General features: G+C 64.9%; 58 protein-coding genes and 3 pseudogenes (1 of these 61 running past the window's edge). 35 read left to right on the top strand and 26 right to left on the bottom strand.

The genetic code is table 11. The features are described from left to right. The 3 genes in view from LG661_RS09680 to LG661_RS09670 are tightly spaced (at most 10 nt apart) and all read right to left on the bottom strand, a layout consistent with a single transcriptional unit that may run on beyond the window. Positions 1-1,932: the 5' portion of a DUF4159 domain-containing protein gene (locus LG661_RS09680; protein ID WP_230531673.1), read on the bottom strand. 879 nt of this gene lie to the left of the window's left edge; the window shows 1,932 of its 2,811 coding nt (coding positions 1-1,932); its start codon is at positions 1,930-1,932; its stop codon lies beyond the left edge, outside the window. A 3-nt stretch (positions 1,933-1,935) separates the two neighbouring features. After that, positions 1,936-2,862 carry a DUF58 domain-containing protein gene (locus LG661_RS09675; RefSeq protein WP_230531672.1) on the bottom strand — a complete coding sequence of 309 codons (927 nt, stop codon included), beginning with the start codon at positions 2,860-2,862 and terminating at the stop codon, positions 1,936-1,938. Between the two features lie 10 nt (positions 2,863-2,872). After that, a complete protein-coding gene (locus tag LG661_RS09670; protein ID WP_230531671.1) occupies positions 2,873-3,889 on the bottom strand; it encodes an AAA family ATPase in 1,017 nt (338 codons plus the stop codon). Positions 3,890-4,092: 203 nt separating this feature from the next. On the opposite strand from LG661_RS09670, the gene LG661_RS09665 reads away from it, so the two are divergent. Genes LG661_RS09665 through LG661_RS09650 form a run of 4 tightly spaced genes read left to right on the top strand, consistent with a single transcriptional unit; the run spans position 4,093 to position 6,828 of the window. Then, on the top strand, positions 4,093-4,692 hold the full coding sequence (locus LG661_RS09665) for a DUF1285 domain-containing protein (protein ID WP_230531670.1): 600 nt from the start codon (positions 4,093-4,095) through the stop codon (positions 4,690-4,692). After that, entirely contained in the window at positions 4,692-5,330 is a 639-nt protein-coding gene (locus LG661_RS09660) for a CoA pyrophosphatase (RefSeq protein WP_230531669.1), read from the top strand. Before LG661_RS09665 ends, LG661_RS09660 begins: the two co-directional genes overlap by 1 nt. Then, the gene (locus LG661_RS09655) at positions 5,327-5,584 is read left to right on the top strand and encodes a DUF6111 family protein (RefSeq protein ID WP_230531668.1); all 258 of its coding nucleotides are present in this window, start codon (positions 5,327-5,329) and stop codon (positions 5,582-5,584) included. Before LG661_RS09660 ends, LG661_RS09655 begins: the two co-directional genes overlap by 4 nt. Next, positions 5,584-6,828, top strand: coding sequence for a CCA tRNA nucleotidyltransferase (locus tag LG661_RS09650; RefSeq protein WP_407666692.1), 1,245 nt, complete (start codon positions 5,584-5,586; stop codon positions 6,826-6,828). The genes LG661_RS09655 and LG661_RS09650 overlap by 1 nt, the downstream gene beginning before the upstream one ends. Here the strand turns inward: LG661_RS09650 and hemF are convergent. After that, entirely contained in the window at positions 6,815-7,711 is an 897-nt protein-coding gene (gene hemF / locus LG661_RS09645) for an oxygen-dependent coproporphyrinogen oxidase (protein WP_230531666.1), read from the bottom strand. The genes LG661_RS09650 and hemF overlap by 14 nt on opposite strands. A gap of 11 nt (positions 7,712-7,722) precedes the next feature. Beyond that, positions 7,723-8,199, bottom strand: a complete 477-nt coding sequence (locus tag LG661_RS09640) for a tRNA (cytidine(34)-2'-O)-methyltransferase (RefSeq protein ID WP_230531665.1) — start codon at positions 8,197-8,199, stop codon at positions 7,723-7,725. 100 nt (positions 8,200-8,299) lie between these two features. Between LG661_RS09640 and LG661_RS09635 the strand changes: the two are divergent. The 9 genes and pseudogenes from LG661_RS09635 to LG661_RS09595 all read left to right on the top strand — a co-directional run. Beyond that, positions 8,300-9,862: pseudogene (locus LG661_RS09635) on the top strand (ABC transporter ATP-binding protein); the annotation flags it as partial. A gap of 19 nt (positions 9,863-9,881) precedes the next feature. After that, a pseudogene (locus tag LG661_RS09630) lies at positions 9,882-10,268 on the top strand (ATP-binding cassette domain-containing protein); the annotation flags it as partial. Between the two features lie 207 nt (positions 10,269-10,475). Further along, positions 10,476-11,024 (top strand): ubiquinol-cytochrome c reductase iron-sulfur subunit, encoded by a 549-nt coding sequence (petA, locus tag LG661_RS09625; RefSeq protein ID WP_230531663.1) that lies wholly within the window; start codon positions 10,476-10,478, stop codon positions 11,022-11,024. Positions 11,025-11,049: 25 nt separating this feature from the next. After that, on the top strand, positions 11,050-12,330 hold the full coding sequence (locus tag LG661_RS09620) for a cytochrome b (protein WP_230531662.1): 1,281 nt from the start codon (positions 11,050-11,052) through the stop codon (positions 12,328-12,330). Between the two features lie 23 nt (positions 12,331-12,353). After that, positions 12,354-13,238 (top strand): cytochrome c1, encoded by an 885-nt coding sequence (locus LG661_RS09615; protein WP_230531661.1) that lies wholly within the window; start codon positions 12,354-12,356, stop codon positions 13,236-13,238. 71 nt (positions 13,239-13,309) lie between these two features. Further along, the gene (locus tag LG661_RS09610) at positions 13,310-13,960 is read left to right on the top strand and encodes a 2'-5' RNA ligase family protein (RefSeq protein ID WP_230531660.1); all 651 of its coding nucleotides are present in this window, start codon (positions 13,310-13,312) and stop codon (positions 13,958-13,960) included. A 49-nt stretch (positions 13,961-14,009) separates the two neighbouring features. Continuing rightward, positions 14,010-14,882 carry an S-methyl-5'-thioadenosine phosphorylase gene (locus LG661_RS09605; RefSeq protein ID WP_230531659.1) on the top strand — a complete coding sequence of 291 codons (873 nt, stop codon included), beginning with the start codon at positions 14,010-14,012 and terminating at the stop codon, positions 14,880-14,882. Between the two features lie 70 nt (positions 14,883-14,952). After that, positions 14,953-15,498: an adenine phosphoribosyltransferase gene (locus LG661_RS09600; RefSeq protein ID WP_230531658.1), complete on the top strand. Its 546-nt coding sequence runs from the start codon at positions 14,953-14,955 to the stop codon at positions 15,496-15,498. Between the two features lie 23 nt (positions 15,499-15,521). Next, a complete protein-coding gene (locus LG661_RS09595; protein WP_230531657.1) occupies positions 15,522-16,088 on the top strand; it encodes an HD domain-containing protein in 567 nt (188 codons plus the stop codon). A 22-nt stretch (positions 16,089-16,110) separates the two neighbouring features. Here the strand turns inward: LG661_RS09595 and LG661_RS09590 are convergent, their stop codons facing one another. The 3 genes from LG661_RS09590 to nfi all read right to left on the bottom strand — a co-directional run bounded on the left by LG661_RS09590 (position 16,111) and on the right by nfi (position 20,599). After that, positions 16,111-17,121 carry a MaoC family dehydratase gene (locus LG661_RS09590; protein ID WP_230531656.1) on the bottom strand — a complete coding sequence of 337 codons (1,011 nt, stop codon included), beginning with the start codon at positions 17,119-17,121 and terminating at the stop codon, positions 16,111-16,113. A 154-nt stretch (positions 17,122-17,275) separates the two neighbouring features. Beyond that, positions 17,276-19,744 (bottom strand): calcium-binding protein, encoded by a 2,469-nt coding sequence (locus LG661_RS09580; RefSeq protein ID WP_322098851.1) that lies wholly within the window; start codon positions 19,742-19,744, stop codon positions 17,276-17,278. Between the two features lie 186 nt (positions 19,745-19,930). Beyond that, on the bottom strand, positions 19,931-20,599 hold the full coding sequence (gene nfi, locus LG661_RS09575) for a deoxyribonuclease V (protein ID WP_230531655.1): 669 nt from the start codon (positions 20,597-20,599) through the stop codon (positions 19,931-19,933). Between the two features lie 299 nt (positions 20,600-20,898). Between nfi and LG661_RS09570 the strand changes: the two genes are divergently transcribed. Continuing rightward, positions 20,899-21,933 (top strand): hypothetical protein, encoded by a 1,035-nt coding sequence (locus LG661_RS09570; RefSeq protein WP_230531654.1) that lies wholly within the window; start codon positions 20,899-20,901, stop codon positions 21,931-21,933. A 214-nt stretch (positions 21,934-22,147) separates the two neighbouring features. Continuing rightward, entirely contained in the window at positions 22,148-22,570 is a 423-nt protein-coding gene (locus tag LG661_RS09565) for a group III truncated hemoglobin (RefSeq protein ID WP_230531653.1), read from the top strand. Between the two features lie 27 nt (positions 22,571-22,597). Here LG661_RS09565 and LG661_RS09560 read toward each other — a convergent pair whose 3' ends face one another. The 5 genes from LG661_RS09560 to LG661_RS09540 form a co-directional block, all read right to left on the bottom strand. After that, complete coding sequence (locus LG661_RS09560; RefSeq protein ID WP_230531652.1) at positions 22,598-22,747, bottom strand: hypothetical protein; 150 nt, start codon at positions 22,745-22,747, stop codon at positions 22,598-22,600. Positions 22,748-22,856: 109 nt separating this feature from the next. Next, positions 22,857-23,954, bottom strand: coding sequence for a redox-regulated ATPase YchF (gene ychF, locus LG661_RS09555; RefSeq protein ID WP_230531651.1), 1,098 nt, complete (start codon positions 23,952-23,954; stop codon positions 22,857-22,859). Positions 23,955-23,980: 26 nt separating this feature from the next. Beyond that, positions 23,981-24,613 carry an aminoacyl-tRNA hydrolase gene (pth, locus tag LG661_RS09550; protein WP_230531650.1) on the bottom strand — a complete coding sequence of 211 codons (633 nt, stop codon included), beginning with the start codon at positions 24,611-24,613 and terminating at the stop codon, positions 23,981-23,983. Positions 24,614-24,707: 94 nt separating this feature from the next. After that, positions 24,708-25,325, bottom strand: a complete 618-nt coding sequence (locus LG661_RS09545; RefSeq protein ID WP_230531649.1) for a 50S ribosomal protein L25/general stress protein Ctc — start codon at positions 25,323-25,325, stop codon at positions 24,708-24,710. 196 nt (positions 25,326-25,521) lie between these two features. After that, on the bottom strand, positions 25,522-26,058 hold the full coding sequence (locus LG661_RS09540; RefSeq protein ID WP_230531648.1) for a MarR family winged helix-turn-helix transcriptional regulator: 537 nt from the start codon (positions 26,056-26,058) through the stop codon (positions 25,522-25,524). A gap of 113 nt (positions 26,059-26,171) precedes the next feature. Between LG661_RS09540 and LG661_RS09535 the strand changes: the two genes are divergently transcribed. Both LG661_RS09535 and LG661_RS09530 read left to right on the top strand, forming a co-directional pair. Then, entirely contained in the window at positions 26,172-27,083 is a 912-nt protein-coding gene (locus LG661_RS09535; protein ID WP_230531647.1) for a DMT family transporter, read from the top strand. 70 nt (positions 27,084-27,153) lie between these two features. Next, a complete protein-coding gene (locus tag LG661_RS09530; protein WP_230531646.1) occupies positions 27,154-28,032 on the top strand; it encodes a hypothetical protein in 879 nt (292 codons plus the stop codon). Here LG661_RS09530 and LG661_RS09525 read toward each other — a convergent pair. The 3 genes from LG661_RS09525 to LG661_RS09515 all read right to left on the bottom strand — a co-directional run bounded on the left by LG661_RS09525 (position 27,971) and on the right by LG661_RS09515 (position 30,794). Further along, positions 27,971-28,903 carry a ribose-phosphate pyrophosphokinase gene (locus LG661_RS09525; protein ID WP_230531645.1) on the bottom strand — a complete coding sequence of 311 codons (933 nt, stop codon included), beginning with the start codon at positions 28,901-28,903 and terminating at the stop codon, positions 27,971-27,973. The genes LG661_RS09530 and LG661_RS09525 overlap by 62 nt on opposite strands. 154 nt (positions 28,904-29,057) lie before the next feature. After that, complete coding sequence (locus LG661_RS09520) at positions 29,058-29,570, bottom strand: hypothetical protein (protein ID WP_230531644.1); 513 nt, start codon at positions 29,568-29,570, stop codon at positions 29,058-29,060. Between the two features lie 63 nt (positions 29,571-29,633). Continuing rightward, on the bottom strand, positions 29,634-30,794 hold the full coding sequence (locus LG661_RS09515; RefSeq protein ID WP_230531643.1) for a benzoate/H(+) symporter BenE family transporter: 1,161 nt from the start codon (positions 30,792-30,794) through the stop codon (positions 29,634-29,636). A gap of 113 nt (positions 30,795-30,907) precedes the next feature. Between LG661_RS09515 and uvrC the strand changes: the two genes are divergently transcribed. The 4 genes from uvrC to LG661_RS09495 all read left to right on the top strand — a co-directional run bounded on the left by uvrC (position 30,908) and on the right by LG661_RS09495 (position 34,366). After that, positions 30,908-32,923, top strand: coding sequence for an excinuclease ABC subunit UvrC (gene uvrC / locus LG661_RS09510; protein ID WP_230531642.1), 2,016 nt, complete (start codon positions 30,908-30,910; stop codon positions 32,921-32,923). Positions 32,924-33,028: 105 nt separating this feature from the next. After that, complete coding sequence (gene pgsA, locus LG661_RS09505) at positions 33,029-33,607, top strand: CDP-diacylglycerol--glycerol-3-phosphate 3-phosphatidyltransferase (protein WP_230531641.1); 579 nt, start codon at positions 33,029-33,031, stop codon at positions 33,605-33,607. Positions 33,608-33,611: 4 nt separating this feature from the next. Next, positions 33,612-33,863: a molybdopterin converting factor subunit 1 gene (gene moaD, locus LG661_RS09500; protein WP_230531640.1), complete on the top strand. Its 252-nt coding sequence runs from the start codon at positions 33,612-33,614 to the stop codon at positions 33,861-33,863. 47 nt (positions 33,864-33,910) lie between these two features. Then, complete coding sequence (locus LG661_RS09495; protein WP_230531639.1) at positions 33,911-34,366, top strand: molybdenum cofactor biosynthesis protein MoaE; 456 nt, start codon at positions 33,911-33,913, stop codon at positions 34,364-34,366. 180 nt (positions 34,367-34,546) lie between these two features. On the opposite strand, the pseudogene LG661_RS25360 reads toward LG661_RS09495, so the two are convergent. Beyond that, positions 34,547-34,831 (bottom strand): annotated as a pseudogene (locus tag LG661_RS25360) (GNAT family N-acetyltransferase); the annotation flags it as partial. Between the two features lie 1,010 nt (positions 34,832-35,841). Between LG661_RS25360 and LG661_RS09485 the strand changes: the two are divergent. The 5 genes from LG661_RS09485 to LG661_RS09465 all read left to right on the top strand — a co-directional run bounded on the left by LG661_RS09485 (position 35,842) and on the right by LG661_RS09465 (position 39,559). After that, positions 35,842-36,828, top strand: coding sequence for an extensin-like domain-containing protein (locus LG661_RS09485; RefSeq protein ID WP_230531637.1), 987 nt, complete (start codon positions 35,842-35,844; stop codon positions 36,826-36,828). 82 nt (positions 36,829-36,910) lie between these two features. After that, complete coding sequence (locus LG661_RS09480; RefSeq protein ID WP_230531636.1) at positions 36,911-37,342, top strand: hypothetical protein; 432 nt, start codon at positions 36,911-36,913, stop codon at positions 37,340-37,342. Beyond that, complete coding sequence (locus tag LG661_RS09475) at positions 37,321-38,001, top strand: ribonuclease T2 family protein (protein ID WP_407666691.1); 681 nt, start codon at positions 37,321-37,323, stop codon at positions 37,999-38,001. The genes LG661_RS09480 and LG661_RS09475 overlap by 22 nt, the downstream gene beginning before the upstream one ends. 37 nt (positions 38,002-38,038) lie before the next feature. Beyond that, entirely contained in the window at positions 38,039-38,887 is an 849-nt protein-coding gene (locus LG661_RS09470) for a 23S rRNA (adenine(2030)-N(6))-methyltransferase RlmJ (RefSeq protein WP_230531634.1), read from the top strand. Between the two features lie 66 nt (positions 38,888-38,953). Beyond that, positions 38,954-39,559, top strand: coding sequence for a glutathione S-transferase family protein (locus tag LG661_RS09465; protein ID WP_230531633.1), 606 nt, complete (start codon positions 38,954-38,956; stop codon positions 39,557-39,559). A gap of 56 nt (positions 39,560-39,615) precedes the next feature. Here the strand turns inward: LG661_RS09465 and LG661_RS09460 are convergent, their stop codons facing one another. Then, positions 39,616-40,416 carry an outer membrane protein gene (locus LG661_RS09460; protein WP_230531632.1) on the bottom strand — a complete coding sequence of 267 codons (801 nt, stop codon included), beginning with the start codon at positions 40,414-40,416 and terminating at the stop codon, positions 39,616-39,618. A 295-nt stretch (positions 40,417-40,711) separates the two neighbouring features. Here LG661_RS09460 and LG661_RS09455 point away from each other — a divergent pair, with 295 nt between their 5' ends. After that, entirely contained in the window at positions 40,712-41,467 is a 756-nt protein-coding gene (locus LG661_RS09455) for an SDR family oxidoreductase (protein ID WP_230531631.1), read from the top strand. Here the strand turns inward: LG661_RS09455 and pgeF are convergent. From pgeF to lgt, 3 genes are read right to left on the bottom strand one after another with little or no spacing between them, the layout of a single operon-like run. Next, positions 41,457-42,239: a peptidoglycan editing factor PgeF gene (gene pgeF / locus LG661_RS09450; protein ID WP_230531630.1), complete on the bottom strand. Its 783-nt coding sequence runs from the start codon at positions 42,237-42,239 to the stop codon at positions 41,457-41,459. The genes LG661_RS09455 and pgeF overlap by 11 nt on opposite strands. 4 nt (positions 42,240-42,243) lie before the next feature. Continuing rightward, on the bottom strand, positions 42,244-43,329 hold the full coding sequence (locus LG661_RS09445) for a class I SAM-dependent methyltransferase (RefSeq protein WP_407666690.1): 1,086 nt from the start codon (positions 43,327-43,329) through the stop codon (positions 42,244-42,246). After that, positions 43,326-44,174 (bottom strand): prolipoprotein diacylglyceryl transferase, encoded by an 849-nt coding sequence (gene lgt / locus LG661_RS09440; protein ID WP_230531629.1) that lies wholly within the window; start codon positions 44,172-44,174, stop codon positions 43,326-43,328. The genes LG661_RS09445 and lgt overlap by 4 nt, the downstream gene beginning before the upstream one ends. Positions 44,175-44,308: 134 nt before the next feature. Between lgt and LG661_RS09435 the strand changes: the two genes are divergently transcribed. The 5 genes from LG661_RS09435 (at position 44,309) to LG661_RS09415 (ending at position 47,384) form a co-directional block, all read left to right on the top strand. After that, complete coding sequence (locus LG661_RS09435) at positions 44,309-44,590, top strand: accessory factor UbiK family protein (RefSeq protein WP_230531628.1); 282 nt, start codon at positions 44,309-44,311, stop codon at positions 44,588-44,590. Between the two features lie 247 nt (positions 44,591-44,837). Next, complete coding sequence (locus LG661_RS09430) at positions 44,838-45,338, top strand: type III secretion system chaperone family protein (RefSeq protein ID WP_230531627.1); 501 nt, start codon at positions 44,838-44,840, stop codon at positions 45,336-45,338. Positions 45,339-45,407: 69 nt separating this feature from the next. Beyond that, entirely contained in the window at positions 45,408-46,235 is an 828-nt protein-coding gene (gene proC / locus LG661_RS09425; protein ID WP_230531626.1) for a pyrroline-5-carboxylate reductase, read from the top strand. A gap of 67 nt (positions 46,236-46,302) precedes the next feature. Next, a complete protein-coding gene (locus LG661_RS09420) occupies positions 46,303-47,007 on the top strand; it encodes a TetR/AcrR family transcriptional regulator (protein WP_230531625.1) in 705 nt (234 codons plus the stop codon). 17 nt (positions 47,008-47,024) lie between these two features. Further along, positions 47,025-47,384: a tRNA-binding protein gene (locus LG661_RS09415; protein ID WP_230531624.1), complete on the top strand. Its 360-nt coding sequence runs from the start codon at positions 47,025-47,027 to the stop codon at positions 47,382-47,384. Positions 47,385-47,448: 64 nt separating this feature from the next. On the opposite strand, the gene LG661_RS09410 is transcribed toward LG661_RS09415, so the two are convergent. The 4 genes from LG661_RS09410 to LG661_RS09395 all read right to left on the bottom strand — a co-directional run bounded on the left by LG661_RS09410 (position 47,449) and on the right by LG661_RS09395 (position 50,815). Next, entirely contained in the window at positions 47,449-48,078 is a 630-nt protein-coding gene (locus LG661_RS09410; RefSeq protein ID WP_230531623.1) for a hypothetical protein, read from the bottom strand. A gap of 112 nt (positions 48,079-48,190) precedes the next feature. After that, on the bottom strand, positions 48,191-49,546 hold the full coding sequence (locus LG661_RS09405) for an ATP-binding protein (RefSeq protein WP_230531622.1): 1,356 nt from the start codon (positions 49,544-49,546) through the stop codon (positions 48,191-48,193). Beyond that, the gene (locus tag LG661_RS09400) at positions 49,543-50,262 is read right to left on the bottom strand and encodes a response regulator (RefSeq protein ID WP_230531621.1); all 720 of its coding nucleotides are present in this window, start codon (positions 50,260-50,262) and stop codon (positions 49,543-49,545) included. Before LG661_RS09400 ends, LG661_RS09405 begins: the two co-directional genes overlap by 4 nt. A gap of 34 nt (positions 50,263-50,296) precedes the next feature. Continuing rightward, the gene (locus LG661_RS09395; protein ID WP_407666689.1) at positions 50,297-50,815 is read right to left on the bottom strand and encodes a MarR family winged helix-turn-helix transcriptional regulator; all 519 of its coding nucleotides are present in this window, start codon (positions 50,813-50,815) and stop codon (positions 50,297-50,299) included. A 173-nt stretch (positions 50,816-50,988) separates the two neighbouring features. Here LG661_RS09395 and LG661_RS09390 point away from each other — a divergent pair, with 173 nt between their 5' ends. Then, positions 50,989-51,876 (top strand): branched-chain amino acid aminotransferase, encoded by an 888-nt coding sequence (locus LG661_RS09390; RefSeq protein WP_230531620.1) that lies wholly within the window; start codon positions 50,989-50,991, stop codon positions 51,874-51,876. A 50-nt stretch (positions 51,877-51,926) separates the two neighbouring features. Here LG661_RS09390 and LG661_RS09385 read toward each other — a convergent pair whose 3' ends face one another. Next, positions 51,927-53,171 carry a Y-family DNA polymerase gene (locus LG661_RS09385; protein WP_230531619.1) on the bottom strand — a complete coding sequence of 415 codons (1,245 nt, stop codon included), beginning with the start codon at positions 53,169-53,171 and terminating at the stop codon, positions 51,927-51,929. Positions 53,172-53,354: 183 nt separating this feature from the next. Between LG661_RS09385 and LG661_RS09380 the strand changes: the two genes are divergently transcribed. Both LG661_RS09380 and LG661_RS09375 read left to right on the top strand, forming a co-directional pair. After that, positions 53,355-53,630, top strand: coding sequence for a DUF3072 domain-containing protein (locus LG661_RS09380; protein WP_230531618.1), 276 nt, complete (start codon positions 53,355-53,357; stop codon positions 53,628-53,630). Positions 53,631-53,777: 147 nt separating this feature from the next. Further along, entirely contained in the window at positions 53,778-54,800 is a 1,023-nt protein-coding gene (locus tag LG661_RS09375; RefSeq protein WP_230531617.1) for a Tim44 domain-containing protein, read from the top strand. Positions 54,801-54,849 lie beyond the last annotated feature (49 nt).

The raw sequence follows: 54,849 nt of genomic DNA, 5'->3' as shown, positions 1-54,849 counted from the left end.
CCCGCCGAGCCAGAGGGAGGCGAAGGTATCGATCAGGAGCAGGATGAGAGCCAGCATGAAGAGAGGCGTGCGCAGATCGATGGTCTGCGCTCCGGCAAGCGGCGCGATGCGAGCCTGAAGCGGTGCGTAGTTCAGCGGCGCCAGCCTGTCGTCGGGAACCAGAGCGTTCACGGCAAGACTCGAATCGACAGGGCCGTAGAAGCCCGGAGGATGCTCCGGCGTCGCGCGCTCCGCATAATTGCGGACAACTGCGCGGGCATTCGCCGGGGGCGAGATGAAGATGCCGTAGCCGTCGAGATTGAGGCGCGGCGCGACCGTTTCGATCTCCGCATTGCGTGCTTCCGCCGTCACGTCGCCCGGTGCGCCTGCGAGCGGCGTGATCCTTCGCAGCATGTCGACGAAGAGGCCCGAAAGCGGCAGGTTCGACCAGGTGGTGTCGGCGGTGACGTGGAACAGCACGATCAGGCCATCGCCGCGCTTGTCGGCGGTGACGATGGGCGTGCCGTCAGCCAGCGACGCCCAGGTCTTCGAGGGCAGGTCGCCTTCAGGCTCTGCCAGAATCTGGCGGCGGATGCCGATCTCGTCCGGGACGGCGAGACCGAAGAAGGGGCTTTCACGCGTGAAGGGCGCAAAGGTCTTTGGCGTGTCCCAGGAAAGCGTGCCGCCGAGATTCCGACCGCCGCGGCGCAGGCGCACGGGCACGAGCTCGTCATTGCCGGCGGCGAGACGTGAGCCGGCGAAGCGCAGAAGCATGCCGCCTTCCTCGACGAAGGTGGCGACCTTGGCCTGGGTCTCACGGTCGAGCCCGCCCACATCGGCGAGGACGAGGATCGAGACCTGCTCGTCGAGGAGCTGGTTCACCGCATCGGCGATGCCGCCGCGTCCCGTTCGGATCTCCGCATAGGGCGAGAGCGCGCGCTCGATGTAGTAGAGTGGCGAGAGGAGCGGCTGCGCCTGATCCGAGGTGCCGCCGAAGACGAGGCCGACGCGCCGGCGCTTGCTGCGCTCATCCACGAGGCTCACGGCTCCCGCCGATCCTTCCCCAAGGACCTCGATGCGTGCGATCGCGTTCCGGATCTCCGTCGGGAGGTCGAAGGCGACCGTCGTCTCGGTGGCGTTCGGGTCGAAGGCGAAGCGCATATCCGCCAGCGGGAGGTTCTTCAGATCGAGGGCGCGGAGGATGCCTGCATCGCGTCCGTTCGGCTCGGCCCGGACGAGGGTCACGTTGAGCTGTCCGACCGCATTCTCCGTACCGGCGAGCGCGAGAGCGGAGGCCCGCTCGGTCTTGAGAACGGTGACCTGCCGACCTTCCGCCATTTGCGTCAGCCCTTCGATGAAGCCTTGACCGTCAACGCCCGCGACCCCATCGCTGATCCAGACGATTTCCGCGTCGGGCGTCGCTTCCATGAAGCGGCGGATGGAGTCGAGATGTGCCTCGCGGTTGGGAAGGTGCGGGAGCGGCTTGAGGGGCCGCAGGCGCTCCAGAGCCGCCGCAGGGCTGGTAGGCTGCAGCGCAACCGGTGTCTCCGCCACCGCCGCAAGCGCCACGACGCGCCCGTCGCGGCCGGCCGCCTCGATGCGCTCCTCGGCAAGGCTCATCCGCTCGCGCCAGTCGTGGGCTGCGGCGAATCCGTTGTCGAGGACGAGCAGGAGCGGCGCGCGGCTGCCGCCTTCACCCAGCGGGTTCCAGGTCGGCCCCGCGGCCGCGAGGATCAGGAACGCGGCGAGCAGGAGCCGCAGCAGCAGCAGCCACCAGGGCGTACGCGCGGGCGTCTCCTGCTCGGGGCGCAGATCGGCGAGGATTCTCAGCGGAGGAAAATCGACGCGCCGCGGCTGCGGCGGCGTAATGCGCAGCAACAGCCAGATCGCCGGCAGGGCCGCCAGAGCGGTGAGGACGAGAGGAACGGTGAAGGTGATGGGAAGGCCTAGCATGGTTTACCGCCCTCCCACATTGGAGCCGCGGGAGGTCGCCACAAGAGTCATGAGGCGAAGCGCCGCCTCGCTCGCGGGACGGTCCGTCCGGTGGATGGTCATGGTCCAGCCTCGGCGGCGGACGAGGTCCTCGATCTCCCCCCGGTGACGCGCGATGCGCTCACGATAGGCCCGGCCCCAGGCGGCGGCGTCGCCGATGCGGAGCGAGAGCCCGTCCTCCAGGTCGTGCAGCACGGCCTGCCCCTGGAAGGGAAAGGTCTCCTCGACCGGGTCGACGATCATCACGAGGTGGCCCCGCGCGCCGCGCGACGAGACGCCTTCCACCATGCCGGCGATGTCCCGCACGGGCGAGAGAAAGTCGCCGATCAGGATCGCCTCGTCGAGAGGTGCGATGGGGGCCTGGGGAGGCAGGTCGTCCTCGAGCGAGGTGCGATCCATCACCATGGTCTGCGCCATGGTCTCCGCGATGCGCCGACTCGCACGCGGCGACATCAGGCCCAGCATGCCCACGCGCTCCCCCGCCTCGACGAAGGAGCTGCCGAGGGCGAGGCCCAGCACGACGGCCCGCTCGATCTTGGGAGCCAGCGCCAGATCCGATACAAAGCCCATGGACGCGGAGCGGTCAATCCATATCCACACGTTCTGGGTCGTCTCCCACTCGCGCTCACGCACATAGAGCCGGTCGTCCCGGGCCGAGCGTCGCCAGTCGATCCGCTGCGCGGCCTCACCCGTCACAAAAGGCCGGAACTGCCAGAAGGTCTCACCGATACCCGCGCGCCGGCGGCCGTGAATGCCGTGCGAGAGGTTCGCGGCGACGCGGCGCGCCTCCAGCACAAGGCGGGGCATCCGCTGCGCCAGCGTAAGGGCGTTCTCCGTCTCATGCCGCCCCGGTGAGCGGGCGCTCTCGGGCAGGACCCGGACACGGGCCATGGCGAGGACCTTAACCCGCCAGCCGCGACGTGAGGCGTCCGATGACGCCTCCGATGGTCTCCCCGTCCGCGCGGGCGGAGAAGGTCAGCGCCATGCGGTGCTTCAGCACCGGCTCGGCGAGCGCCACAACGTCGGCGAGCGACGGGGCCACGCGGCCCTGAATGAGGGCGCGGGCGCGAACGGCGAGCATCAGCGATTGGCTGGCGCGCGGTCCGGGGCCCCAGAGAAGCTTGTCGGTCACCCCCTCCAGGTTCTCGCCCTCGGGACGGGCGGAGCGGACGAGATCGAGGATAGCCTCCACGACGCTCTCGCCCACGGGCAGACGGCGAACGAGGCGCTGTGCGTTCATCAGGGTCTCGGCATCCATCACTGCGACGGGCCTGCGCTCCTCGGCGCTGGTCGTCTCGATGAGGATGCGTCGCTCGGCGTCGCGATCCGGGTAGCCCACGTCGATCTGGAGAAGGAATCGGTCGAGCTGGGCCTCGGGCAGGGGATAGGTGCCTTCCTGCTCGATGGGGTTCTGGGTTGCGAGTACGTGGAAGGGACGGGGCAGGTCGTGCCGCTCGCCGCCGACCGAGACGTGGTATTCCTGCATGGATTGCAGCAGAGCGGACTGGGTGCGGGGGCTTGCGCGGTTGATCTCGTCCGCCATGAGGAGCTGTGTGAAGATCGGCCCCTTCACAAATCGGAACGAGCGCCGCCGGTCGGCGCCTTCCTCGAGGATCTCGGAGCCCAGAATATCGGAGGGCATCAGGTCGGGGGTGAACTGGACTCGGCGGGCATCGAGGCCCAGGACCGTGCCGAGCGTCTCCACGAGCTTCGTCTTTGCGAGGCCCGGAACGCCCACGAGCAGGCCGTGACCGCCGGCGAGAAGGGTGATGAGCGTCAGGTCGACGACCTGTTCCTGACCGAAGATGACCGTGTGGATCGCTTCACGGGCACGCCCGACAGTCTCAAGCGTCGCCTCCGCATTGCGGATGATTGCATCGTCCAGGGCGGTGGGCGCTTGAGAAATGCTGGCCGTCATGAGGTTCAATCTCCACTCATTAGCGTCGGCCCCCAGACGCTAGTCTGCCTTTGGTGCATGGATATAAGCAAGCGGGTCGTTGCGCCGCAGCAATGAAGGCGCTGCGCTGGACGACCCGTCGGATGCCTCTATGCTCTAGGAAGTAGCATCCGTTTCCGCTTCGTCGAACTCACAATGTCATTTTTCCCGTTCACGCTTATGTCATGACAGAAGCTGCTCCCTCACATCCCGGCAGCGCCCTCGCAAGGCTGAGCGAGGCCCTCGGCTCCGACGCCAAGCGGAAAGGGCCGCCTCCGGTCGAGCGCTGGAATCCCGCCTATTGCGGCGAGATCGACATGCGCATCGCCGCGGACGGAACGTGGTACTACATGGGCACGCCCATCAACCGCCCGGCCCTCGTGAAGCTCTTCTCGACGGTGCTGCGCAAGGATCCCGAGCGCTATGTGCTCGTCACCCCGGTCGAGCGGGTGGGGATCGTGGTCGAGGATGCGCCGTTCCTCGCCGTCGAGATGGCGGTGGAGGGGGATGGCGAGAACCGCCAGATCGCCTTCCGCACCAACGTGGACGATCTCGTGCAGATCGGGCCGGACCGTCCCCTGCGCTTCGAGCAGGACGAGCAAGGGGGTGTGAGGCCCTATGTGCGGGTGCGGGGCGATCTCTGGGCTCTGGTCACGCGGACTTTGGCCCTCGACCTGATCGCGCTCGGCAAGGAGCGGGAGACCGACAGCGGAGCCGTTTTCGGCCTCTGGGCCGGAGGAGCCTTCTTTCCGATTGCTCCGGTCGCCGATCTGGGTGCGTCCTGATGACGACAACCTCCTTGGATGCGAACGATTTCCTGGCCCTGGCGGCCGCCAGGCTGCGGCCGGAGCCGCCGGGCTTCGAGGATTCCCTGTCCAATCCGAGGGGCGACCATTCTCTCGACAATGTGCCCCTGGTCCATCCCCTGAACCCCAAGCCCGCCGCGGTGCTGGTCCCTATCGTCATGCGCGAGGAGCCCATGGTGCTCCTGACGGAGCGCTCGGCGCATCTGCGCCAGCATTCGGGCCAGATCGCCTTTCCGGGCGGGCGGGTCGACCCGACGGACGCCTCGATCCTGGAGGCCGCCTGCCGCGAAGCCGAGGAGGAGATCGGCCTCGACGGCGGCTTCATCAGTCCGCTCGGCTACCTCGACGCCTATCTCTCCACAACCAATTACCTGGTCGTTCCGGTGGTTGGGCGGGTCTCCCCCTCCTACACCCTCAACCTCAATCCGCATGAGGTCGCGGACGCCTTCGAGGTGCCGCTCGACTTCCTGATGGATGTCGCGAACCACCAGCTCCACCAGCGGGAATGGAAGGGCCGGATGCGGCGCTACTATGCCATTCCCTTCGAGGAACGCTATATCTGGGGTGTGACGGCGGGCATCATCCGCAATCTGTACGAAAGGCTCTACGGTTCATGACGCGTGCGGTTGTCCAGCAGTTGGTGCTTTTCTTCCTGCCTTTCGCCGCCTTCGCCATCTATCTTCTCATCCAGCGTCGCAACCCCATGGCCTGGTCCCAGTGGAGCGCCCAATCCGGCTGGCTCGTGATCGCCGGGCTTGCTATCGTCGTCGTCTCGCTGATCGTGGGCGGGATCACGGCCGAGCGTCAGACGGGCGGCTTCGTGCCGACCCATGTCGAAGACGGGCGTGTCGTTCCAGGACGTTTCAATTGATCGAATCTCTCGACCGCCAGGCGCTCGCCGGCCTTCCGGAGCGCCCGCAGCTGCGACGCCTGCTCGACGTCATGAACGGCGGGGGCGAGGAAACGCGCATCGTCGGCGGCGCCGTGCGCAACGCCCTGCTCGGACGGTCCGTAACCGAGGTGGATTGCGCCACGACCGCATTGCCGGATGAAATCGCCCGGCGGGCGGGAGAGGCAGGCCTCAAGGCCGTTCCGACCGGCATCGAGCATGGCACGATCACGGTCATTGTCGACGGCGAGCCCTTCGAGGTCACCACCTTGCGCGAGGACGTCGAGACGGACGGACGCCACGCCGTGGTCCATTTCGGTCGCGATTTCGAACTCGACGCGCGGCGGCGGGACTTCACGATCAACGCCCTCTCGCTTGGACGCGATGGGCGGCTTTACGATTACACGGACGGGGTTCCGGATCTGGCGGCCCGGCGGGTCCGGTTCATCGGCAATGCCCACAAGCGCATCCGTGAAGATTACCTGAGGATCCTCCGCTTCTTCCGCTTCCATGCGGAATATGCGCAGGGCAAGCCCGATCCGGAGGGGCTTGCCGCTGCGGGGCACGAGCGCCAGGGACTTGCAATCCTGTCGAAGGAGCGTGTCCGCCATGAGCTTCTGAAGCTCCTCGTGGCGCAGCGGGCCGGGGAAACCATCCGCATTCTTGCCGAACACGGCTTTCTCACATGGCTCCTGGGCGGGGTTGCCGAGTTCGGACGTTTCGAGCGGGCTGTCGCCGATATGAGGGACGGCGCGGCTCCGATCCGGCGACTGGCGGCGCTCGCCGTGCTGGTCGAGGAGGATGCGGAGCGCCTGAGGGAGCACCTGCGGCTTTCCAACGACGAGCACAAGAAGCTCGCCGCCTATGCGCGGCTGCTCGCGATCCTGAAGACCATGCCTCTGCCTCTGAACGCCCTGGCGGTCCGCCGCCTCGTGGCCGACCACGATGTCGAGACGCTCGGTGTGGCGCTGGCGGCGACCGCAGATGAACCCGCACCGGTTGTCCACCCTGAGGCTTCCGAGACTCTCGAGCGCTTCCGCAGTGGTGCTGAGCCGGTCCCGGTCTTCCCACTCAGGGGGGCAGACCTCATGGCAGGCGGCATTCCGAAGGGGCCGAGGATCGGGGAGCTCATGGCTCAGGCCCGTCAGGCCTGGCTCGCCGAGGGCTGCCGGACGGACGGGGCCTATGCCAGCGATCTTCTGAGAAGGGTCCTCACGGCCACCTGACGGTCGGCGGCATCGAGGAGAGAATCGAGGCGATGTTGCCGCCGGTCTTCAGACCGAAGATCGTGCCGCGATCGTAGAGCAGGTTGAACTCCACATAGCGTCCGCGCCGCACCTGCTGCTCGAAGCGGTCCTCCTCGGTCCAATGGAGCCCCGCATTGCGCCGCACGATGTCCGGGTAGATCTTCAGGAAAGCCTCGCCCACGTCGCGGGTGAAGGCGAAATCCTCGTCCGGGTTTCCGGTCCAGTGATAATCGTAGAAGATTCCGCCGATGCCGCGCGGCTCGTTGCGGTGCTTGAGGAAGAAGTACTCGTCGCACCACTTCCTGTACTTCTCGTAAGAGCCTTCCGGCGCATGCCGGCTGCAGGCCTCCTCCATCGCCTTGTGGAAGGCGATGGAATCGGGATCGTCCTGGGTCCGGCGCCTGTCGAGCACGGGCGTCAGGTCCGCCCCGCCGCCGAACCAGGGCTTGGTCGTCACGACGAAGCGGGTGTTCATGTGGACGGTCGGAACGTTCGGGTTCCAGGGATGCGCAATGAGCGAGATCCCTCCGGCCCAGAAGCGCGGATCCTGGTCGGAGCCGGGGATCTGGCCGCGGAATTCCGGCGCGAATTCACCATGGACCGTCGATACGTGGACGCCGACCTTCTCGAAAACGCGGCCCCGCATCATGGACATGATGCCCCCGCCGCCAGGATTGCCGTTGTGGTCCTTCCGCTCCCAGGGGGTCCGCTCGAAGCGCCCGGGCTCGGAGGCCTCCGGGGGGAGGGGGGCCTTTACCTCGTCCTCAAGCGCCTCAAAGGCGGCGCAGATCCGGTCGCGCAGAGAGGCGAACCAGATGGGAGATTCGGTTTGCAGGCGCTCGACGGCGGCTTTGTCGGTCATATCGGATCGCTTCAGGTTTGAAGGGAAATGGCGGGAAAGGAGCCGGTCTGCCGCAGGGTCTCGCCGAGGATCATGGCGGCGGTGACCGCCACGTTGAGGGAGCGCATGCCTGACTGCATGGGGATGATGACCCTGGCGTCTGCGGCCTCGTGAACCTCGTCCGGAACGCCTGCCGATTCCCGCCCCACGAGGATGATGTCGTCAGGCCGGTAGGCGAAATCCGCATAGGGCATAGCGCCCTTCGTGGTGGCGAGAACCAGCCGGGCCATGCTCTCCTGCCGCCAGGACTCGAAGGCGCGCCAGGAAATGTGACGTGTAATCGTTACGTTGTTGAGGTAGTCCATGCCGGACCGGCGGAGGTTCCGGTCCGAGACGTCGAAGGCCGCAGGCTCGATAATCTCGACCGGAACACCAAGGCAGGCGGCCAGGCGCAGCATCGTGCCGGTGTTCTGGGGGATGTCCGGTTGAAAGATGGCGAGACGGGGCATGGGATGCGTCATCGGGTGAAGAGGCGCGTCCGTCAAGTGAACGCTTCGCCTCCCATGATGTTAATGCAGGCATCGGGCTGAAGGGGATCCGGGGATCAGAATGTTTCGTTGGCTGGAAAAGCGGATCGACCCCTTTGCCCCTTTCGCCGAGGACAGGACGCCACCCGATACGGTGAGCGGCTTTGCCTGGTACTATCTTCGGCCGCTCCGGCACTGGTTCGTCGTCCTCTTCTTCGTTTCGCTCGCCGTCGGTCTGTTCGAGTCCTCCCTCTACATCCTGCTCGGCTGGCTGGTGGACATCCTCGCCACCTCGACGCCGGAGCGGATCTGGGAGGATTACGGAAATCAGCTGCTGCTGGTCGGCGGGCTTATCCTTTTCCTGCGCCCTGTCCTGCACTTCGTGCATGAGACCATCACGAACCAGATCCTGGTGCCCCAGAGCACCAATATGATCCGGTGGCGGACCCATCTTTATACGTTGGGCCATTCCTTGAGCTACTTCCAGGGCGACTTCGCCGGGCGGCTCGCCAACCGGATCACCCAGGCGGGAGGCTCCATCCGCGAAATTGCGGTCACGATCCTCGATACCCTGCTCTACGTGGCCATCTTCGCCTTCACGGCCCTGGGCGTGTTCTCCACGGTCAGCCCCTGGCTCGCCATGCCCATGGGACTGTGGATCGTCGGCTACATCGTGCTGCTGCGCTATTTCGTGCCGCGGGCGAAGGACCGGTCCCGGAAGGTGGCCGATACCCGCTCGGTCCTCGTGGGGCGGATCGTCGACAGCTACACCAACATCCTGACCGTCAAGCTCTTCGCGCGCAGCAACGAGGAGCGCTCTGCCGTGCGGGACGCCATCGCCGCGCACACGGAGGCCTTCCTCAACTCCTTCCGGCTGATCACCGGCGTGACGGGCCTGCTCGCCATCATGAACAGCGCTCTGCTGGTCTCGACCGGGGCTCTCTCGGTCATGCTCTGGACGCGGGGGCTCATGTCGAGCGGCGAGGCGGCGACGGGACTCTCCCTCATCATGCGCATTCTCGCCATGTCGGGCTGGGTCATGCAGACCGTGCGTGGGGTCTTCGAGAATGTGGGCGTGGTGCAGGAGAGCATGGAGACCATCGCCCGTCCGCATGGGGTCGTGGACGCCCCGGATGCGCCTCGCCTTCAGGTGACGCAAGGAGAGGTTCGGTTCGAGAACGTATCCTTCCACTACGGCCGGGAGGAGGGCGTCATCGAGGGGCTTGACCTCACCATCCGGCCGGGCGAGAAGGTCGGCCTCGTGGGTACGAGCGGGGCCGGCAAGACCACCATCACCTCCCTTCTCCTGCGCCTTCACGACCTGGAAGGCGGGCGCATCCTCATCGATGGGCAGGACATCGCGACGGTCAGCCAGGATTCTCTGCGGGCCTCCATCGCCATGGTGACGCAGGATACCTCCCTTCTGCATCGTTCGATCAGGGATAACATCGCCTACGGCCGGCCGGGCGCCCGGGACCGGGACCGGGAGGTCGAGCAGGCGGCGCGCCTGGCCCATGCCCACGACTTCATCATGCAGCTCGAAGACCACAAGGGCCGCCGCGGCTATGACGCGCATGTGGGCGAGCGGGGGGTGAAGCTCTCCGGCGGCCAGCGTCAGCGCATCGCCATTGCCCGCGTGATCCTCAAGGATGCCCCCNGACCACAAGGGCCGCCGCGGCTATGACGCGCATGTGGGCGAGCGGGGGGTGAAGCTCTCCGGCGGCCAGCGTCAGCGCATCGCCATTGCCCGCGTGATCCTCAAGGATGCCCCCATCCTGGTGCTGGACGAGGCGACCTCGGCGCTCGATTCCGAGGTCGAGGCGGCCATCCAGGAGTCGCTTTCCACCCTCATGGAGGGCAAGACCGTCATCGCCATTGCCCACCGGCTCTCCACCATTGCGGCGCTCGACCGGCTCATCGTCATCGAACAGGGGCGGATCGTAGAGGAGGGGAGCCACGCCGAACTCCTGGAGGCGGGCGGCCTCTATGCAAGGCTGTGGCGGCGCCAGTCCGGAGGCTTTCTCGGGGCTGATGAAACGGCCATGATCTAGGTCAAACAGGCTGGAACATCTCCAATCCACCTATGGACAGCCGGGCTTGGCCGTGCCAAAGAGCCACCGCGCGGCGACTCCCAGTCGCATTGCGCGCGCGTTGGCGCTCATGCTTGTTCCATCGGGAAAGCAGCGTGCCAAGTGCCTGGGTTGCCACGGCATTACAGACGCGCGGTTCTCGTTTTTGGATCAATGCTGGAGAGCCAAGTGGCCGAGACCACCACTCACGTCGCTGAGCCGACACGGCGCGATTTTCTCTTTATCGCCACGGGCGCTGCCGCGGCAGTCGGCGCAGCAACCCTGGTATGGCCCTTTGTTCAGTCCCTGGCGCCCGATGCGGCGACCGTGGCGGCTGGCGCGCCCGTCGAGGTGGATCTGACGCCGATCGCCGAAGGGCAGATCGTGAAGGTCTTCTGGCGCGGCAAGCTCATCTTCATCCGTCACCGCACGGCAGCCGAAATCGCGGCCGCCCAGGACGTGAACGTCGCGACCCTGCGCGATCCCGAGACCGATGCAGACCGCGTGAAGGCGGACCACGCTCAGTGGCTCGTCGTCTACGGCAACTGCACCCACTTGGGCTGCGTGCCGCTGGGCAATGCGGGCGAGTACAACGGCTGGTTCTGCCCGTGCCACGGCTCGGTCTTCGACACCTCCGGCCGCGTTCGTGCCGGCCCGGCCCCGATCAATCTGCCGATCCCGCCTTATACCTTCGCGTCCGACACGCAGATCATCATCGGCCAAGAAGCTACGGCGTAACCTAAGCGACGATCAGGCGATACCCATGAGTCAACATTCCACGACCTATGTTCCAAAGAGCGCCTTCGGCAAGTGGTTCGAGAGCCGCCTGCCGATCGCTGGCCTCGTCCACTCCTCGTTCATCGCCTTCCCGGTGCCGCGGAACCTGACCTATTTCTGGACCTTCGGCGCCATCCTGGTCTTCATGCTCGTCGCGCAGATCCTGACCGGCGTGTTCCTGGCCATGTACTACACGCCGAATGCGGCGCTGGCCTTCCAGTCGGTCGAGCACATCATGCGCGACGTGAATTACGGCTGGCTGATCCGCTATCTGCACGCCAACGGCGCATCGATGTTCTTCATCGCCGTCTATGTCCATATCTTCCGGAACTTCTACTACGGCTCCTACAAGGCGCCGCGTGAGGTTCTCTACATCCTGGGCGTGATCATCTTCCTGCTGATGATGGCCACCGCCTTCATGGGCTACGTGCTTCCCTGGGGCCAGATGAGCTTCTGGGGCGCCACGGTGATCACGAACCTCTTCTCGGCGGTCCCGGTCGTCGGTGAGACGATCGTGAGCTATCTCTGGGGCGGCTACTCGGTGGGTAACCCGACCCTCAACCGCTTCTTCTCTCTGCACTACCTCCTGCCCTTCATGATCGTCGGCGTCGTGATCCTGCACGTCTGGGCGCTGCACGTGCCGGGCCAGAACAACCCGACCGGCATTCCGATCAAGTCGGGCAAGGACGCGGTTCCGTTCACCCCCTATGCCACGATCAAGGACGTCTTTGCCGTCGTGGTGTTCATGATCTTCTTCGCCTACTGGGTGTTCTATATCCCGAACTACCTGGGACACGCGGATAATTACATCCCGGCCAACCCGGCCGTGACGCCCGCGCACATCGTTCCCGAGTGGTACTTCCTGCCGTTCTACGCGATCCTGCGCGCCATTCCCGACAAGCTCGGCGGCGTCATCGCCATGATCGCGGCGATCCTGATCTGGTGCCTGATGCCCTGGCTCGACACCTCCAAGGTTCGCTCCACGGCCTACCGTCCGCTCTACAAGCAGTTCTTCTGGTTGTTCGTGGTCGTCTGCCTGCTGCTCGGTTGGCTGGGCTCGCGCCCCGCCGAGGGCTGGTACGTGATCATGTCCCAGATCTGCACCGCCTACTACTTCGCTCACTTCCTGATCGTCCTGCCGGTGCTCGGCTTCGTCGAGCGTCCGCTGCCGCTGCCGAATTCGATCCTCGAATCCGTCATGGGCGTGCAGAAGGGTGGGGCTGGCCTGCCATCCGGCGCCAATGCCGAGCCGCAGACCAAAGGCTGATGCGAGCGTTGAGGAATAAGACAATGATGAAGCGTACTCTTCTCATCGCCGCCGCGATCCTCGGTCTCTCCGCTCCGGCTTTCGCCGCCGGCGAGACCCCGGTCCCGCCGCAGCTCAGCTGGAGCTTCCAGGGCCCGTTCGGCACCTTCGACCGGGCGCAGCTCCAGCGCGGCTTCAAGGTCTACCGGGAGGTCTGCGCCTCCTGCCACGGCCTCTCCTACATTGCCTTCCGCAACCTGGCGGAGCCCGGCGGCCCGGAATTCTCCGAGGCGCAGGTCCGTGCACTCGCGGCTGAGTACCAGATCCAGGACGGCCCGAACGAGGCCGGCGACATGTTCGAGCGTCCCGGCCGCCCTGCCGACCGCTTCCCGTCGCCGTTCCCGAACGAGAACGCGGCTGCGGCGGCCAACGGCGGCAAGGCTCCTCCGGATCTGTCCCTGATCGCCAAGGCCCGCACCTTCGAGCGCGGCTTCCCCTGGTGGATCACGGACGTCTTCCGTCAGTATTCCGAGAACGGCGCCGACTATCTCGTCGCGCTGCTCAACGGCTATGTCGAGCCGCCGGCCGGTACCGAAGTCCCCGCCGGCGGGCACTGGAACGCTTACTACCCGGGCCACATCATCGCGATGCCGAAGCCGGTTAGCGACGGCCAGGTCGAATATCCGAGGAATGAGGCCGGCCAGCCGCAGGCCCCGGAGACCGTCGAGCAGTACGCCCGCGACGTCACGGCCTTCCTCGTCTGGACGGCGGAGCCGCATCTCGAGGCCCGCAAGCGCCTCGGCTTCCAGGTCATGCTGTTCCTGATCGTGCTCGCCGGCCTGCTCTACTTCACGAAGAAGAAGATCTGGGCCCGTGTGGGCGGCGAGGTCGAAGGCCACGCCACCCCACCGATGACGCACAATCCATAAAAGACGCGAAAAGGCCCCGGTTCGGGGCCTTTTTCATTGAGTGCGGCCCTCCCGCGCCTATTTTCCGCGGGATGCTGCAGACCATCGCCGACGATCTCTGGAGGCAGCCCAGCCTCGCCTATCACGTTCAGCCGGTCCTGAGCCCCGAAACGCTGCGGGGCCTCACGGGCCTTCAGCGAAATCTGGCCGAGTTCTGGCCGACGCCCCTGAACCTCACCCCGCCCGAGGCGCTTCACGTCACCATCTATGCCCTCGTTCCGGTGAAGGGGGCCTTTGAGAAGGAGGCCTATTGGGCCCGCATAGCCGGCCCGATCCGGGATCTGCTGATGGGGCTCTGCTCCGGGTACGGGGCCATGAATCTGTGCTTCTCCCGGGTGAAGGTCACAAACTCAGCCACCGTCGCCCTGGCTGAGGATGAGAGCGGCCTGATCGAGGCTGCCAGGCGCCGGATCGCCGAAACCATTCCCCCGCCGCCCGGCAGTGAGCCGCTGCGCTACGATTTCATCCATACGACGCTCGCCCGCTATCGAACCGCCGTGCCAGTTCCTGAAGCCGCGATCCGGGCGGCCGAGAGCCTTCCCTTCGCAATCCCGGCCCGTGTTGAGACGATCAGGCTCGTCCGCGAGACGCTCTATCCCTGCATCGCCACGGACGAGATCGCGTCCTTCCCGCTCGCTCGAGTTTCTCCCGGCGGGACCGGCTTGGGAAAGGGCTTGCCATGAGGTATGTCCCCACCCATGGCCAAGGATGCTCTGGCAGGATGAGGAGCCGATGACGAAGGCTGTCTTAGGGATTATCGGCGGATCGGGCGTCTACGACCTGCCCGGGCTGGAGGATGTGCGGGAGCAGCCCATTGAATCCCCGTGGGGGCTGCCGTCGGATGTGCTGCGGATCGGGCGCATCGGGGAGACGAGCGTCGCCTTCCTGCCCCGCCATGGCCGGGGCCACCGCTACTCGCCCTCGGACATCAACTACCGCGCCAATATCGACGTGATGAAGCGGGCCGGGGTCACGGATCTCATTTCGGTCTCCGCCTGCGGCTCCTTCCGCGAGGAGTATTACCCCGGCTTCTTCGTGCTGGTGGACCAGTATGTGGACCGAACCCACAAGCGCGAGTCCTCGTTCTTCGGAAAGGGCTGCGTGGCGCATGTGCCCATGGCTCATCCGGTCGGCCCACTGCTGCAGCAGCGCATCGCCGATGCGGCGGTCGCGGAGGATATTCCCTTCACTCTCGGTGGCACGCTCGTGTGCATCGAGGGGCTGCAATTCTCGACCTATGCGGAATCGATCACCTATAAGAACCTCGGCTACGACGTCATCGGCATGACGGCGATGCCGGAGGCCAAGCTCGCCCGCGAGGCCGAGATCACCTATGCCACTATTGCCATGGTGACCGACTACGATTGCTGGCACCCGGAGCACGACGATGTGGACGTCGCCTCCGTCGTCGCCGTTGCCCAGCAGAACGCGACGAAGGCGGCCCGGCTGATCGCCCGCGTCGCCCGCGATCTTCCCGCCGAGCACGAGCCATGCCCCGTGCGTTCCGACCGGGCGCTCGAAGGCGCGATCATGACCGCGCCAACGGCCTGCGACCCCGACCTGCTGCGGAAGCTCGACGCCGTGGCGGGCCGGGTCCTAAAGTAAGCCGCAATGCTGCACATGGCGTTTGCCGCCGCCAGCCGATAAGATGAACCGCCAACACCTGAGAACCTGAATGGACCAGCGCCTCCTCACCGACCTGAAAGCGGCGATCCGCTCGATCCCGGATTACCCGAAGCCCGGCATCGTCTTCCGGGACATCACGACCCTGCTCGGCGACGCGCGGGCCTTCCGGCGCGCGGTGGACGAACTCGTCCACCCCTTCGCAGGCGGACGAGTCGACAAGGTGGCTGGAATCGAGGCGCGGGGTTTCATCCTGGGCGGGGCCATCGCGCACCAGCTCTCCTCGGGATTCGTGCCGATCCGCAAGAAGGGCAAGCTGCCCCATGAGACGGTGAAGATCGCCTATTCGCTCGAATACGGCGTGGACGAAATGGAGATCCACACCGATGCCATCGGCCAGGACGATCGCGTCCTCCTGGTGGATGACCTCATCGCTACCGGCGGCACGGCCGTCGCAGCGGCCCAGCTTCTGAGACAGATCGGCGCCAATATCGTGGCGGCCTGCTTCATCATCGACCTGCCGGATCTCGGAGGAGCGCAGAAGCTGCGCGACCTCGGCGTCGAGGTGCGCAGCCTCGTGAGCTTCGAAGGCCACTAGGCGCCCCCAGGAAGGCGGCCAGCATGCTGAGGGATGAGATCAGGGGCGCTCTCGAGTTCCTGCGCAATGCCGAGAGGCTGAAGGACGTACTGCGAAGCGGTCACACTTCCGGCGGACGGCCGGAGAGCACGGCCGAGCACACCTGGCGCCTCTGTCTCATGGTGATGGTCTTCGCAGATGCCTTGGGCGATATCGACCTCACCAAGCTGCTCAAGATCTGCATCGTCCACGATCTCGGCGAGGCCCTGAGCGGCGATGTTCCTGCCGTGGCCCAAGCAGAGGACGGCAACAAGGCTGCTCGCGAACGCGCCGATCTGGAGGAGCTGACGAAGCCGCTTCCGCCTGCCCAGCGCGCCGAAACCTTGTCCCTGTGGGAAGAATACGAGAGCGCTGCCACGCCGGAAGCGGTGTTGGCGAAGGGCTTCGACAAGCTGGAGACCATTCTCCAGCACACGCAAGGGCGAAACCCGCCTGACTTCGACTATGCCTTCAACCTGACCTATGGCCTGAGGCAGACCTCCGCTCACCCGCTTCTGGTGGAGATCCGAAGCCTTCTCGATGCAGAGACCCAAGCGAGGCAGGCGGGATAATCCGCCGGCCGCCGCGCTTCGATCACGGCCGCCGCTCCCAGAACACCGCGCCATCGAAGGCGAAGACGTCTTCGCCGTGCTGGTTCACGCCCGTGTTGTGGTGGAACACCAGACCCCAGCCGGGGCGGGAGGCGGAAACCCGCTTGCCCGTCACGGTCGAGCGGTAGGTGACCGTGTCGCCCGCATAGACGGGCTTGAGCCATTTCAGGTTGGTGAAGCCGGGAGAGGGGCCCAGCCGCGAGACCCGCTCGCCGCGGGCCAGCGCTCCGGCGCGGACACGCTCGCGATGGACGACCATCAGCTTCATCCAGATGCTGGCCGTGTGCCAGCCCGAGGCGCAGAGCCCGCCGAAGAGGCTGTTCCGGGCCGCTTCAGGATCCACATGGAACCGCTGCGGGTCGAAGCGCCTGGCGAAATCGACGATATCGTCCGCCCGGAAGGTGTAGGAGCCAAGCTCATCGGTTTCGCCGATGATAAGGTCTTCGAAGAAGGGGTTGCGCGAGAGGGGAGGCAACTCGCGCTCCGGCGTCGAATCCGGCAGGGAGGCTGCGGCTGCGGCCAGCGCACTTCGGCCTTCTCCCTTGAAAGGCTCGGCTCCCTTGCGGCCGAACATCACCCAGTTCTTTTGAGTCAGAACGGTCTCGTCGGACGAGTTCAGCATCTCGAACTGGAACTGGATGAGGCCGATGGACGGGCGGCTCTTGGAAGGACGGCTTTCCAGGACCGTCATGCGCGAGCGCAGGGTATCGCCGGGCCGCACTGGCTTGAGCCATTTCACCTCATCGATGCCCGGGGCCCCCATTCCCGAGGAGGCCAGGACCAGCCCATCGGCGAAGAGGCGCATGTTGATGCAGCAGCTGTGCCAGCCCGACGCAATGAGAGTGCCGATGAAGCTGTCCTTGGCGGCGATCTCGTCCACATGGAAGGGTTGCGGATCGTATTCCCGCGCATAGGCGAGGATATCGTCCTTCGAGACGGTGACCGGGCCGAGCATCCGGCTCGTGCCAGGGGTGAGATCTTCGAAATAATGCATGAGCAGTCCCTTGTCGGGGCTTGCCCTAGCACAAAGCGTCGTCTCGCGGGAGACCCGCTGCCGCAACCGTTCCCTGTCTCCAGGTCGAGGCTTGCCGAAAAAGAAGGGGACAAGCCACAGCCTGTCCCCTCCGATGGTCGGATCGCGACCTGTCCTAGAGCACGAACCGGCTCTTGCTGAGGTCGATGGATCCCTTCAGCTTGATCACCGCTTCGGCCGACTTTTCGTTGTCGGTGTTGAGGTAGACGTAAGTATACTTCTTCGTCTTCTCATAGCGCACCTGGCCGGCCTTGGTGAAAGCCTCCTTGTCGCCGATGAAGGAGAACTTCTGGTCGCCCCGGTTCTTCGTGTTGGCGTCAACGGCCTTCAGGTCGAGCTTGTCCTTTTGACGGCCGGAGAAATCGAGGACGTAGTCCGCCTTGGACTTGGATCGGCCCGTCTCCTTGTCGCCGAAGGCGAAGGTGTCCCGGCCCGTGCCGCCGGTCAGGCTGTCCTTGCCCTTGCCGCCAGAGAGCTTGTCGTTGCCGGACTCGCCGTTCAGACGGTCGTGGCTTGCACCGCCATCGAGGGTGTCGTTGCCGCCGGCGCCGGAGAAGATGTCCCGGCCAGCCCCGCCCAGGATCAGGTCGCCCAGGGCACCGCCGGTTGCGGTCTCATTCAGGACATCATCGACCGTGATGAACAGGGTTCTCGTGACTGATGCTCCGGCTCCGTCGGTGGCTTTCACCGTGATGCTGTGCCTCGTCGCCTGCTCGTGATCGAGACGGACGCCGTCGGCCACGCCCAAGGCGCCGGTGGCGGCATCAATGGCGAAGCGGCCGCCCGCAGTGTCGGTGAGCTCGAAGCGATGCGTGTCACTGGCGGTATTGATCACCTTGAACTGACCGAACGCAGTGCCGGTTCTGGTGTTCTCGGCCACCACGTCGAAATTTAATGCTATGGCTGTGGGGGCCGTGTTGATCAGGTTTCCCGCAGTGATCGAGCCGTCGGCGAACCGGAAGATCTCCATGTTGAGAACCGTGTCGGTTCCATCGCTATCGGTGCTGCGTTTGTCGGCAACGATGAAGGCTTCGCCTTCCTTCGAGATCATGTAGTCTTCCCGGTTGCCGGCGAACACCACGGTATCGTTGTCGGCCCCGCCATCGAGAATGTCGTTGTCCTCGCTGCCATTGAGTTCGTCACTGCCTTCACTGCCAGCGAGCACATCGGCCCCCTCAGCCCCCCAGAAGGTCTGCGCTCCCGTGGTGCCCTCGATGGTGTCGGCCTGGGCCGTGCCGTCGATGATCTCGACGCCTATGAAGGTATCACCCGCAGCCACTCCCCGGCTGGCGTCTGTTGCCGCGATCGTGCCGTCGCCCAGTCGCTGCATGTAGAGCTGGATGCTGGAGGCGCCATAATAGCTGACCTTGTCCGTGCCCTCGCCACCGTCGAAAACGTCGTTGCCCCCGCCGGAGCCCCACATAAAATCGTTGTCGCTGCCGCCTATAAGGGTATCGTCTCCCATGTCGCCGCTTAGCTCATCGTCCCCGGCTCCGCCAACGAGCGAGTCCGCCCCGGCATTGCCATAGAGATCATCATCGTCCGCATCGCCGTAGATGATGTCGCTGTCGTCGCCGCCACGCACGGTGTCATTGCTACCGCCGCCGTAAATTGTATCCACGCCAGGGGTGCCTGAAAGCGAGTCCGCGCCAGGGGTGCCGTAGATAGGTCCTGAGCCGGTCGGTGCCGCGATGGTTTGATCGGCGAATTTCAGGAACTCGATGTTGGTGATCAAAGAAGTCCCGTCCCGGTCTTCTGTCCGATCGCTCACACGCCAATGGCCGTCGCCTGCATCGGCGATGTCGTAGTCGGCGCGGTTGAAGCGAAACTGTGCCGTATCTATGCCCGAGCCGCCATCGAGAGTGTCGTCGCCGGGCTCTCCAAAAAGCCCACCGTCTCCGCTGGTTCCAGACAACGTATCGTTCTCATTCCCACCCAGCAGATGATTTTTCCAACGATTGCCGATGAGATGATCGCTATGAGCAGAACCGATCAGCCCTTCGACGCCATAGAACCGATCCCAATGCGCATCTCCGGTATTGGAGCCGGGGTAGCCGCTCAAGGATACAATGACGCCTGCGCTGGCAGTCTGATAAGAAGCGTAGTCAAAGCCATCGTCTCCCGACAAGATGTCGCCGCCGGCACCGCCAATCAGGATGTCATTACCGGACCTGCCATTGAGGTCATCAGTATCAGTATCGGTATCGACACCTATGATGGTGTCTCCTTGAGCTGACCCGATTTGGACACACGATTTTTCGCCGTTCATAATGTGCGCAAACGCGTCGAAGCCACCGCTCTGCAACTCTTCGATTGATCGGGTGACGTCGGGGTCGTTTTCTTCGTTCCAGTACCTTACGATGCGCGCCAACTCTGCACCGGTCTGCCGACTTGTGACCAAGACCTCGTTTATGACCGGACTGTCACCAAGCAATGCATTGCCGGTGTAAGCTATACTGCACTCGACGCCGTGGATCGTCTTGCTCACGATGAAAGAAGTGTCTGATGACGAGGCAATCGTGTATGGACCCGAGAAGAGTTCTTCCCAGGACAATGCATTTGAATAAAGAAAGGAGCGCGCCATCCTATGGCTCCTTTGAAAGGATGTCTATTGCCCCCATCTGTCGCCAACGGGCTTGCGCACGCCAACTCTCCGAACAGATAGGTTTGGTGACGTAGTAGCGTTTCGCGCAGGTTCGCAGCGCTCAACGGGGTGGAATGCGGGCGCGATGCATGCGGGAAACAGAGCGGTGCGCAATGGCGAGGACGCTTACGGCGAGAACTCCCCCGCTGCGTTATGCGCCATGCGGATCGGTTCCGGCAGGCGGTACTTCAGGCAGCAGCGCAGAACGAGTTCGGTTGCCGTCGGGATGTCTGCCAAGTGGCCGGGGGAGACGAACATCGGGTTCTTGGCGGTGCGGGTGCGTAAGGCCACGCCGATGGCTTCCTTCCGGTCGATCAGGGGAGAGGCGGAGCCTTTCTCCTCGGCAAGATCCTTGTAGCGCCCGCAGAGAAGCGTCTTGCCGCAGCCGATGGTCGGGCGCTGCAGCCACAGGCCCATATGGCTTGCGATGCCGGTGCGGCGGGGATGGGCGATGCCCATGCCGTCGAAGAGGAAGACGTCCGGCTCCGCTTTCAGCTTCTCGAATGCTTCTTCGAGGACGGGCCCCTCGCGAAAGCTCAGGAGGCCAGGCACATAAGGGAAGGGGGTCGGGCGCTGCGCTAGCACCGTCTCCACCGGAAGGAAGCCCGGATAGGTCATGACGACGATGGCTGCCTGCGACTGCTCGTTCTTCACGCTCACATCGACACCCGCCACAAGCTCGACCGCCTGTAGATCGATGGGGCGGTCCGAGACGACCTCGTTCCGCAGCTCCTGCTGGAGGGCGATAGCCTCGGAGGGAGAGAGGTCCCAAGCGTGTCGGCGATGAAGCTGCATGTCCGGTTTCGATGGTGGCCGGGGCACAACGCTCAAGGTTCGGAAACGATCCCTCGGGCTGAAAAGCGGGTTGCCGGGTATGGATGTCTCGTACGGCCAAGCCTATGGCAGGCTTACGGAAAAGCCCTTAAGGGCTTGATCTGAATTTCCTCCGTCCCCTCACGGGTCTATCTCTTCGGCATCCAATCAGGACTTTCAAGAACGAGGATGTCATGTCTTGCGTACATGCCGCGAACGGCCTTGGGCCGCGTGAGCCAGGAAATGAGACAAGAGAGAGAAATCCGCTTTCGTTGAGCCGTGTGGCTGCAGGCCTTGCAGCCCTGAGCGCCGGGGCCGTGTTTGCGCTGCCGGCCCAAGCCCATGTGAAATGGTTTGCACCCTATATCGTCGATGCGGCTCCCCAGCCGATTTCCACAACCCTGACGAATCCATGGTTCTGGACCGGGATCGGCCTGGTGTTGGCCTTCTTCTTGGCCACGCTTGCCGTGGAACGCATGACGCTGGGTCGTGCGGTCCAGACGGGCCTCGACAAAATCAGCGCGCCACTCTGGAGCCGGTCGGACGACTTCATGCGCGCCTCCATCGGCGCCTACTTCGTCGCCATCTTTGCGGTCGGCGGCATCTATCTCACCCCCGATCTCAAGACGGATTCCGAGCTGATCTCCTGGGCGCAGCTTCTGATCGCAGCCTGCGTGTTCTCGCGCCGGACGATGCCGATTGCAGCCGCCGGCATCATCACCCTGTGGGTGGTGGCGCTGCGCGAATACGACTTTTTCCACCTGCTCGACTATCTGGCTCTTGGCGTCGGCGTCTCCGCCTATCTGCTGATGGCCTCCTCGAATGACGAGAAGTGGCGCGCGCGCCGATTCCTGGCGCTCCGCTGGGGTATTGCGATCGCGCTCATGTGGTCGAGCCTTGAGAAGTTCGCCTATCCGGACTGGTTCTATCCGCTCGTGGAGGAGAAGCCCTTCCTGACCTTCGGCATGCCGCGCGACGTGTTCATTCCGATGGCGGGCGTCGCCGAGTTCACCCTGGGCTTCGGCCTGCTCTGGACACCGCTGGTGCGTCGCCTCTCGGCCGTGGCCCTGCTGGTGATCTTCTTCACTGCGGTCTACCCCTTCGGCCGCATCGACCTCGTGGGCCATGCGCTGATCATGGCGGCGCTCTTTCTCGTGGCCGCCGACCCCTGCCGCGAAGCCAAGGCGGCTGCCGCAAAGATGCCGAATTCTCTGCCGCTTCGGCAGCCTGGCCACGGTGCCGGCCGGACTTGCCGTCGCCCTCCTGGTGCTCGTGAGCGGCTACTGGGGACTTCATGGGGTATTCTACGGAGCTGAGAACGAGACCGGTCAGCAGATGGAGCTGAGCACTCACTCCCACAGCCGGGAATATCCCCATGGACCGCAGGCGAAGCCTCCGATTATCCGCGGCCACCACTAATGATCGGCAAGCCGGGCCGATGGCAGTTGGCCCGGCTTGACCTTTCGCAAGGATCGATTGAACGGGATGGGGGATAAGGCTCCCGTCCCGTTTTGCCGAAAGGAGGCCCGATTGGCCCAGTCAGCAGCAGGCCGCAGCATCCCGATCGTCAGCCCGGCCGAGGGCGTTTCGGAGGAGCTGATCCGGCAGCTTGTGGAGACCTTTTACGACCGGGTGATCCGTGACCCCGAACTTGGCCCCATCTTTCAGAAGCCCCTGGCCGGCCGCTGGAGCCAGCACCTCGCGCGGATGACGGATTTCTGGTCGGCAGTCGCTCTCAGAACCACCCGCTACCAGGGAAAGCCGCAGGCGGCCCATAGGGGTTTCGACCTCACGCCCGAGCTGTTCGCCCTCTGGATCGCATTGTTCGAGGAGACGGCGCGTGAAATCTGTGAGCCCGAAGTGGCGGACTTCTTCATCGACCGCGCTCAGCGCATTGCGGACAGCTTGCAGATCGGTCTCGGAATCGGGCCGAAGGCGCTCAGGCTTCCATAGAGAGCGAGCCCTCTCGGGTGAGAGCGCTCAGCGCTCCCACCATTCCAGCTTGTCGTTGGAATCCTTGGGCAGCAGGGCCGATATGGCAATCATGAGAAGCCCGCAGGCGACCAGCGCAGCGACGAAAAGCTCTGCGCCGCCGAGGCTCGACGAGATGATGGAATTTCCGAATGTCATGACGTTATCTTCAAGTGCAGCCTGCATGACTTTAAACCCCCATGCAGGCCCTTTTTGCCGGAACAGCCCTGAACGTCCTGAGAAGCGTCCGTTCAGGATTCCGTCAGGTTCAGGTGTTGAAGCGGAAGTGCATGACGTCGCCGTCCTGCACCGTGTACTCCTTGCCTTCCAGCCGCAGCTTGCCCGCATCGCGCGCGCCTGCTTCGCCTTTCAGCGAGACGTAATCCGCATAGGCGATGGTCTCGGCGCGGATGAAGCCCTTCTCGAAATCCGTGTGGATCACGCCGGCGGCGCCGGGAGCCTTCGTGCCCTTGGTGATCGTCCAGGCGCGCGCTTCCTTGGGGCCGACGGTGAAATAGGTGATAAGGCCCAACAACTCGTAGCCGGCGCGGATCACCCGGTTGAGGCCGGGCTCCGTAAGGCCGACGGCATCGAGATATTCCTTCTGCTCCTCGGGCGGCAGAACGGCGATTTCGCTCTCGATCTTGGCGGAGACCACGACGGCCTTGGCGCCCTCTTCCTTCGCGCGCTCGAATACCCGTGCCGAGAACTCGTTGCCCTGATCGGCGGAGGCCTCCTCCACGTTGCACACATAGAGAACGGGCTTGGAGGAGAGGAGGCCCAGCATCTGGAATACGCGCTCTTCCTCCGGCTTGCGCTCGACCATGCGGGCGGGCTTGCCCTCGCGCAGCAGGGGCAGGGTGCGGTTGACGAGGTCGAGGGTTTCCTTCGCCTCCTTGTCGTTGCCCTTGGCCTTCTTCTCGAGCGCGGTGACGCGCTTCTCGAGGCTGTCGAGGTCGGCGAGCATCAGCTCGGTTTCGATGGTCTCGATGTCGGCGATGGGATCGATCTTCCCCTCGACATGGGTGATGTCCGTATCCTCGAAACAGCGCACCACATGGGCGATGGCATCCACTTCGCGGATATTGGCGAGGAACTGGTTGCCGAGGCCTTCGCCACGGGATGCTCCTCGCACCAGGCCGGCGATGTCCACGAAGGTGAGGCGGGTCGGGATGATCTGGGCCGAGCCCGCGATGCCCGCCAGCTGGTCCAGGCGCTCATCCGGCACGGCCACGTCGCCCACATTGGGCTCGATGGTGCAGAACGGATAATTGGCAGCCTGCGCGGCCGCAGTCTGCGTCAGCGCATTGAAGAGGGTGGACTTGCCCACATTAGGCAGGCCGACGATGCCCATCTTGAAGCCCATGGCCTCACTCCTTGCATGGCCGGCATCTAGCCGGCGTTGTTTTTACCTTCGGCGGCCTTTTCTCCGGGCCGCTTCACATCCGTCCAGCCCCTCGCCTCCAGGGCGAGGTGGACCTTGTTCTGAAAGCTCCCGTCCTCGCCTTTGACGAGGAGGGGAGCGTTGTCGGCGATGATGCGGCACAGGTCCTCGACCCATGCCTCCTCGGATTTCGCAAAGTCGCCGAGCACATGGCTCTGCACCAGGGGCTTGTGGCCAGGGTGACCGATGCCCAGGCGCACACGCCGATAATCGTTGCCACAATGGGCCGAGATCGAGCGAAGCCCATTATGCCCTGCATTGCCGCCGCCAATCTTTACCCGGAGCTTGGCGGGCGGCAGGTCGAGCTCGTCGTAGAAGACCGTGATGCTCGAGAGCGGCAGCTTAAAGAAATTCTGCGCCTCGCCGACAGACTGGCCCGACAGGTTCATGAAAGTCTGCGGCTTGACCAGCAGCACCCTCTCCCCGCCGATCACCGCCTCCGCCGTCTCGGCCTGGAAGCGCTTGCGCCAGGGGCCCGCATTGTGCACGCGCGCAATCTCGTCCACGGCCATGAAACCGATATTGTGGCGGTTCCGGGCGTAGCGGGATCCGGGATTTCCGAGTCCGACGAAGAGTTGCATCGCTTTGCAGGGTCTCCATCAAGAGAAACGCCCCGGCCTTGCGGTCGGAGCGTCGGAGCCGGTCAGGAGGGCTTCACGCCCGTTGTCAGGCCAATCAGGCGGAAGCAGCCTCGCCTTCGGCCGGAGCCTCAGCCGCCTCTTCCTTCATGCCCGTCGGGGCAACGACGGTGACGAGGGTGAGGTTCTCGGCGGAGGTCGCTTTCGCGCCGTTCGGCAGCTTGATGTCGTTGAGGTGAACCGAGGAGCCGATGTCGAGACCCTCGACCGAAGCCTCCACGTAATCCGGGATCGCGTCGGGCGAAACCTGCAGTTCGATCGAGTGCTCGACGACCTGGAGGGTGCCGCCGCGCTTCACGCCCGGGCACTTCTCCTGGCCGACCACGTGCACCGGCACCACGACCTTGATCGCCTGGCCCTGCGAGAGGCGCAAGAAGTCGATGTGGAGCGGGAAGTCCTTCACCGGGTCGAGCTGGTAGTCGCGCGGAATGGCGCGGGTCTTCTTGCCGTCCACGTCGATCTCGAAGATCGTGGTCAGGAAGTGGCCGGCGAAGATCAGCTGCTTGGTCTGGTTGAAGTCCAGGGCGATCGCCTCGGCCGGCTGGCCGGCGCCGTAGATGACGGCAGGAACTTGGCCTTGGCGACGAACGGCCCGGGCGGCCCCCTTGCCGGCCCGGTCGCGCGCCACGGCCTTGATTTGCTTTGTTTCGCTCATGGTCGTGGTCCTTAAATTGGGTTGTAAAAACCGATGGCCGCCAAGGTCCAAAACCGTTGGGCGGCCATGAGGTCCGCGCCCGTGCCTCCAAGGGTGTCGAGCGGGCGCGAGGCGGCTTATAGAGAAGAAACGCCCGGAATGCAACAAGTTGGCCTCTTCTTTGGCCGTTGCCGCAATCCTCCGGGACCGAGGAGACTCAGTCGAAGGGGAGAGTGGTCGTAATCGTCAGGGTGAGCTTTCGCAACAGGTTGGCGAGTTGGACCTGTTCCTCTTTGGTCAATCCCTCAAGCATCGCGGCCTCGACGGCCATGTCCTCCCGAAAAGCGTTCCTTGCGAGCCGGACGCCATCCTCCGTGAGTTCCACCGGCAGGCTGCGCCCGTCGCCCTCTGCGGCGACGCGCCGGATCAGCCCGGCTTTCGTCAGCCGGTTCAACCTGTCCGTCAGGCCGCCCGACGAGATCATGAGCGAGCGAAACAGTTCTGTCGGGCGCAGGCGATAGGGCGGGCCGGAGCGGAGGAGCGAGAAAAGAACATCCGCCTCGCCGCTGTCCAGGCCGTGGGCCTTGAAGATCGCCTCGATGGGTGGACGGGCCGTCAGCGTGATCCACCGCGCGCGACCAAGGATCGCCATGCCGCGGGTGTCGACGTCCGGCAGCTCGGCTGTCCACTGCGCCTGGCGCTCGTCGATCCCGTCCTGCCGGGAGGTTCCGGCGGGATGCATTTGTCTTGACATCGAGATAATCACCCATTTATCTTTGTATCAAGATAAATTGGCTACCGAGCCGATGCAATGAGCCTCCGTGCTTTTTGGCAGGGCTGGCCGCTCGCCTGCCGAAGGAGCGAGGAATGAGTTCAACGGTCGCTGCGCGTCTCTCTCATGCTTCGGAATCCTCCATCGCCCTCCTGGGCCTGTGCGGCTTTCTCTTCGCCAGCCGGATCATGATGTCCAAAGCGGGACTGGATTCGGGCGTCCAGCCCTTTCAACTCGGCGTCTTCGGCAATCTGGGGGCTGGGCTGTTCATGCTGCCCTGGCTCGCCGCCTTCCGGCAAAGAATCCCGCTGGGGCCGGCGCATCTGGCGCTCTATGGCGTGCTGGGCATCGTCAGCTTCGCCGTTCCGACAGTGCTGTCCTACTTCGTCGTCGAGCGAGTCGGGCCTGCTTACACATCGATTGTCTATTGCCTGTCGCCGCTGCTCACCATGAGCTTCGCGGCGGGGTTCGGCCTCGAACGCATGTTCCTGCGCCGCTTCATCGGGATCGTGATCGGCTTCGTGGGCATGATCGCGCTCGTTCAGCAGCAGATACTGCAGCTCGATATCGGACAGCCGGTCTGGGTGGCAGTCGGCCTTGTGATCCCGGTCTGTGCGGCCGCAGGCAACATCATCAGATCGGCATGGTGGCCGAAGGGGACTTCCGCGCTTGCCTTCTCCTGTGGCGCGTCTCTCAGCTCGGGCCTGATGGTGGCGCTGATGGCGCCCGCTTTCGAGGCGCCGATGACATGGCGGTTCGACGACCCCGTCATCATCTCGTGGATCATCGGGATTGGGGCGATGTCCGCCCTGTCGCAGCTCATGAACTTCCGCCTGCAGCAGATTGCGGGTCCGGTCGTGTTCAGTCAGATCGGGTACTGGGGCACGGGATCCGGGGTTCTTCTGGCCGCAATTCTTTTCGAAGACGTGCTGACGATCCTGTCCTTCGCGGGGCTCGCCTGTATCATCATTGGGGGCATTCTGGCCAACCGCTGGAAGGATGGCTGATCACAACGCTTTGGCCGATACTCTGTATCGTGTAGGTTGGCCCGAACAATGGCCGCCACAGAGAGCCGAAATGGGACTGGATCAGGTCGCCTTGGGGCACATCACGAAGATTCTGGAGTCGGATCGGCCGGAGCGCCAGAAGCTCGAACAGACCTTGCGGGCCCTCGCCAAGTGGCGCTCCCAACTCATCGGCTCGACCCTGGTCGCCCGCGCAGGCACGGTCGTTCAGGGCGGCCCTTTCAAGGGCATGACCTATGTGGCCTCCACATCCGAGGGCGGAATCGTACCCAAGCTGTTGGGAGTCTACGAGACGGCCCTGCACGATGTTTTCCTGCGTGCTCCCGAGGAGGGCTACGATGCGATTCTCAATGTCGGCTCTGCGGAAGGTTTCTACGCTGTCGGCTGTGCTCGCCTCCTTCCGGAGGCGTCGATCCTGGCCTGGGATGTCGATCCGGTTGCCCGTCAGAAATGCCTGGACCTCGCGCGCCTGAACGGCGTCGAGACGCGGATCGCCCTCCGCGAGCGTTTCGAGACGCAGCATCTGAATGGGATCTGCGGCGAGCTTTCAGCCACGCTGGGGCGGCGCCCTAAGGGCCTGCTTGTCATGGATTGCGAAGGCGCGGAGTTCGATCTGCTCGATCCGAAGACGGCGGACTTTAGCTGGCTCGACCTTGTGGTCGAGGTTCATCCCGGGCGAGGTCGGGCAGTGAAGACGTTGGCGGAGCGCTTCGAAAGCACGCATTCGGTCGAGTTGCGACAGGCGAAAACCATCGTTCCGGACCTGCCGCCATGGCTCGAGAATCTCGGGCACCTGGACCAGCTTCTCGCCGTGTGGGAGTGGAGAGCCGTCCCCACTCCATGGCTGGTCATGCGGCCCCCGATAGGATTTAGTCGAACAGGCTCGACACGGAGCTTTCCGTCGCCGTGCGGCCGATCGCTTCGCCCATGAGTGCTGCGATGCTGATGACACGGATGTTGTGGGCCACCTTCACGGCTTCGGTCGGCATGATGGAGTCGGTGATCACGAGCTCCTTCAGCCGGGAGCCGGCGATGCGGGCCACCGCGCCGCCGGAGAGCACGCCGTGAGTGATGTAGGCGTAGACCTCCTTGGCCCCGTTGGCGAGGAGGGCGTCGGCCGCATTCACCAGGGTGCCGCCGGAATCCACGATGTCGTCGACGAGAATGCAGGAGCGGCCCGTCACGTCGCCGATGATGTTCATGACCTCCGACTCGCCCGGGCGCTCGCGGCGCTTGTCGACGATGGCCAGCTGGGCGTCGATGCGCTTGGCGAGCGCGCGGGCACGCACCACGCCGCCCACGTCCGGCGACACCACCATGCGGTTGCCGCCGTCGAGATGCTCCTTGATGTCGCGCGCCAGGATGGGCGCGGAGAAGAGATTGTCGGTCGGGATGTCGAAGAAACCCTGGATCTGGCCCGCATGGAGATCGAGCGTCAGCACGCGGTCGACGCCCGCATGGGTGATCAGGTTCGCCACAAGCTTGGCCGAGATCGGCGCGCGCGATGCGGACTTCCGGTCCTGCCGGGCATAGCCGAAATAGGGGATCACCGCCGTGATGCGGCGGGCCGAGGCCCTGCGCAGCGCATCGGTGATGATCAGGAGCTCCATGAGGTGGTCGTTCGTGGGGAACGAGGTCGACTGGATGATGAAGACGTCTTCGCCGCGCACGTTCTCCTGGATTTCGACGAACACCTCCATGTCCGCGAAGCGCTTGACCTGGGCTTTGGCCAGCGGAACGTTGAGGTAAGCGGAGATGGCCTCCGCCAGCGGACGATTGGAGTTTCCGGCGACGAGCTTCATGAAAGCAACTTTGGCTCTTCTGTGACCTGTGAAGCCTGCCGTGAGACATCGTTGCCCAGCGCGGCGAGGCGCAAGGGTCTTAGCAGCGATATCAGACCGTCACAATATGCGACCGCCTCCGGATGTGCGGCAATATCGACTTGTTGCCATCTAATCACTGCGTGACGACGGAATCTTCCTCTGTGGATGCCTCTGCCGTCTGGAAGGGGTCGGCGGTCTTGGACGCAGCCAGGAACGCGGCGATCTCGTCCATGCTGGCCCCCGCCAGCTTGGCCAGCGTATCCTTGTCGAGCGCCTCGATGGAGCCGGACGGGATGCGGACGGGGCTCGACCCGGCGAGGCGCTTGGCCCGGCGCTTCTGGGAATCGAACACGTCCCAGACATAGGCGACCTTCGTCTCCCCATCCTCCGTCTCCTCGGTGGAGAGATAGCCGCGAACCCGGTAGCGCGCCTCGGCGCTGGAGCCGACCAGCTCGACCTTGCGCTCGGTCGCCGCTGTCGCGAGTTCGTCGATCAGGGCCGTCTGGATGGGAGCAGGAGCGCCGTCAATGCTCTCGAGCGCGACCGGCACGCCCTCCGGCGAGTCGCTGAAGGCGCTCTGGCAGGCTCCGAGAGCCAGCATCATCGCCATGGCCGCAAGCCGCCCCGCACGCATCGTTCCGGCCATGAGGCCCCCCGGTTTCGTTGTTCGTTAGGGGAGCATTAAGCTTAACGGAGAGCTTCGTCCAGATCAGGCGCGGTTGCGGAGCCGCACGGCCAGGGCGTCGAGCCCAAGGGCGATGAGGCCTGCCGCCAAGCCCCAGAAGGCGGAGCCGATACCGAAGAGGGTAAGGCCGGAGGCGGTCACCGCCAGGGCGAGGACTGCCGGAAAGCGCTTGGCCTCCTCGGACAGGGCAGAGCCCAGCGCGCCTGCGAAGGCTCCGATCAGGGCGAGGCCCGCGACGGTCTTGATGAGTTCGGGCGGCAGGGCGGCGATCAGGCCGATGAGCGCCGCGCTGAAGGCGGCGAAGATCAGGTAGCTCGCAGAATAGAACGGTCCGACCATCCAGCGCTTTGCCGGGTCGGGATGGGTGTCCGGCCCGGTGCAGATGGCCGCCGAGATCGCTGCGAGGTTGCTCGTGTGGGCTCCGAACAGGGCGGTGACGACCGAGGACAGGCCCGTCACGGCGAGGATCGGGCGGGATGGGGGGGCGTAGCCGGAGGCGCGCAGCACTGCGAAGCCCGGCAGGTTCTGGGACGCCATGGTGACGAGAAAGAGCGGAAGCCCCAGGCCGATGAGAGCCGTCGGCTCGAAGCTCGGCATGATGAAGGTGAGCGTGGAAAGGCTCAGATCCGAGGAGAGGGGCTGTGCCTGGCCGCTGCCGAGGGCAAGCCCCAACCCCACGAAGAGCACTGCCAGCACAGCCAGGGCCGGGTTGAACAGGCGCACCAGCAGGAAGAGGACGACGAGCGGCAGCACCAGGGCGGGCGCGCCCTGGGCGCTCGCGAAGACCGCCGTGACGAACTGGATCAGGACGCCTGCCAGCATGGCGGCGGCGATGGAGGAGGGGATCCGCTCGATCAGGCGCCCGAAGGGCTTGATGAAGGCTGCCAGCATGATGAGCCCGCCTGCGAGCAGAAAGGAGCCGACGGCCGCATGAATGGAGATGCCGCTGGAGGCCGCCACCAGCGCCGCTCCGGGCGTCGACCAGGCGGTGATGATCGGCATGCGGTAGCGGATGCTCAAGAAACCGCTGGTCGCGGCCATGGACAGGCACAGGGCCGCGACCCATGACGAGGTCTGTGCCGCATCGGCGCCTACCGCCTGGGCTGCCGCGATGATGATGGCGATGGTGCTGCCGAAGCCTACCAGGGCCGCCACGACGGCTGACGTGATGATCGACAGGCGCATCGCCCCGCTCCGCTGAGATTCTCCCGTATTTTGTGGTTTAGCCAGGACTGACCCTCCGCGCCAGTTCGTCCAAGGGACTTTCCTGAGGAATCGCGAGCCCTTAAATCTCCTTCATGAGTCGCAACACCTATAACGACGTCCCGCCCGACATCCTGGACAATGAGGAGGATGAGGCCTCGGCTTCGCTCGAGAGCGGCTCCGATGTGGATTTCGATCTCGAGGCCAATCCCAATTCCGTCCAGCGCGGGACCGAGGTCATCCGGCGGTTCTGGACGACGCTGCCCAATGCGCCGGGCGTCTATCGCATGCTCGACGGCAAGGGCGACGTTCTCTACGTCGGCAAGGCGAAGAACCTGAAGAACCGGGTCGGCTCCTATGCGCGGGGGCAGGCCCATTCCAACCGCATCGCCCGGATGATCGCCGACACCGCCTCGATGGAGTTCGTCACCACGGCGACGGAAACCGAGGCGCTGCTGCTCGAAGCCAATCTCATCAAGCAGCTCAAGCCCCGCTACAACGTGCTGCTGCGGGACGACAAGTCGCTCCCCTATATCCTGCTCACCGCCGACCACGACGCGCCGCAGCTCGTGAAGCATCGCGGCGCGCGAAAGCGCAAGGGCGACTATTACGGCCCCTTCGCCAGCGTCTGGGCGGTGAACCGCACCATCAATGCGCTCCAGCGCGCGTTTCTCCTGCGCTCCTGTAACGACAGCTTCTTCGAGAACCGCACGCGGCCCTGCCTGCTCTACCAAATCAAGCGCTGCTCCGGCCCCTGCACTGATGAGATCGCGCCTGACCGCTATGCGGAGCTCGTCGCCGAGGCGCGCGCATTCCTGTCGGGAAAGTCCAACGCCGTGAAGCAGCGCATCACGGAGGAGATGCAGCAGGCGGCGGAAGAGCTCGAGTTCGAGCGCGCAGCGCGCTGCCGCGACCGGCTCGCCGCGCTCTCCGCGATCCAGGGCGTGCAGGGCGTCAACACGCAGTCGGTGGAAGAGGCCGATGTCTTCGCCCTCGACGAGCAGGCGGGCCAGTTCTGCGTGGAGGTCTTCTTCTTCCGCAACTGGCAGAACTGGGGCAACCGCGCCTACTTCCCGAAGGCCGACAAGTCCATGACGCCGGAGGAGGTGCTTGGCTCCTTCCTCGCGCAGTTCTACGACGACAAGCCCGCGCCGCGGCTCATCCTGCTCTCCCACGAGATTGAGGATGCGGAGCTGATGGCGGCGGCATTCTCGAGCCGCACCGAAGCGAAGGTGGAGATCCACGCGCCGCAGCGCGGCGAGCGGCGTCAGCTCATCGAATACGTGATGCGCAATGCCAAGGAGGCGCTCGGGCGGCGGCTGGCCGACACGGCCTCGCAGCAGAAGCTCCTCGTCTCGCTCGGCCAGGCTTTCGGCCTCTCCAAGCCCCCCCGGCGCGTGGAGGTCTACGACAACTCCCATATCATGGGCACCAATGCTGTCGGAGCCATGGTGGTGGCCGGCGCGAACGGCTTCATGAAGCAGCACTATCGCACCTTCAACATGAAGTCGGAGGAGCTGAAGCCCGGCGACGATTACGGCATGATGCGCGAGATACTGCAGCGGCGTTTCGCGCGGCTCGTGAAGGAAGAGCCGCGAGCCCCTGCGGATGCGCAGGACGGGTCGGCGGAGGCAGGCGATGACGGTTTTCCCGCCTGGCCCGATCTCATCCTGATCGATGGCGGAAAGGGGCAGCTCGAGGCCGCCCGCAAGGCTCTGGCGGAGGTCGGGGTCGGCGAGGAGGAGGTCGCCGTGATCGGTATCGCCAAGGGCAGAGACCGGGATGCCGGGCGCGAGACCTTCTTCAAGCCGGACCAGCCGCCCTTCAAGCTGCCGCCGCGGGATCCGGCGCTCTATTTCGTCCAGCGCCTGCGCGACGAGGCTCACCGCTTCGCCATCGGGGCGCACCGCGCCAAGCGCAAACGCGAAATGGTGAAGAACCCCCTCGACGAGATCCCCGGCATCGGGCCGACCCGCAAGCGGGCGCTCCTGCACCATTTCGGAACGGTCAAGGCCATTCAGCGTGCGGCCCTGGAGGACCTCATGAAGGCGCCGGGGGTGAACGCCGCCACGGCCCGGGCGATCTTCGATTATTTCCACGAGCGCGGGTGATCATGGACCCGCATTCGGCCTCTCCGTCCAGGGATAGTGATCCCCCGCCGGTTGACGGGGCAACCCCGGGCATGCTTCCTGCCCTTTATGAGCACCGCTCCCTCCATGCGCCGGTCGAAGGCCTTTAACCTCGCGAACCTGCTGACCTATGGCAGGCTTGCGGCCGTGCCGGCGGTCGTCGGCCTCCTGTTCTGGCCGGAGGATCTCTGGTCGCGCTGGTCGGCGCTGGGAATCTTCGCAGTGGCGGCGATCACGGATTATCTCGACGGCTACGTCGCCCGCGCCTTCTCCCAGCAATCGTCCCTGGGCCGCATGCTCGACCCGATCGCCGACAAGCTTCTGGTCGCGGCAAGCCTCATGATGCTGGTCTCGGACGGGACGATCCACGGGGTGTCGATTTGGGCCGCCATCGTCATCCTGTGCCGGGAGATCCTTGTTTCGGGCCTGCGCGAGTTCCTGGCCGAGCTGAAGGTCGGCGTGCCGGTGAGCCGGGTCGCCAAGTGGAAGACGACGTTCCAGCTCCTCTCCCTCGGCTTTCTCATCGCCGGTCCGGCCGGCGAGACAATGCTGCCGGGCACCGTCCTGATCGGGACGATCCTCCTTTGGGCCTCGGCCATCCTGACGATCTACACCGGCTGGGATTATCTCAAGACCGGCCTCGTCCACATGATGGACGAGGGCTGAAGCCATGAAGCTCGTCTATTTCGCCTGGGTCCGGGAAAGGGTCGGCAGGACCGACGAGGAGGTGGATCTGCCGGAGAATGTCGCGACGGTCGCGGATCTCGTGCGCTGGCTGAAGACCCGCGGCGAGGAATACGAGCATGCCTTCGAGGACGAGAACGTCGTCCGCGTCGCCATCGACCATGTCCACGTCAAGCCGGAAGCCTCCATAGCGGGCGCCAGGGAAATCGCCTTCTTTCCGCCCATGACCGGAGGGTAGGGCACTTTCTCTATTAGGGCATTTCTCTATCAAGGAGACCCGCCGCCGTGGCCGCCACCATCCGCATCCAATCGGGCCCCTTCGATGCCACCGCCGAGACGGCAGCGCTGACCGAGGGCAGGGCGGATATCGGGGCCGTGGTGGCCTTCACCGGCTTCTGCCGGGACGAGGGGGGAAGGCTCTCCGCTCTCGAACTCGAGCACTATCCCGGCATGGCCGAGGCCGAGATTGCCCGCATCGCCGCCGAAGCCGAGCTTCGCTGGCCCCTGCTGGGACTGACTGTCATTCACCGGTTCGGCCGGATCCCGCCGGGGGAGGAGATAGTGCTCGTGCTCGCCGCCAGCGCCCACCGCCGCGCCGCCTTCGAGGCCGCCGAGTTCCTGATGGATTACCTCAAGACCCGCGCCCCGTTCTGGAAGCGGGAGCATCTGACGGATGGCACGGTCGGAGACTGGGTCGAGGCGAAGGATCTGGACGACAGGGCGATGGAGCGGTGGCGCTGACCGGCAGGCGCTTTTGGACCGGATGCCCTGCTGAAGGGCTTGCGGCGAGGGCCAGAGATAGACGACGACCGGCCATTCGAGAGCGTCGACCCTGACCATGACCCGCTTGGCGACCTCCCCGCCAATGGCATCATAGAGAGACCGAAAGGGGTTCTGTTCGAAAGCGCCGATGGAGACAGGTCCTGGCGCCAGCTCGCTCAGCCATTCAGTCGCTGCCAGAAGGAGGTGTCGCCCAAACCCCTGGCCCTGTCGCTCGGGCGAAACGTAGAGCAGCGTAATCTGGCTTTCGGCTCCCACGTCGTTGCGGTCTCCCAAGCGAGCCGCGACGAAGCCGGTCACATCCCCGGATTGCTCTGCCACGAGCAGTAACTCCCTGTCCGGGTTGAAATCGGACGAAAGCCAGCCCTCTATTTCCCTGTGCCGATGTTCCGGGTCGATCCGCGGGCCGAGTTCGGATGCCGGCATGAAGCCGGAATAGGCCTGCTGCCATCCCAGCGCGAGGATCCGCGCGATGGGACCGATGTCGGCCATCCTCCAGGGACGGACAATGGGACCAGTTTCGAGGAATGGCATCGGAGGCTCGCAGATCGGACGGTTGCGCTTGACCTTATGCGACAGGAGGCGGAGCATCGCCAGCCGAACGACTTGCAGGAGGTGCGCCATGCGGAGCGCCGTTCTCCTCCTTGGCCTGCAAATAGCCGGACCCGCCCATCCGGAAGGCGGGATGCCGGTCCGGAGCGCTCAGGCGCCGGGCCACAATCCTCTCGATTGCTACTGCCGTGCCGAGGGCCGGAAATTTTCCGAGGGCGAAGGAACCTGCCTGACGACGGCCGCCGGGCCGAGGCTTGCCCAATGCAGGATGGAGATCAACGTGATGTCCTGGGGCATCACGGAGACACCCTGTCCCGAGGCATAAAAAATGCTGCCGGAACCGGCAGCACGATCTCTGGAGCTTGATCTCGGAGCCCTCGAGGGCGGAGGCTGATTGCCGGTCAGACGACTCCCACAACGACGGCGCAGATGAAGGAGAAGGACACGCAGGCTGCAGCAATGTTCAGCTTGGACGTCCAGTCCAGATTCGACATCACGTTCATGGCGACCTCCTCTCTGAATAGGTAGGTAGGCTAGCAAGCCGAATCGCTTCTGGGAAGCCCTCGGAGGGCGGCAAACGGTCCGGGCGCGAATTGAGAAAATGGTTAACAAAAGGTTAACTCGTTATTCTGAAGGAAGGAAAAGGGCACCTGCGCGCGGTAAAATTTTTCGAGTGTGTCATTTTCCCACCAAGCTTGGCGCAAACCACAAGAGGTAGAGGCCCGCCTCCCTCGCTCGAATCATCCTGGGTCATTGGACTCAGGGGCGGACACCACTTCTGGATGCGGCGTGGCGTTGACGGGATGTTTACGCCGGCCCGGTAGTTTCGGGGCATGCGTCGTGGGTTAGTAGCGTTCATTGCCCTATCGCTCGTTGGGCTTGGTTTGACCGGCTGCGGACTGTTCCAGTTCGAGCAGCGCGAGCCCTGGCGCGCCCAGGCCGAGGAGGCCTGCCTCTCGCAGCGCCTCGTTCAGCCCACGGCCTATATGGCGCTGTCCTCCAAGATCGACGGTCCGGGCGCCTGCGGGATGGAATATCCCTTCAAGGTCTCGGCTTTCAGCGGGGGGACGGTCGGCCTGAAGTCCAAGGTGACGCTCGCCTGCCCGATCATTCCCCGGATCGACCAATGGCTCCACGAGATCGTGCGCCCTGCCGCCCTGATGTATTTCGGAACGAATCTCATCGATCTGAAGGCGGGTTCCTATTCCTGCCGTCCCCGCAACAACCAGCGCGGCGCGAAGCTCTCCGAGCATTCCTTCGGCAATGCCCTCGACGTGATGGGCTTCGCCCTGGCGGATGGGCGGGAGGTGTCGATCGTCAAGGGTTGGAAGGGCAGCCCGGCGGAACAGGAGTTCCTGCGCGAGGTCTTCGTAGGGGCATGTCGCTATTTTGCGACCGTGCTCGGCCCCGGCGCCGACCCGTTCCATTACGATCACTTTCATATCGACCTTGCCCGCCACGACCCCCGCGGGCAGAGGCGGATCTGCAAGCCGATCATCAAGTTCGAACCGCGCATCGACCCCGAGAGGTCGCAGGAGATCATGCAGGGCTTGACCGCCTCCGCCGATCTGCCGGCCATCGATATGGAGCAGGACGGGGCAGGGGAGGGGATGCCCGCCCAGACCTATGCCCCGCCCCCGCCGCCGCTCGCTCCCGTTATCGCTGCCCCGGTGCAGTCTCCGATGTCACCCCGCTACGCTGCCGATCTTCCGGCGCCGGAGGCGGGCTATGGGAGAGTCCCTCCTCCGCGGCCGCCGGCTTATCCGCCGGTGCAGCCACCCCAGCCTCCGGCGGCCCGGACCTATGCGCCGATGCCTCTCCAGCCTTCACCTCGCGCGCCGGTGGTGCTGAACAGCCACGGCATCTACTAAAACCACATGGAAACCTTGACCTTGCCGCGGCCCGCCCACATGCTCACGGGGCAGAGGCAATGGACCTGTTGGAGCGAATAGAATGAAGTGGCTGGCGGCTTTGATCTCCTGCACCCTGTTGAGCGCGCCTGCGCTCGCCCGTGAGATAGAGCCGGCGGAGCGGCGCGAGGGCTATCTCTCGGCGACGATTCCCGTATGCGCCGACCCTTCGGTTCTTGCGGAAATCTCGTCGGACTTTGCGACCAGGGAGGACCGGTTCTGGCATTCCGGCCTGCGGATCGTCGCCTATGACAAGATCCGCCCGGTCGCCTGGCGCGCCTGGGGTCTCGACTATATCCCCCGCCAGTTCTGCACGGGCGAGGTTCTCGTCTCCGATGGCTTCCGGCGGCGCATCGATTACGTGATCAAGGAAGATCTCGGCTTCATCGGGATCGGCTGGGGCACCGATTTCTGCATCGTCGGGCTGGACCGTAACTATGGTCACGCACCCCGATGCAGGCAGGCCGGGCCTTGATCCTCGGCCGATGCCTGGCCCTCCTAGGGGCCGCCTTTTTCCTGACGATCCCCGGTGCGGCGCAACCGCCTCGTGAGGCGAGGGGCGCCCCCGCCGGGCAATTCGACTTCTATGTTCTGGCGCTCTCCTGGTCGCCCGGCTTCTGTGAGATCCGGGGCAGCCGGCACAGGCAATGCGATGCGGGAAGCGGCCTCGGCTTCGTCCTGCACGGCCTCTGGCCGCAGAACGAGCGGGGCTATCCCAGCTTCTGCGAGCCTTCCGGACGCTTCGCTCCCCGTGCAGCGGTGGAAGAGGCCAAAGACCTTTTTCCGGATGAGAATCTCGCCCGCTACCAATGGCGCAAGCACGGGACCTGCACGGGCGAGAGTCCCAGCGCCTATTTCCGGGCCGCCCGACGGGCTCGCGAGCGCGTGCGCATTCCTGAAAGTTTCCAGGGCTTGAGATCCGGGGCCAAGGTTCTGCCGGCCGAGATCGAGCAGACCTTCATCAACGCCAATCCCGGCCTGCGCCCGGACATGATCGCGGTCGCCTGCGGGCGGCGCATCTTCCAGGAGGTGCGCATCTGCTTCGATAAGGATCTGCGTGGCTTCCGCTCCTGCCCCGAGGTCGACCGCGACGGCTGCAGGGCCGGCGAAATCGCGATCCCGGCGATCCGGTAAAGCTTTTCAACGGGCCGGATTTGGTCGAAAAGACTCCATGAATTATCGCCATGCCTTCCATGCCGGCAATTTTGCCGATGTCATGAAACACGCCCTTCTGGTGCGGATCCTCGCCTATCTCCAGCGCAAGGAGACGCCGCTCCGTGTGATCGACACCCATGCAGGGATCGGTCTCTACGATCTTGCGGGCGACGAGGCCGGCCGCACGGGGGAATGGATCGACGGCATCGGGCGTCTCGACGAGGCCTTTTCTCCCGAGGCGGAGGACATTCTCGCGCCTTACCGGAAAGTGGTGGCGGATGTCCGCGCACGTCATGGCGAGACCGCCTATCCCGGCTCTCCCGCTATCGTGCGCGAGATGCTGCGGCGGCAGGACCGGGGCGTCTTCGTCGAGCTTCATCCCGCAGACAACAAGGTGCTGACCGAAACCTTCAACGAGGTTGCGAACCTGAAGGTGATGCATCTCGACGGCTGGACCGCCCTTCACGCTCTCGTCCCACCCAAGGAAAAGCGGGGGCTCGTCCTCATCGATCCTCCCTACGAGAAGCCGAACGAACTGGAGCGGCTCGGCACGGAGATCCTGGCGGTGCTCAGGAAGTGGCCGACCGGGGTCTATGCAGGCTGGTATCCCATTAAGGATCAGGGGCCGGTCGATGCGGTCGCCGAGCGGCTTCATCGGGAGAGCCCGCGTCCGGGTCTTCGTCTTGAACTCCTCGTCGACGATCCACGCGATCCGACGCGCCTGAACGGCAGCGGCCTTCTCGTCATCAATCCGCCCTGGTCCCTGCGGGAGGAGGCGGAAATCCTCCTGCCGGTTTTGGCGGAGCGGCTCTCGCGCGGGAGCTATGGCGGTTATCGCTGTGAAGCCTTCGGTCCCGCCGCATAATTGCGATTGCCCCTTGGCTTCCGTGCGTTCATGAATCCTGCCATCGTTCAAGGCAGGGTCCATCGCATGCTCACTCTCCGCTCCTCTCCCGCATCGCCCTTCGGCCGGAAGGTCAAGATTTCTGCATCCCTTCTCGGATTGACGGATCGCATCCAGGTGACCGATGCGGACACTCTCAACCCCGAGGATTCGCTTCGCCAGCAGAACCCGCTGGGCAAGATTCCGGCGCTCGTCCTTGAGAATGGCGAGACGCTGTACGATTCCCGGGTCATCGTGGAGTATCTCGACCATCTCGCAGGAGGCGGGCGGATTTTCCCGGCGGGCTGGGAGCGCTTTGCCGCCCTACGCCAGCAGGCGCTCGCAGACGGGATCATGGATGCAGCCCTGCTCCAGGTCTATGAGGGCCGCTTCCGCCCGACAGAGAAGCACGAGCCGAAATGGATCGATCATCAAGCCGACAAGGTGCGCCGCGGTCTCGACCATGCCGAGGCCTATCTCGCGACACCCGCCACTGAGCTGCATATCGGCCACATCGCGCAGGCCTGCGCGCTCGGATATCTCGACCTTCGCTTCGGAGGACGCTGGCGGGAGAACGCTCCGAAGCTCGTGGCGTGGCTTGCCGACTTCGAGGCTCGCGTTCCGGCCTTCGCCAAGACCCGCGTGAGTGCGTAGACAGCAAAAAAGGCCCGGGTTTCCCCGGGCCTCTTCCGTTGCAGATGCGACGGATCTTAGTAGGTGCCGAACTTGAAGTTCAGCTTGGCGCGCGCGACGAAGAAGTCGGCATCGTCGTCACGGTCGGCGCCGGCCACGTAGACCGCCTCACGACCGCCGGGAACAGCCACGCTGCCGACATAGGTGCCGTTGTTGTCGCCGTTCAGGTTCACCCACAGGCCTTCGATGCCGGCCGTCAGGTTGTTGGTGAAGGCGTACTCGAGACCAGCACCCAGCGCCCAGCCGGTGCGCACGTCGTTGTTCTCGTTGAACAGGCCGTCGAACTCATCGTCCGTGTCGCCGCCGCCATAGGCGAAGCCGCCGGTGGCGTAGATGAGAGCGCGGTCGAAAGCCACACCGACGCGGCCGCGGACCGTGCCGAACCAGTCGAGGCCGCCGGCCACGCCGGCCGCACGGAAGGACGCCGGGAAGTCGCCGACGACGACAGCGCCGTTGCGATCCGCGCCGAGATCGGCCCACTGGATGTCGGTCTCGAGACCAACCACAAAGGAGCCAATCTGGTAGTTGTAGCCGATCTGGCCGCCGCCGACGAAGCCGTCGCCGCTCTCGTCAGCGTAGTTGATGGTGCCGCCAGCAAAACCCGGGATCGTGCCAGCCGGCACTGCGACAGAGCGATTGTTGTTGTCCGCCCAGCCGTAGCCGGCGTTCACGCCCACGTAGAAGCCCGACCAGGTGAAGATCGGAGGAGCGGCAATGATCGGAGCAGCCGGAGGCGCCGCGCGAGCCGGAAGGTCCGCAGCCGAAGCAGCCCCGGCAAAGCCGAAGAGAGCGACGCTAGCGAGAAGAATCTTCTTCATGGTTTCTCTTTCCTATCGATGTCATGGCCCACTTGACCCAGGCGAGTCCCGGGCCGAGTCAAATGACCTGGGCTTTATAGAGCGATGACCTCATGAGGGCTGTGACATGTCGAACACAGCACCCCAAAGGTACTGTGGCGGCAATGTGGCGGCGAGTTGCGTGCTATTCCCCTTTGGCATCGCTGGGATAACAAACGCACAGCTTGGCTATTAGTTCGTGCCCGATGAGAAAAAATGTTCTTTTCTTGGCAGCGAGGCGGTCAATACGTTATGCAGTTTCAGGAAGAGGTCGCGAATGAGTAACGTTGCACTTGTTACCGGAGGCGCAAGGCGGATCGGCCGGAGCATCGTGGAGCGGCTTGCTCGGGAGGGGTATGCCGTCGCCATCCATTGCCACCGCTCGTCCGGGGATGCGGAGGAGATCGCGGCCCGGATTTCGGCGGCAGGCGGACAGGCGGCTGTCGTCCAGGCCGATCTGGCGGATGCCCGCGAGGTCGGCGGGATCGTCAGCGAGGCGGTCCGGACGCTCGGTCCCCTGACGCTTCTCGTCAACAATGCCTCCATCTTCGAGCCGGACGAGGTGACGGACCTCTCGCAGGAGCGGTGGGACCGGCATTTCGCCGTCAATCTCCGCGCGCCCGCTTTTCTGGCGCGGGACTTCGCGCATCAGCTCCCCGAGGGCCGGGAAGGGAGCATCGTCAATATCGTCGATCAGCGCGTGTGGAAGCCGACGCCGCAGTTCTTTTCCTACGCGCTGACGAAGGCGGCCCTGTTCTCGGCGACGCAGACCATGGCGCAGGCGCTGGCTCCGCGCATCCGGGTCAACGCGGTCGGACCGGGGCCTACGCTCGCGAATGAGCGTCAGGGCGACGAGGATTTCGCGAAGCAAAGCCGCGCCGTTCTCCTCGGCCATGGCGGCACGCCCGAGGAGATTTCCGAGGCGGTGATCTATCTGGCCAAAGCGCGCAGCGTGACGGGCCAGATGATCGCCGTCGACGGCGGCCAGCACCTGGCCTGGGAGACGCCGGACGTGGCCGGGATCAAGGAATGAACGTGCGGGCGGTCAGCGTGATCGCCGAGATCAGCCGGCCGTAATCCGGCTCGCCGCAGTGGGTCGTGCGACGATAGCTGTAGAACCGTTCCTCATCCGAATAGGTGCAGAGCCCGAGATTGGCGAACTCGCCGATGCCGGCGGCTTGCAGTCGCGAGCCGATGAAGCCGGGAAGGTCGAACATGGCATGGTCCGGCCGCTCGCCCGGTTCGAAGAAGCGCCTGTTGGCGGGATCCATATCCGTGAAGCGGGCGACGAAATCGGGGCCGACCTCGTAGGCCGCCTGGCTGATCGTGGGGCCTAGCACCGCGACGATCTTCTCCCGGCGGGCCCCGAGGCTTTCCATGGCCTCAATGGTGGCCTCGAGAATGCCCGTTGCCGCTCCGCGCCAGCCTGCATGGGCTGCGCCGATGACGCTCGCATGGGGATCCGCGAACAGAACCGGGCCGCAATCCGCCGTGGTGATGGCAAGCGCCACACCCTGCACATTGGTCGCCATGCCGTCGGCCTTGGGGCGCTCGCCGGCCCAGGGGCCTTCCACGATTACCGCATCGGCCGAGTGCGTCTGGTGGATGCTGACGAGGGCCTCGGGCGCGACGCCCATTTCCTCTGCCATGCGACGGCGGTTCTCGGCCACCTTCGCCGGGTCGTCCGACGATCCGAGCCCGCCGTTGAGCGAAGCATAGATGCCCTCCGACACGCCGCCTTGCCGCGTGAAGAAGGCGTGATGGATGTTCGGGTAGGAGGTGAGTTCGGGCGCTGCGATGAACATGGCTTCACGGTTGCGGCGGTGGCGGTGATCGGGTGGCAAGCCCGGGGACGGCTTCAATGCTCTCATGGGTAACCGCCAAAACCTTAAAGAGGTCACCCATGGCTTTCGGCCCGCGCTCCGTGAGGCGGGCGAGGGCCCTGTCGATATCCTCGGCCTGAGCCGGTGTCGCCCGCTTCTTCAGAGCCGCTGCCCGCGCCTCGATGCCGAGTGCCGCGAGAAAATCGCCCTGGCTGGAGACGCCATGGACGCGGACTCTTTCCTCGGCGGCGGCCTGAGCCAGGCGTTGGAAATCCACATGGGTGGTCAAGTCCGCCTCGCCCGGCTCGGAGAGCGGATCGACGAAGGCGTGCTTCTTCAGGGCCTGCAGCGTGTCTCCGAAAGCCGGGCCCCAATAACCGTAATCGATGATGAGCGCTGCGCCTCCATCCCGCGCAATGCGCCGGGACAGGCTCTTCATGATCGCAAGGGAGGCGGCCGGCCATTCGAGAATGTCGCCAAGCCGCAGCGGATTGCTAAAGGCCCGCTCCGGCTCAGGGCGCAGGCCAAAGATCAGGTTCTCGCCGTCCAGCCCCACCAGGCGCTCGCACCAGCCCCGTTCGGTTGCGACGAACTGGCGGACGGGCAGGGCGTCGAAGAACTCGTTCGCGACCAGGAGCATCGGACCCTGCGGCACCTCGCCGATATCGTCGTGCCAGGCGATCGGAGACCCGGAGGAGGCGAGAGCCGTTTGCTGCCGCTGCCTCAGGGCCGGGCTCGTTTCAACCAGATGCACGGTGGCGGCTTTGCCGAAATCGGGCAGGAGCCTCGCGGCCCTCAGGAGATCGGCCATCAGGGTGCCGCGCCCCGGCCCCAGCTCGACGAGCCGGACAGGGGAGGGGCGGCCCATCGCGTGCCAGAGCTCCAGCACCCACAGGCCGACCAGCTCTCCGAACATCTGGCTGATCTCGGGCGCCGTGGTGAAGTCGCCGGCCTCTCCCAGCGGATCGCGGCTGGCGTAGTAGTGGCGCAGGCAAAGATTCATGTAGCGCTCGACGGGGATCGGCCCCTCGAGGGCGATCATCTCGCGCAGGGTGTCGGCCAGCGCCTTCACGCGGCCTCGGCGGGGCGGGTGTAGCCGCGGGCAGCGATCACGATCATCCCGGCGCCGAGAATGGCCATGGGCAGGGACAGCAGCATCCCCATGGTGATGCCGCCGCTCAGCGCCTCGACGGACGAGCCGAAGAGAAAGCCGAGCTGCGCATCGGGCTCGCGGAAGAACTCGGCGACGATTCTGGCGAGCGCATAGCCCAGCACGAAGATGCCTCCGAGAAGGCCCGGCCTGCGGAAACCGAAGCGCCGCGCGGCAATGGCCATCACGATGAACAGAAGAAGCCCTTCACCGAAGGCCTCGTAGAGCTGGCTCGGGTGGCGGGGCACGGGGCCCGCATGGGGGAAGACGACCGCATAGGGGAAATCGGGGGCGGGACGGCCCCAGAGCTCGCCGTTGATGAAGTTCGCGATGCGTCCGAAGAACAGGCCGATGGGCGTGACGACGGCCGCCATGTCGAGCATCGCCAGGGGATGGAGCCCCCGTGAGCGGGAGAAGAGCACGATGGCGAGCACCGCCCCGATGAAGCCTCCATGGAAGGACATGCCGCCCCGCCACACGGCGAAGATCTCGAGCGGCTGCGCCAGATAGGCTCCGAGATTGTAGAACAGGACATAGCCCAGCCGTCCGCCCAGCACGACGCCGAGCGCCACCCAAACGATAAGATCGTCGATGTCGACCGGCTTCGGATGGCGCAGAGGCGTCCAGAGATCGGCCCGCGCCGCCAGGCGCTTGGCATAGAACCAGCCGCCCAGGAGCCCGGCCACATAGGCAAGGGCGTACCAGCGGATCGCGAGGGGGCCGATGGAAATGGCGACCGGATCGATGAGGGGGAACGAAAGAGGCATGGGAAGCCCTTGAACTAGCGCCCTGCCATTGGACTTCCAGGGCGCCGGTCGTCAACCCTGTTGCAGTTTGGCGCGATTGCGCCCATGTGTGACGCATCGGAGCGGGCGCTCCTCATGACAAGGCGGATATCACCATGACCCAGTCCTCCAACCGGATCTTCGACGAACTCGCTCGTCTGGCGACGGATGCCGCAGGCGCAGCCCAGGGCGTCCGGCGGGAGGTGGATACGATGGTCCGCACCCAGCTCGAGCGTCTCATCAAGGATATGGACATCGCCACCCGCGAGGAGGTCGAGGTCCTGCGCGAGATGGTGCTGGCCACCCGCGAGGAGAACGAGCGCTTGGAGGCTCGGGTGAGGGAACTCGAGGCGAAGCTTGGGACCCAGGCCGGCGGAGCGGCTCCAGCCTCGGCCTGACCAGAGCGGATGCCGGGGCTGCTCTGAGGGAAACCCTCCTGTTGTGGACAGGTCATACAGACGCATTGTGACCGGAGTCAAAATCTAGGACTGTCGATTCATGAACTGATTCGTGGCCGGTGCGGCAAGAGCACTGAATACGCAGGTATTCAGCTTGGCTCTTTCGGAGTAAAGCCTGAGTCAAAAGAAGTATTATTGCCTTTTTATGTTTACCATATTCAGGCAACGTCAATTTTCCCGGATCGACATGACCCAGCTCCACATCCCCATCGACCGAATCGAACATCCCCTCGACGTTGTCGAGCGGCTCGCGTCCTTGCGGGACTGGATTTTCGACCGCGCGGCGACTGATGAAATGTCTGTCTCGGTCTCGGGCCAGTGGACCGATTACCACATCGCCTTCACCTGGATCGAGGACGTGGAGGCGCTGCATGTCGCCTGCGCTTTCGACCTGAAGGTGCCCGACCGGCGGCGGCAGGAGGTTCTTCAGCTGACCTCCTATATCAACGAGCAGCTCTGGGTTGGGCATTTCGACCTCTGGAGCTCGGAGAACGTGGTGATGTTCCGCCATGCCCTGCTGCTGGCGGGCGGCGCGGATCCGACCCATGGGCAGTGCGAGACCATGCTGCGGGTCGCGGTGGAAGCCTGCGAGCGCTACTTCCAGGCCTTCCAGTTCGTGATCTGGGCCGGGAAAACCGCCCGTGAGTCCCTCGACAGCGTCCTGTTCGAAACCGAAGGTCACGCCTGATCCTGCCTCGACAGGGCGTGGCCGAGCATGGATAGTGGCGGCTCCTTTCCACCTTTTCGCCGAGCCGCCATGTCCCCGAACGCCCAGCACCTTCCGTCGTCCCTCGTTCTCGTCGGAGCCGGCAAGATGGGCGGCTCCATGCTGGAGGGCTGGCTCAAGGTCGGCATGACGCCTGAAGGGGTCACCGTCGTCGATCCCCGCCTGTCGGAGGAGATGACCCGCTTCTGCTCAGCTCAGGGCATCGCCCTCAATCCCGCGCACCCCGCCGCGCCCGATGTGCTCGTGCTTGCGGTCAAGCCGCAGATGCTCGACGAGGCGGCAGCCCCCCTGAACAATCTCATCGGGCCTCAAACCCTCGTCATCTCCATTCTCGCCGGCAAGACGATCGGCGATCTGAAAAGCCGGCTTCCCGCCGCTTCGGCCATCGTGCGCGCCATGCCGAACCTGCCCGCCAGCATCGGGCGCGGCGCGACGGGTGCTGCCGCGAGCGGGGAGGTCAGCGAGGCGCAGCGCCTCTCGGCGGATGCCCTGCTGCGGAGCAACGGCATCGTCGAGTGGCTTCCGTCCGAGGACCTGATCGACGCTGTCACGGCGGTCTCGGGCTCCGGACCGGCTTATGTCTTCCATCTGGTCGAATGCCTGGCGGAAGCCGGTGCGTCTGCAGGCCTGCCGCCCGACCTGGCGCAGCGGCTTGCGCGGGCGACGGTGACGGGCGCGGGCGAGCTTCTGTTCCAGAGCGACCTGCCGCCTTCCACACTCCGCCAGAACGTGACCTCACCGGGTGGCACCACGGCGGCGGCGCTGGAGGTCCTGATGCGCGATCCCGCTGGCCTGAAGGCTCTCATGAACGAGGCCGTGGCTGCTGCGAAACGCCGGTCGGAGGAACTCTCCGGCTGACGGGCATGTTCATGGCGCGGCGAGCGCCTAGATTATGCCTCTGGAAAACTGTTCAGGAGAGATTGTGATGGCGGAAGCTCCCACCGACAAGCGTAAGGCAATCGTCGATGCTCTCATGGATCTCGCGGCGAGGCGGCCCTGGGACGAGATCGAGATCGGCGATATCGCGCAGGCTGCCAATGTGTCCCTTGCCGAATTCCGCGATCTCTTCCCCTCGAAGGGCGCCGTGCTCGGCTCCCTCTCGCGCCAGATCGACAAGCAGGTGCTGGAAGGCACGACGGACGATCTCGCCGGCGAACCCGCACGCGAGCGCGTCTTCGACGTGCTGATGCGCCGCTTCGACGCCATGGAGCCCTACAAGGAGGCCCTGCGCCGCATCTCGCAGGATCTGCAGTACGATCCGCTTTCGATTGCAGCCCTGAACCAGGTGGCGCTCAACTCCATGCGCTTCATGCTGGCGGCGGCGGGCATCAACACGGAAGGGCCGCTCGGCGGCCTGAAGCTCCAGGGTGCCGTGCTCGTCTATTCCAACACCATGCGCACATGGCTCGAGGACGACGATCCGACGCTGGCCAAGACCATGGCGCGGCTCGACCGGGAATTGCGGCGCGGCGAGCGCATTCTGGAAGGGGCCGAGGATGTCCGCCGCCTAACGGCGCCCCTGCGGGCCCTCGGCCGCGCTCTCATGGGAAGCCGCCGCTCGTTCCGCCGCGACAGCCGTCGTCCGCGCGAAGGAAGCGGCGATGCGGAAAATCCCGCGGCGGCGATCTGAGAGCAGAAGGGAGCACCATGGATCAGGCCATTTCAGCAACGCCGAGGATTACTTTCGACGATTTTCTGAAGGTCGATATCCGCGTCGGCCGGATCGTTGCCGCCGAGCCGTTTCCGGAGGCGCGAAAGCCCGCCTTCAAGCTCACCATCGACTTCGGACCTGAGTTCGGCACGAAGCGCTCCTCGGCCCAGATCACGGTGAACCACCGGCCGGAGGATCTCGTCGGTTCGCAAGTCCTGGCGGTGGTCAACTTCCCGCCGCGCCAGATCGGCCCCTTCATGTCGGAGGTGCTGACCCTTGGCGTCCCTGACGCGAACGGCGACGTCATGCTCATCCGCCCGGACCGCGACGTTCCGATTGGGGGGCGGCTCTACTAAAGCATCGGACCCCGAAAATGGATTCGCACTTTCGGGATCCAATCCGGCTTTGTCCTTGGATGCTCTAGGCAGACAATACGCTGCCCTCGGAGGTTCGCATTCCAAGCAGATCCTGCGCGCGGGCGAAAGCATCGTCGAATCCCAGGGCCTCGACTGCGGCATGGGGCATGAGCTTTCGGCACGCCTCCTCCACAAGCCTGTGCTCGCGAGCGACCGCGTCCACGACAAGCCGCCAGCTGTCCCTGCGGGCGCGCCGCCGCCTGACGAGATTCTGCGCACATCGCTCAACAGGAGTTGCGAGATGCAGGACGTGGAGCCTGTGCCGCTTCGCCAGCTCTGCGGAATGGTCGTACTCGCTGCTGAGCCGAAGTCCTTCGATCAGCACGTTATGACCAGTCGAGGCGTAATCCGCGGCCCGCCTGACGATCTCCTCCAGGCCGCCATCCGTCGCCCTGATCGTATCGCAGCCGCCGCTGGTGACTTCGTAATGACCGATGACCACGAGGGGACATCCGCCGCCCGGATGGGCGAGGCGGTATCCCAGAGGGTGCAGGCGACCTGCACGGTGGATCGGCTCCAGCATGCCCGCATCAGCCCTGCCGTCTCTGCGCCAGCCGTATTGTGCGAGGATCCGGCGAACCAGTTCCGTCTTGCCCGATCCGCAGGTGCCTCTTGGATTGACGATCACTCCCATGCGCAAACCCTCCGATCATGCGTCACGGCTCGAATGAAGCGATCATCCTGTGCTGGCTCAACCTTTTTCGAAAGCGGCGCCTGCTGGATCGAAAAAGGCCGCTGCGGAAATATCAGGCAGGCAGGCGCACGGTTGCGCGCAGTCCGCCGAGCGGGCTGTCGCCGAGAACGATGTCGCCGCCATGGGAGCGGGCGATGTCGCGGGCGATTGCGAGGCCGAGGCCCGAGCCGCCCTCGTCCTGGTTTCGCGCCTCGTCCAAGCGCACGAAGGGCTTGAACACTTCTTCGCGCATGTCCGGCGGAATGCCCGGCCCGTCGTCATCCACATGGAGAACGAGCCAGCGCGTCTCGTGGTTGGCGGAGATTTCGATCCTGTCGCCGTGGCGGGCCGAATTGGCGACGAGGTTGAAGAGCAGGCGCCGGAAAGCATCGGGACGCACGATGATGATCGGATCGCCGACGATGTCGAGTTCCGTGACATGACCCTGCCGCTCAGCATCGACCTGCACTTCCTCCAGCAGTTGCCGCAGATCCGTCTGCACCGCCTGCTCGCCGGCATCGCCGCGCGCGAAAGCAAGGTAGCCTTCCAGCATACGGCTCATCTCGTCCACGTCGCGCTTCAGATCCTCGACTTCGGACGTCTGGTCCAGGAGCACGAGCGAGAGCTTGAAGCGGGTGAGGATGGTGCGCAGGTCGTGGCTGACGCCGTTGAGCATCGTCGTGCGCTGCTCGATGTTGCGCTCGATGCGCCGCTTCATCTCGAGGAAGGCGTGCCCGGCCTGGCGAACCTCGCGAGCCCCGCGCGGACGGAACTCGATCTCGCGCCCCTTGCCAAGCGCTTCTGCCGCCTCCGCGAGCCGCAGGATCGGCCGGATCTGGTTGCGCAGGAAGAGAATGGCGATGCCGAGCAGCACGAAGGACGAGCCGCCCATCCACACGAGGAAGATGTGGGAGTTCGACGCATAGGCCTGGCTGCGCCGCGCCAGCACGCGCATGATGTTGTTCTGGTCGAGCTTGATGCGGATTTCCACGTAGTTCGAGCGCCCGACCGTATCGAGCCAGTAGGGACGGTCGACCTGCCGGCGCAATTCGTCGGAGAGCGTCTCGTCGAGAATGGAGAAGAACGGCTTCGGGCCCGGCGGCGGCAGATCGGTGTCGTGGAGGATGTCCACGTCGAGCTGCAGCCGCTCCGAGGCGATCCGCGACAGGACCGTCAGATCGGGGTCCTGCGGATAGCTTTCGTAGATGTCGATGAGCGCCGCGATATCGGCCGTCACCGCAGAGGACAGGCGGCGCGTGACGAGCTGATAGTGACGCTCCATGAAGACGTAGGCGACGACCGATTGCAGCAGGATCACCGGTGCGATGATGATGATGAGCGCGCGGGCATAGAGACCCTTCGGCAGGAAGCGCCCGAGCCAGCGGATCGCCTGATCCAAGGGGGAACGCTTGATGGCGCCGATCTTCATCGGTCGATGACGAGGCGGTAGCCGATCCCGCGCACCGTCTGCAGGAAGATCGGGTTGGCCGGATCGGTCTCGATCTTGCGCCGCAGGCGGTTGATCTGAACGTCCACCGTGCGCTCGTTCGCGGCTGCCCCGTTCCCGGCCAGGGCCTCGCGCGGGACGTTGTCGCCCGCATGGGTGCCCAGGATCGTCAGAATCTCGCGCTCGCGTTCGGTGATGCGCACCATCTCGTCGCCGCGCCGCAATTCCCCCCGGTCGAAGCGGTAGGAGAAGGGGCCGAAATGGATGGTCTCCGGCGCATCGCCGTTGGGTGCTCCCGCCGGCGCGACCGTGCGCTTGAGGATATTGCCAAGGCGCAGGAGCAGTTCGCGCGGCTCGAAGGGCTTGGGGAGATAGTCGTCCGCCCCGATCTCCAGGCCCGTCACCCGGTCGGAGGTGTCGGCACGGGCCGTGAGCATCAGGATCGGCACATGCGAGCTCTGCCGGATGCTGCGGGCGTAATCAAAGCCGGATTCACCCGGCATCATCACGTCGAGGACGAGGGCGTCGAAGACGAAATTCTCGGCCTTCGACCGCGCCTCCGCCGCGCTGGCGGCGGCCGTGACCCGGTAGCCGTTCTCGGTCAGGAACCGGGCCAGCAGGTCGCGCAGGCGGCGGTCGTCATCTACCACAAGGACGTGCGGCGCATGGTCGGGAATGTCGATGCGGGGTGCTTCCATCGGGATCGCGTCGTTTCGGTCGAGACCTGCTTTATCAGGTTTTCTCGGGCCCGAATACGAGCCGCTCCACATGGTCGCGGTCATCCGGGTCGATCAGGCGCAGGAGATAGCGGCTGATCACCTCCTTGCCCTCCGGCTCCATGTCGGACAAAGCCCGCATGATGCGGCGGGTCTGCAGCTTGGCGAGCTTCAGCGCCAGTTCGCTGCCCTGAGGTGTGGCATAGAGCAGCCGCTGGCGGCGGTCGGCGGTTCCCGTCCGGCTCTCGATGAAGTCCTTCTCGATCAGCTCCTTCAGGACCCGGTTGAGACTCTGCTTCGTTATCCTCAGGATGTCGAGAAGCTCCGCAATGGTCAGGCCCGGCTGGCGGTTGACGAAGTGCAGGACCCGGTGATGCGCCCGGCCAAAACCGTACTCGCCCAGGATCCGGTCCGGATCGCTGACGAAGTCGCGGTATGCGAAGAAGAACAGCTCGATGAGGTCATAGGCGGGGAGCTCGGCCAGGATATCCTTGCCAAGTCTCTCGGGTCTCACAGCCGGGATCGCGTCGGGCACGTCCTATTCCATCCTTATCCATTTTATGTCAGCCTTGTTGACATATCTCAGGGCGATTGTTACTCGTCAAGGCGCTTTCGCGAAATGAATGAAATTGAAATGTCGTGAAAGCGAACCGGAAATTACGCGGCCCCGGTGCGCCACAAAGGCCGGCATTTCAAGGAGAAGAGACGATGTCCGCGACCCCTTTCGATCAACGTGACGGATGGATCTGGTACGACGGGCAGCTCGTACCCTGGAAGGAGGCCAACCTTCACGTCCTCTCGCACGGTCTGCATTACGGCTCGAGCGTGTTCGAAGGGGAGCGCGCCTATGGCGGCGAGATCTTCAAGTCCACCGAGCATTCCGAGCGCCTGAAGAAATCGGCCGAAATCCTCGATTTCGAGATCCCCTACAGCGTGGCCGAGATCGACGCGGCCAAGCGCCTCGTGCTCGAGAAGAACGGGCAGAAGGACGCCTATCTCCGCCCGGTCGCCTGGCGCGGCTCGGAAATGATGGGCGTGGCGGCGCAGGCCAACACGATCCATCTGGCCATCGCCACCTGGGAATGGCCGAGCTATTTCGACCCGGCCCAGAAGATGAAGGGCATCCGCATCGACATGGCCGATTATCGCCGTCCCGACCCGGCGACGGCTCCCTCGGCGGCGAAGGCGGCCGGCCTCTACATGATCTGCACGATCTCCAAGCACCGGGCCGAGCGGAAGGGCTACGCCGACGCGCTCATGCTCGACTGGCAGGGCCGGGTTGCGGAATGCACGGGCGCCAACGTGTTCTTCACCCGCGACGGCGTGATCCACACGCCCACCGCCGATTGCTTCCTGGACGGCATCACCCGCCGCACGGTGATCGAGCTGGCCAAGCGCCGCGGCTTCGAGGTGGCGGAGCGCCGGATCATGCCGGATGAGCTGCCGAGCTTCAACGAGTGCTTCATCACCGGCACGGCGGCGGAAGTGACGCCCGTCTCCGAGATCGGGCCGCATACCTATCAGCCGGGCAACATCACCAAGACGCTGATGGAAGACTACATGGCCGAGGTCCAGCCGAAGTCGCAGGCAGCCTGAAGGCTACCCTTCTCCCTCCCCGCCTGCGGGGAGGGAGCAAGTGCTGCGCGTCAAAAATCCTCCGCGTCGGGAATGCGGTTGAAAGCGATCTTCGCGCCCGCATAGCCACCGGGAATGTCGATCCACGGCCCCCAGTGCAGCAGCGTCTGCCGGTGACGGGCGTTCATCCGGTCGGCGATGGCGGACAGGTACTCCATCCGGCGCTTGAGCTGCGCCTCCGCCGTGTGCCCGAAAAGATCCTCCTCGATGTCCTGCAGCGGCACCAGATCGTGCAGCGCGATATGGACGCTGCGGTTGCGGCGCATGTCCTCTCGCTCCGCATGGCGGAAGAGACGGCTCAGCGACGCCAGCAGGGACGGGTCGTCCCAGGTGGGGGCGAAATGCTCCTCCCCGTACCATCCGGCGCTGTGCCTGTCGGTGAGCCAGAGCGCCAGCGCCCGGGCCGAAAAGCCGGCCCGGCGCATGCGGCTTGCGGCCTTGGCCAGGAGGACGCGGGCGGCGGCGTAGGCCCCTTCCAGGGAGCGCCAATCGGCAGGCAGGACGCGGCCATGGCCGAACATGCGCCGCCGGGTCTCGGGCCGCTCGACCGTGTAGCCGTGAAGCCCCATCCAGAGCCGCTCCCCTTCGACGCTGCCCCAGAGGCGGCGCAGTTCCTTGGGCTGCAGCCGCCAGAGAGCGGCCATGTCGCCGATGCCGGCCCCCGCCAGCCGCGCTGCGTTGCCCTTGGCGATGCCGGGAATGTCGGTGAGCGCAAGGGAGAGGAGGGGACCGGGCAGGGCATCCGGGTGGAGGGCGACGAGACGGTCCGGCTTTTCCATTTCGGCGGCGATCTTGGCCAGGAGGTCGTTGGGGCCCAGGCCCACGGAGCAGGTCAGGGTCGGCCCGATCCGGGTGGCGATCACGTCCTTCACCTTCCGTCCGAGCGCCAGCGCCTCCGCCTGTTCGGATGGGAGCAGGGCGCAGAGCATCTCGTCGATGGAGCAGACCGCCTTGACCAGCACCACCGACTCGATGGCCTCGATGATGGCGCGATGCAACTCCACGTAAGCCTCATGCCGGGCCGTCACCAGCACCAGCCCGGGGCATTGCCGTCTGGCGTCGCGCACGAAGGTCCCGCGCTTGAGGCCCAGCGCCTTGCCTTCCCGGCTCACGGCGATGAGGCCGGTATGCTCCGAATCGACGGGAATGACGCCTACGGGCCTACCCCGAAGAGCGGGCTGGAGATGCTGCTCGGCACTGGCGAAGAAGGAATCGAAATCCACGTAAAGCCGTTCGAGGCCCGCAGGCTTGCGCATCGCCGCTCATCCGCTCTCTGTTGTTGTGAACAAATCAAGAACGTGAGCTTGAGCGGGAGTCGAGCGCCCGGCCTGTGGATAACGGGGATTGGCGGGAGTCATCGACTCAATTTCCGTTGGGGAACCAACGGGCTGGAATCCCGTTCTTGTTTGAGAACAGAAAGGGAACAATAGGAGTCCGCCATGACAGCGCGCACGAAAACATCCTCTGACGCCCGGCACAACCGTAAGGACCAGAACGAGGTCCGGAATCCGAAGGCCGATCCGGATGCCGCCGGTAACCGGATCAAGGATCCGGAGGAGTGGGTGACCGGACACGAGCCCATGACCGGCGCCCAGGCGTCCTATCTCAAAACCCTGTCCGAGCAGGCGCACGATTCCGATGCCTACGACCCCGATCTGGACAAGGCTGAGGCGTCCAAACGGATCGATCACCTGAAGCAAGAGCGGGAACAGTAACCGCCTCCGCTCTCGCTGCTCCGGGACCGCCGAAATCGTCTGGGGAGCCGTCTCCGGAATCGGCGGCCCGGATCTTTTGCAGGGCCTTCACCATCCCTACATATGCTCTTAGAGCATTGTTTGCTCCAAGGGATGGAAATCAAAACGATGATGAATTTTGCCTCTCGCCGAAGCCGCGTGATGATCGCCATGGCGGCGGCTCTGATCTTTGCCGGCAGCGCGGCTGAGGCCCGCATGGGCCGGGGAGGGGGCTTCGGTTCGCGCGGCGCGCGCACCTGGAGCGCGCCTCCGAGCACGCGGACCGCGCCGGAGGCGGCTCCGATCCAGCGTTCGCAGGTGCCGAACCAGGGTCCGACGATGAACCGTCCGGGTACGCCTGCCCCGAACGTCGCGCAGCCGCGCCGCTTCGGCTTCGGCACGGGCCTCATGGCCGGCCTCCTCGGCGCGGGCCTTTTGGGCCTTCTGATGGGCAACGGCTTCTTCGGCGGCCTCGCGGGCTTCGCCTCGGTGCTGGGCCTCCTGCTCCAGATCGGCCTGATCGTGCTGCTCGTCTCCTTCGCGATGAAGTGGTTCCGCAGGCGTCAGCAGCCGGCCTATGGCATGGGCCAAGGCCATGCTCGCTCCATGGGCGGCAGCGTGCCGCCGGCCGGCGGACGACCTTCGACGACGGCTCCCATGATGGGCGGTCTCGGCGGAGGCGGCGCTCTTGGCGGGCTCGGCGGCCTGTCGCAGCGTCGGCAGCAGCCCCGCCCCGGCGTGCGGGACGAAATCGGCATCGGCGAGAAGGACTATGCCGACTTCGAGCGGACGCTGGTCGAGATGCAGGACGCCTATTCCCGCGAGGACGTCAGCAAGATCTGGGACATGGCTACCCCTGAAATGGCGGGCTACATCCAGGAGGAGTTGAACGAGAATGCCGGGAACGGCGTCGTCAACAAGCTCTCCAATGTGCGTCTGCTCCAGGGGGACCTGGCGGAAGCCTGGCGCGAGAACCACACGGATTACGCCACCGTCGCGATGCGCTATTCGCTGACCGACGCGATGGTCGAGAAGGCGACGGGACGCGTCGTCGAGGGCGATCTGTCCCGTCCGGTGGAGGCGACCGAGATCTGGACCTTCCGTCGCGAGCACGGCGGCCCCTGGAAGCTCTCGGCGATCCAGCAGGCCTAAATCTGCCCAGCGCACAGTCGAAAGCGAAAGCGGCCGGTGAAAACCGGCC

Origin of the sequence: Microvirga roseola, from assembly GCF_020866965.1 — a bacterium.
In the GTDB taxonomy this organism is placed as follows: Bacteria; Pseudomonadota; Alphaproteobacteria; order Rhizobiales; family Beijerinckiaceae; genus Microvirga; species Microvirga roseola.
Note: the sequence above shows the minus strand (reverse complement) of the source record. Positions and strands in the feature narration are given on the sequence as shown.

Bases quoted from the DNA above. Each gene is read 5' to 3' on its own strand.
- LG661_RS09390 (WP_230531620.1), top strand. From the start codon at position 50,989: ATGTCCGCGACCCCTTTCGATCAACGTGACGGATGGATCTGGTACGAC.
- pth (WP_230531650.1), bottom strand. From the start codon at position 24,613: ATGCAACTCTTCGTCGGACTCGGAAATCCCGGATCCCGCTACGCCCGG.
- LG661_RS09480 (WP_230531636.1), top strand. From the start codon at position 36,911: ATGAAGTGGCTGGCGGCTTTGATCTCCTGCACCCTGTTGAGCGCGCCT.
- LG661_RS09560 (WP_230531652.1), bottom strand. From the start codon at position 22,747: ATGACATTCGGAAATTCCATCATCTCGTCGAGCCTCGGCGGCGCAGAG.
- LG661_RS09455 (WP_230531631.1), top strand. From the start codon at position 40,712: ATGAGTAACGTTGCACTTGTTACCGGAGGCGCAAGGCGGATCGGCCGG.
- LG661_RS09580 (WP_322098851.1), bottom strand. From the start codon at position 19,744: ATGGCGCGCTCCTTTCTTTATTCAAATGCATTGTCCTGGGAAGAACTC.
- LG661_RS09410 (WP_230531623.1), bottom strand. From the start codon at position 48,078: ATGGGAGTGATCGTCAATCCAAGAGGCACCTGCGGATCGGGCAAGACG.
- LG661_RS09665 (WP_230531670.1), top strand. From the start codon at position 4,093: ATGACAGAAGCTGCTCCCTCACATCCCGGCAGCGCCCTCGCAAGGCTG.
- hemF (WP_230531666.1), bottom strand. From the start codon at position 7,711: ATGACCGACAAAGCCGCCGTCGAGCGCCTGCAAACCGAATCTCCCATC.
- LG661_RS09600 (WP_230531658.1), top strand. From the start codon at position 14,953: ATGGACCAGCGCCTCCTCACCGACCTGAAAGCGGCGATCCGCTCGATC.
- ychF (WP_230531651.1), bottom strand. From the start codon at position 23,954: ATGGGCTTCAAGATGGGCATCGTCGGCCTGCCTAATGTGGGCAAGTCC.
- lgt (WP_230531629.1), bottom strand. From the start codon at position 44,174: ATGCCTCTTTCGTTCCCCCTCATCGATCCGGTCGCCATTTCCATCGGC.
- LG661_RS09655 (WP_230531668.1), top strand. From the start codon at position 5,327: ATGACGCGTGCGGTTGTCCAGCAGTTGGTGCTTTTCTTCCTGCCTTTC.
- LG661_RS09525 (WP_230531645.1), bottom strand. From the start codon at position 28,903: ATGAAGCTCGTCGCCGGAAACTCCAATCGTCCGCTGGCGGAGGCCATC.
- LG661_RS09400 (WP_230531621.1), bottom strand. From the start codon at position 50,262: ATGGAAGCACCCCGCATCGACATTCCCGACCATGCGCCGCACGTCCTT.
- LG661_RS09675 (WP_230531672.1), bottom strand. From the start codon at position 2,862: ATGGCCCGTGTCCGGGTCCTGCCCGAGAGCGCCCGCTCACCGGGGCGG.
- LG661_RS09590 (WP_230531656.1), bottom strand. From the start codon at position 17,121: ATGCATTATTTCGAAGATCTCACCCCTGGCACGAGCCGGATGCTCGGC.
- proC (WP_230531626.1), top strand. From the start codon at position 45,408: ATGTCCCCGAACGCCCAGCACCTTCCGTCGTCCCTCGTTCTCGTCGGA.
- LG661_RS09435 (WP_230531628.1), top strand. From the start codon at position 44,309: ATGACCCAGTCCTCCAACCGGATCTTCGACGAACTCGCTCGTCTGGCG.
- LG661_RS09620 (WP_230531662.1), top strand. From the start codon at position 11,050: ATGAGTCAACATTCCACGACCTATGTTCCAAAGAGCGCCTTCGGCAAG.
- uvrC (WP_230531642.1), top strand. From the start codon at position 30,908: ATGAGTCGCAACACCTATAACGACGTCCCGCCCGACATCCTGGACAAT.
- pgeF (WP_230531630.1), bottom strand. From the start codon at position 42,239: ATGTTCATCGCAGCGCCCGAACTCACCTCCTACCCGAACATCCATCAC.
- LG661_RS09475 (WP_407666691.1), top strand. From the start codon at position 37,321: ATGCAGGCAGGCCGGGCCTTGATCCTCGGCCGATGCCTGGCCCTCCTA.
- LG661_RS09515 (WP_230531643.1), bottom strand. From the start codon at position 30,794: ATGCGCCTGTCGATCATCACGTCAGCCGTCGTGGCGGCCCTGGTAGGC.
- LG661_RS09670 (WP_230531671.1), bottom strand. From the start codon at position 3,889: ATGACGGCCAGCATTTCTCAAGCGCCCACCGCCCTGGACGATGCAATC.
- LG661_RS09545 (WP_230531649.1), bottom strand. From the start codon at position 25,325: ATGAGCGAAACAAAGCAAATCAAGGCCGTGGCGCGCGACCGGGCCGGC.
- LG661_RS09535 (WP_230531647.1), top strand. From the start codon at position 26,172: ATGAGTTCAACGGTCGCTGCGCGTCTCTCTCATGCTTCGGAATCCTCC.
- LG661_RS09460 (WP_230531632.1), bottom strand. From the start codon at position 40,416: ATGAAGAAGATTCTTCTCGCTAGCGTCGCTCTCTTCGGCTTTGCCGGG.
- LG661_RS09430 (WP_230531627.1), top strand. From the start codon at position 44,838: ATGACCCAGCTCCACATCCCCATCGACCGAATCGAACATCCCCTCGAC.
- LG661_RS09415 (WP_230531624.1), top strand. From the start codon at position 47,025: ATGGATCAGGCCATTTCAGCAACGCCGAGGATTACTTTCGACGATTTT.
- pgsA (WP_230531641.1), top strand. From the start codon at position 33,029: ATGCGCCGGTCGAAGGCCTTTAACCTCGCGAACCTGCTGACCTATGGC.
- LG661_RS09420 (WP_230531625.1), top strand. From the start codon at position 46,303: ATGGCGGAAGCTCCCACCGACAAGCGTAAGGCAATCGTCGATGCTCTC.
- LG661_RS09380 (WP_230531618.1), top strand. From the start codon at position 53,355: ATGACAGCGCGCACGAAAACATCCTCTGACGCCCGGCACAACCGTAAG.
- LG661_RS09610 (WP_230531660.1), top strand. From the start codon at position 13,310: ATGCTGCAGACCATCGCCGACGATCTCTGGAGGCAGCCCAGCCTCGCC.
- LG661_RS09660 (WP_230531669.1), top strand. From the start codon at position 4,692: ATGACGACAACCTCCTTGGATGCGAACGATTTCCTGGCCCTGGCGGCC.
- LG661_RS09605 (WP_230531659.1), top strand. From the start codon at position 14,010: ATGACGAAGGCTGTCTTAGGGATTATCGGCGGATCGGGCGTCTACGAC.
- LG661_RS09595 (WP_230531657.1), top strand. From the start codon at position 15,522: ATGCTGAGGGATGAGATCAGGGGCGCTCTCGAGTTCCTGCGCAATGCC.
- moaD (WP_230531640.1), top strand. From the start codon at position 33,612: ATGAAGCTCGTCTATTTCGCCTGGGTCCGGGAAAGGGTCGGCAGGACC.
- LG661_RS09530 (WP_230531646.1), top strand. From the start codon at position 27,154: ATGGGACTGGATCAGGTCGCCTTGGGGCACATCACGAAGATTCTGGAG.
- LG661_RS09375 (WP_230531617.1), top strand. From the start codon at position 53,778: ATGATGAATTTTGCCTCTCGCCGAAGCCGCGTGATGATCGCCATGGCG.
- nfi (WP_230531655.1), bottom strand. From the start codon at position 20,599: ATGCAGCTTCATCGCCGACACGCTTGGGACCTCTCTCCCTCCGAGGCT.
- LG661_RS09405 (WP_230531622.1), bottom strand. From the start codon at position 49,546: ATGAAGATCGGCGCCATCAAGCGTTCCCCCTTGGATCAGGCGATCCGC.
- LG661_RS09640 (WP_230531665.1), bottom strand. From the start codon at position 8,199: ATGCCCCGTCTCGCCATCTTTCAACCGGACATCCCCCAGAACACCGGC.
- LG661_RS09385 (WP_230531619.1), bottom strand. From the start codon at position 53,171: ATGCGCAAGCCTGCGGGCCTCGAACGGCTTTACGTGGATTTCGATTCC.
- LG661_RS09465 (WP_230531633.1), top strand. From the start codon at position 38,954: ATGCTCACTCTCCGCTCCTCTCCCGCATCGCCCTTCGGCCGGAAGGTC.
- LG661_RS09540 (WP_230531648.1), bottom strand. From the start codon at position 26,058: ATGTCAAGACAAATGCATCCCGCCGGAACCTCCCGGCAGGACGGGATC.
- LG661_RS09520 (WP_230531644.1), bottom strand. From the start codon at position 29,570: ATGGCCGGAACGATGCGTGCGGGGCGGCTTGCGGCCATGGCGATGATG.
- LG661_RS09470 (WP_230531634.1), top strand. From the start codon at position 38,039: ATGAATTATCGCCATGCCTTCCATGCCGGCAATTTTGCCGATGTCATG.
- LG661_RS09615 (WP_230531661.1), top strand. From the start codon at position 12,354: ATGATGAAGCGTACTCTTCTCATCGCCGCCGCGATCCTCGGTCTCTCC.